60 protein-coding genes and 1 tRNA gene are annotated in these 54552 nt (G+C 71.4%); 36 read left to right on the top strand and 25 right to left on the bottom strand.

Going from position 1 to position 54552, the window contains the following annotated elements:
* Window positions 1–225, bottom strand: a 225-nt coding sequence (locus ACFSKW_RS18470; protein WP_379573488.1) for a sigma factor, incomplete at its 3' end; no start/stop codon positions are given.
* Between the two features lie 242 nt (window positions 226–467).
* On the opposite strand from ACFSKW_RS18470, the gene ACFSKW_RS18475 reads away from it, so the two are divergent.
* From ACFSKW_RS18475 to ACFSKW_RS18485, 3 genes are all read left to right on the top strand, one after another.
* Window positions 468–1319, top strand: a complete 852-nt coding sequence (locus tag ACFSKW_RS18475) for an SDR family NAD(P)-dependent oxidoreductase (protein ID WP_379573489.1) — start codon at window positions 468–470, stop codon at window positions 1317–1319.
* Between the two features lie 68 nt (window positions 1320–1387).
* The gene (locus ACFSKW_RS18480) at window positions 1388–1630 is read left to right on the top strand and encodes a lipocalin family protein (protein ID WP_379573490.1); all 243 of its coding nucleotides are present in this window, start codon (window positions 1388–1390) and stop codon (window positions 1628–1630) included.
* Between the two features lie 58 nt (window positions 1631–1688).
* Complete coding sequence (locus ACFSKW_RS18485) at window positions 1689–2069, top strand: DUF6223 family protein (RefSeq protein WP_379573491.1); 381 nt, start codon at window positions 1689–1691, stop codon at window positions 2067–2069.
* A gap of 61 nt (window positions 2070–2130) precedes the next feature.
* Here ACFSKW_RS18485 and ACFSKW_RS18490 read toward each other — a convergent pair whose 3' ends face one another.
* The gene (locus ACFSKW_RS18490) at window positions 2131–2421 is read right to left on the bottom strand and encodes a putative quinol monooxygenase (protein WP_379573492.1); all 291 of its coding nucleotides are present in this window, start codon (window positions 2419–2421) and stop codon (window positions 2131–2133) included.
* Between the two features lie 167 nt (window positions 2422–2588).
* Between ACFSKW_RS18490 and ACFSKW_RS18495 the strand changes: the two genes are divergently transcribed.
* The gene (locus tag ACFSKW_RS18495; protein WP_379574554.1) at window positions 2589–2870 is read left to right on the top strand and encodes an MmyB family transcriptional regulator; all 282 of its coding nucleotides are present in this window, start codon (window positions 2589–2591) and stop codon (window positions 2868–2870) included.
* Window positions 2871–3064: 194 nt separating this feature from the next.
* On the opposite strand, the gene ACFSKW_RS18500 is transcribed toward ACFSKW_RS18495, so the two are convergent.
* Window positions 3065–4501 (bottom strand): alpha/beta fold hydrolase, encoded by a 1437-nt coding sequence (locus tag ACFSKW_RS18500; RefSeq protein WP_379573493.1) that lies wholly within the window; start codon window positions 4499–4501, stop codon window positions 3065–3067.
* Window positions 4502–4553: 52 nt separating this feature from the next.
* Here ACFSKW_RS18500 and ACFSKW_RS18505 point away from each other — a divergent pair, with 52 nt between their 5' ends.
* From ACFSKW_RS18505 to ACFSKW_RS18530, 6 genes are all read left to right on the top strand, one after another.
* Window positions 4554–4985, top strand: coding sequence for a hypothetical protein (locus tag ACFSKW_RS18505; RefSeq protein WP_379573494.1), 432 nt, complete (start codon window positions 4554–4556; stop codon window positions 4983–4985).
* Window positions 4986–5591: 606 nt separating this feature from the next.
* Complete coding sequence (locus ACFSKW_RS18510; RefSeq protein ID WP_379573495.1) at window positions 5592–5750, top strand: hypothetical protein; 159 nt, start codon at window positions 5592–5594, stop codon at window positions 5748–5750.
* Window positions 5751–5819: 69 nt separating this feature from the next.
* Entirely contained in the window at window positions 5820–6326 is a 507-nt protein-coding gene (locus ACFSKW_RS18515; RefSeq protein ID WP_379573496.1) for a MauE/DoxX family redox-associated membrane protein, read from the top strand.
* On the top strand, window positions 6326–6838 hold the full coding sequence (locus ACFSKW_RS18520; protein ID WP_379573497.1) for a TlpA family protein disulfide reductase: 513 nt from the start codon (window positions 6326–6328) through the stop codon (window positions 6836–6838). Before ACFSKW_RS18515 ends, ACFSKW_RS18520 begins: the two co-directional genes overlap by 1 nt.
* Window positions 6835–8664 (top strand): ABC transporter ATP-binding protein, encoded by a 1830-nt coding sequence (locus ACFSKW_RS18525; protein ID WP_379573498.1) that lies wholly within the window; start codon window positions 6835–6837, stop codon window positions 8662–8664. Before ACFSKW_RS18520 ends, ACFSKW_RS18525 begins: the two co-directional genes overlap by 4 nt.
* Window positions 8661–9158 (top strand): S26 family signal peptidase, encoded by a 498-nt coding sequence (locus ACFSKW_RS18530; RefSeq protein WP_379573499.1) that lies wholly within the window; start codon window positions 8661–8663, stop codon window positions 9156–9158. The genes ACFSKW_RS18525 and ACFSKW_RS18530 overlap by 4 nt, the downstream gene beginning before the upstream one ends.
* A gap of 10 nt (window positions 9159–9168) precedes the next feature.
* Here the strand turns inward: ACFSKW_RS18530 and ACFSKW_RS18535 are convergent, their stop codons facing one another.
* Entirely contained in the window at window positions 9169–9366 is a 198-nt protein-coding gene (locus ACFSKW_RS18535; RefSeq protein WP_379573500.1) for a hypothetical protein, read from the bottom strand.
* 39 nt (window positions 9367–9405) lie between these two features.
* The gene (locus ACFSKW_RS18540) at window positions 9406–10104 is read right to left on the bottom strand and encodes a class I SAM-dependent methyltransferase (protein WP_379573501.1); all 699 of its coding nucleotides are present in this window, start codon (window positions 10102–10104) and stop codon (window positions 9406–9408) included.
* Between the two features lie 140 nt (window positions 10105–10244).
* Between ACFSKW_RS18540 and ACFSKW_RS18545 the strand changes: the two genes are divergently transcribed.
* Window positions 10245–10544 carry a hypothetical protein gene (locus tag ACFSKW_RS18545; protein WP_379573502.1) on the top strand — a complete coding sequence of 100 codons (300 nt, stop codon included), beginning with the start codon at window positions 10245–10247 and terminating at the stop codon, window positions 10542–10544.
* Here ACFSKW_RS18545 and ACFSKW_RS18550 read toward each other — a convergent pair.
* The gene (locus ACFSKW_RS18550) at window positions 10514–11236 is read right to left on the bottom strand and encodes a hypothetical protein (RefSeq protein WP_379573503.1); all 723 of its coding nucleotides are present in this window, start codon (window positions 11234–11236) and stop codon (window positions 10514–10516) included. The genes ACFSKW_RS18545 and ACFSKW_RS18550 overlap by 31 nt on opposite strands.
* A gap of 56 nt (window positions 11237–11292) precedes the next feature.
* On the opposite strand from ACFSKW_RS18550, the gene ACFSKW_RS18555 reads away from it, so the two are divergent.
* From ACFSKW_RS18555 to ACFSKW_RS18565, 3 genes are all read left to right on the top strand, one after another.
* Window positions 11293–11928, top strand: coding sequence for a thioredoxin domain-containing protein (locus tag ACFSKW_RS18555; RefSeq protein ID WP_379573504.1), 636 nt, complete (start codon window positions 11293–11295; stop codon window positions 11926–11928).
* 88 nt (window positions 11929–12016) lie between these two features.
* Complete coding sequence (locus ACFSKW_RS18560; RefSeq protein ID WP_379573505.1) at window positions 12017–12823, top strand: LLM class flavin-dependent oxidoreductase; 807 nt, start codon at window positions 12017–12019, stop codon at window positions 12821–12823.
* Window positions 12824–12839: 16 nt separating this feature from the next.
* Entirely contained in the window at window positions 12840–13235 is a 396-nt protein-coding gene (locus tag ACFSKW_RS18565) for a DUF3224 domain-containing protein (RefSeq protein WP_379573506.1), read from the top strand.
* 5 nt (window positions 13236–13240) lie between these two features.
* Here ACFSKW_RS18565 and ACFSKW_RS18570 read toward each other — a convergent pair whose 3' ends face one another.
* Genes ACFSKW_RS18570 through ACFSKW_RS18580 form a run of 3 tightly spaced genes read right to left on the bottom strand, consistent with a single transcriptional unit; the run spans window position 13241 to window position 15312 of the window.
* Complete coding sequence (locus ACFSKW_RS18570; RefSeq protein ID WP_379573507.1) at window positions 13241–14041, bottom strand: alpha/beta hydrolase; 801 nt, start codon at window positions 14039–14041, stop codon at window positions 13241–13243.
* 37 nt (window positions 14042–14078) lie between these two features.
* Complete coding sequence (locus tag ACFSKW_RS18575) at window positions 14079–14552, bottom strand: DUF1990 family protein (RefSeq protein WP_379573508.1); 474 nt, start codon at window positions 14550–14552, stop codon at window positions 14079–14081.
* A gap of 7 nt (window positions 14553–14559) precedes the next feature.
* A complete protein-coding gene (locus ACFSKW_RS18580) occupies window positions 14560–15312 on the bottom strand; it encodes a YndJ family protein (protein WP_379573509.1) in 753 nt (250 codons plus the stop codon).
* Between the two features lie 77 nt (window positions 15313–15389).
* Here ACFSKW_RS18580 and ACFSKW_RS18585 point away from each other — a divergent pair, with 77 nt between their 5' ends.
* Window positions 15390–15953, top strand: coding sequence for a hypothetical protein (locus tag ACFSKW_RS18585; protein WP_379573510.1), 564 nt, complete (start codon window positions 15390–15392; stop codon window positions 15951–15953).
* On the opposite strand, the gene ACFSKW_RS18590 is transcribed toward ACFSKW_RS18585, so the two are convergent.
* Entirely contained in the window at window positions 15943–16920 is a 978-nt protein-coding gene (locus tag ACFSKW_RS18590) for a helix-turn-helix domain-containing protein (protein WP_379573511.1), read from the bottom strand. The two genes, ACFSKW_RS18585 and ACFSKW_RS18590, sit on opposite strands and share 11 nt — an antisense overlap.
* A gap of 84 nt (window positions 16921–17004) precedes the next feature.
* Between ACFSKW_RS18590 and ACFSKW_RS18595 the strand changes: the two genes are divergently transcribed.
* Window positions 17005–17544, top strand: coding sequence for a TIGR03086 family metal-binding protein (locus tag ACFSKW_RS18595; RefSeq protein WP_379573512.1), 540 nt, complete (start codon window positions 17005–17007; stop codon window positions 17542–17544).
* Window positions 17545–17633: 89 nt separating this feature from the next.
* Window positions 17634–19181: a vWA domain-containing protein gene (locus ACFSKW_RS18600; RefSeq protein ID WP_379573513.1), complete on the top strand. Its 1548-nt coding sequence runs from the start codon at window positions 17634–17636 to the stop codon at window positions 19179–19181.
* Window positions 19182–19225: 44 nt separating this feature from the next.
* Here the strand turns inward: ACFSKW_RS18600 and ACFSKW_RS18605 are convergent, their stop codons facing one another.
* Window positions 19226–19633 carry a DinB family protein gene (locus tag ACFSKW_RS18605; RefSeq protein WP_379573514.1) on the bottom strand — a complete coding sequence of 136 codons (408 nt, stop codon included), beginning with the start codon at window positions 19631–19633 and terminating at the stop codon, window positions 19226–19228.
* Window positions 19634–19904: 271 nt separating this feature from the next.
* On the opposite strand from ACFSKW_RS18605, the gene ACFSKW_RS18610 reads away from it, so the two are divergent.
* Window positions 19905–22703: an FAD-binding and (Fe-S)-binding domain-containing protein gene (locus ACFSKW_RS18610; protein ID WP_379573515.1), complete on the top strand. Its 2799-nt coding sequence runs from the start codon at window positions 19905–19907 to the stop codon at window positions 22701–22703.
* 80 nt (window positions 22704–22783) lie between these two features.
* Here ACFSKW_RS18610 and ACFSKW_RS18615 read toward each other — a convergent pair whose 3' ends face one another.
* Window positions 22784–24469 (bottom strand): right-handed parallel beta-helix repeat-containing protein, encoded by a 1686-nt coding sequence (locus ACFSKW_RS18615; protein ID WP_379573516.1) that lies wholly within the window; start codon window positions 24467–24469, stop codon window positions 22784–22786.
* Between the two features lie 67 nt (window positions 24470–24536).
* Between ACFSKW_RS18615 and ACFSKW_RS18620 the strand changes: the two genes are divergently transcribed.
* Window positions 24537–25355: a TetR/AcrR family transcriptional regulator gene (locus ACFSKW_RS18620; protein ID WP_379573517.1), complete on the top strand. Its 819-nt coding sequence runs from the start codon at window positions 24537–24539 to the stop codon at window positions 25353–25355.
* 93 nt (window positions 25356–25448) lie between these two features.
* Here ACFSKW_RS18620 and ACFSKW_RS18625 read toward each other — a convergent pair whose 3' ends face one another.
* From ACFSKW_RS18625 to rpmG, 4 genes are all read right to left on the bottom strand, one after another.
* Window positions 25449–26438: a sigma-70 family RNA polymerase sigma factor gene (locus tag ACFSKW_RS18625; RefSeq protein WP_379573518.1), complete on the bottom strand. Its 990-nt coding sequence runs from the start codon at window positions 26436–26438 to the stop codon at window positions 25449–25451.
* Between the two features lie 54 nt (window positions 26439–26492).
* The gene (locus ACFSKW_RS18630; protein WP_379573519.1) at window positions 26493–27134 is read right to left on the bottom strand and encodes a hypothetical protein; all 642 of its coding nucleotides are present in this window, start codon (window positions 27132–27134) and stop codon (window positions 26493–26495) included.
* A gap of 267 nt (window positions 27135–27401) precedes the next feature.
* Entirely contained in the window at window positions 27402–27647 is a 246-nt protein-coding gene (locus ACFSKW_RS18635; protein ID WP_379573520.1) for a type B 50S ribosomal protein L31, read from the bottom strand.
* Window positions 27644–27808, bottom strand: a complete 165-nt coding sequence (rpmG, locus tag ACFSKW_RS18640) for a 50S ribosomal protein L33 (protein WP_379573521.1) — start codon at window positions 27806–27808, stop codon at window positions 27644–27646. Before rpmG ends, ACFSKW_RS18635 begins: the two co-directional genes overlap by 4 nt.
* Window positions 27809–27920: 112 nt before the next feature.
* Here rpmG and ACFSKW_RS18645 point away from each other — a divergent pair.
* The 5 genes from ACFSKW_RS18645 to ACFSKW_RS18665 all read left to right on the top strand — a co-directional run bounded on the left by ACFSKW_RS18645 (window position 27921) and on the right by ACFSKW_RS18665 (window position 31484).
* A tRNA-Ala gene (locus tag ACFSKW_RS18645) sits at window positions 27921–27993 on the top strand.
* A 64-nt stretch (window positions 27994–28057) separates the two neighbouring features.
* Window positions 28058–28609: an MFS transporter gene (locus tag ACFSKW_RS18650; protein ID WP_379573522.1), complete on the top strand. Its 552-nt coding sequence runs from the start codon at window positions 28058–28060 to the stop codon at window positions 28607–28609.
* A 64-nt stretch (window positions 28610–28673) separates the two neighbouring features.
* A complete protein-coding gene (locus ACFSKW_RS18655) occupies window positions 28674–29678 on the top strand; it encodes an ABC transporter substrate-binding protein (protein ID WP_379573523.1) in 1005 nt (334 codons plus the stop codon).
* 1 nt (window position 29679) lies between these two features.
* A complete protein-coding gene (locus tag ACFSKW_RS18660; protein WP_379573524.1) occupies window positions 29680–30687 on the top strand; it encodes a FecCD family ABC transporter permease in 1008 nt (335 codons plus the stop codon).
* Window positions 30684–31484 (top strand): ABC transporter ATP-binding protein, encoded by an 801-nt coding sequence (locus tag ACFSKW_RS18665; RefSeq protein WP_379573525.1) that lies wholly within the window; start codon window positions 30684–30686, stop codon window positions 31482–31484. The genes ACFSKW_RS18660 and ACFSKW_RS18665 overlap by 4 nt, the downstream gene beginning before the upstream one ends.
* A gap of 45 nt (window positions 31485–31529) precedes the next feature.
* Here ACFSKW_RS18665 and ACFSKW_RS18670 read toward each other — a convergent pair whose 3' ends face one another.
* Complete coding sequence (locus ACFSKW_RS18670) at window positions 31530–32132, bottom strand: TetR/AcrR family transcriptional regulator (RefSeq protein WP_379573526.1); 603 nt, start codon at window positions 32130–32132, stop codon at window positions 31530–31532.
* 37 nt (window positions 32133–32169) lie between these two features.
* Between ACFSKW_RS18670 and ACFSKW_RS18675 the strand changes: the two genes are divergently transcribed.
* Together ACFSKW_RS18675 and ACFSKW_RS18680 are read left to right on the top strand one after the other, a co-directional pair.
* Complete coding sequence (locus tag ACFSKW_RS18675) at window positions 32170–32628, top strand: hypothetical protein (protein WP_379573527.1); 459 nt, start codon at window positions 32170–32172, stop codon at window positions 32626–32628.
* 9 nt (window positions 32629–32637) lie between these two features.
* Window positions 32638–33402, top strand: coding sequence for a class II aldolase/adducin family protein (locus ACFSKW_RS18680; RefSeq protein WP_379573528.1), 765 nt, complete (start codon window positions 32638–32640; stop codon window positions 33400–33402).
* A 66-nt stretch (window positions 33403–33468) separates the two neighbouring features.
* Here the strand turns inward: ACFSKW_RS18680 and ACFSKW_RS18685 are convergent, their stop codons facing one another.
* The 3 genes from ACFSKW_RS18685 to ACFSKW_RS18695 all read right to left on the bottom strand — a co-directional run bounded on the left by ACFSKW_RS18685 (window position 33469) and on the right by ACFSKW_RS18695 (window position 36037).
* Window positions 33469–34062: an ABC transporter ATP-binding protein gene (locus tag ACFSKW_RS18685; RefSeq protein ID WP_379573529.1), complete on the bottom strand. Its 594-nt coding sequence runs from the start codon at window positions 34060–34062 to the stop codon at window positions 33469–33471.
* 27 nt (window positions 34063–34089) lie between these two features.
* A complete protein-coding gene (locus ACFSKW_RS18690; protein WP_379573530.1) occupies window positions 34090–34944 on the bottom strand; it encodes an ABC transporter ATP-binding protein in 855 nt (284 codons plus the stop codon).
* A 142-nt stretch (window positions 34945–35086) separates the two neighbouring features.
* Window positions 35087–36037 (bottom strand): GlxA family transcriptional regulator, encoded by a 951-nt coding sequence (locus ACFSKW_RS18695; RefSeq protein WP_379573531.1) that lies wholly within the window; start codon window positions 36035–36037, stop codon window positions 35087–35089.
* A 72-nt stretch (window positions 36038–36109) separates the two neighbouring features.
* On the opposite strand from ACFSKW_RS18695, the gene ACFSKW_RS18700 reads away from it, so the two are divergent.
* Together ACFSKW_RS18700 and ACFSKW_RS18705 are read left to right on the top strand one after the other, a co-directional pair.
* Window positions 36110–37423, top strand: coding sequence for an MFS transporter (locus ACFSKW_RS18700; RefSeq protein ID WP_379573532.1), 1314 nt, complete (start codon window positions 36110–36112; stop codon window positions 37421–37423).
* Window positions 37365–37994, top strand: a complete 630-nt coding sequence (locus ACFSKW_RS18705) for a peptidyl-tRNA hydrolase (RefSeq protein WP_379573533.1) — start codon at window positions 37365–37367, stop codon at window positions 37992–37994. Before ACFSKW_RS18700 ends, ACFSKW_RS18705 begins: the two co-directional genes overlap by 59 nt.
* On the opposite strand, the gene ACFSKW_RS18710 is transcribed toward ACFSKW_RS18705, so the two are convergent.
* On the bottom strand, window positions 37984–38841 hold the full coding sequence (locus ACFSKW_RS18710; RefSeq protein WP_379573534.1) for a DUF3616 domain-containing protein: 858 nt from the start codon (window positions 38839–38841) through the stop codon (window positions 37984–37986). The two genes, ACFSKW_RS18705 and ACFSKW_RS18710, sit on opposite strands and share 11 nt — an antisense overlap.
* Before the next feature lie 209 nt (window positions 38842–39050).
* On the opposite strand from ACFSKW_RS18710, the gene ACFSKW_RS18715 reads away from it, so the two are divergent.
* The 7 genes from ACFSKW_RS18715 (at window position 39051) to ACFSKW_RS18745 (ending at window position 46918) form a co-directional block, all read left to right on the top strand.
* Window positions 39051–39992 carry a hypothetical protein gene (locus tag ACFSKW_RS18715; RefSeq protein ID WP_379573535.1) on the top strand — a complete coding sequence of 314 codons (942 nt, stop codon included), beginning with the start codon at window positions 39051–39053 and terminating at the stop codon, window positions 39990–39992.
* A 109-nt stretch (window positions 39993–40101) separates the two neighbouring features.
* On the top strand, window positions 40102–42045 hold the full coding sequence (gene ftsH, locus ACFSKW_RS18720; RefSeq protein WP_379573536.1) for an ATP-dependent zinc metalloprotease FtsH: 1944 nt from the start codon (window positions 40102–40104) through the stop codon (window positions 42043–42045).
* Window positions 42046–42128: 83 nt separating this feature from the next.
* Window positions 42129–42857, top strand: coding sequence for a DUF937 domain-containing protein (locus ACFSKW_RS18725; RefSeq protein WP_379573537.1), 729 nt, complete (start codon window positions 42129–42131; stop codon window positions 42855–42857).
* 158 nt (window positions 42858–43015) lie between these two features.
* On the top strand, window positions 43016–43597 hold the full coding sequence (locus tag ACFSKW_RS18730) for a Maf family protein (protein WP_379573538.1): 582 nt from the start codon (window positions 43016–43018) through the stop codon (window positions 43595–43597).
* Between the two features lie 9 nt (window positions 43598–43606).
* Complete coding sequence (locus ACFSKW_RS18735; protein ID WP_379573539.1) at window positions 43607–44359, top strand: EI24 domain-containing protein; 753 nt, start codon at window positions 43607–43609, stop codon at window positions 44357–44359.
* Between the two features lie 194 nt (window positions 44360–44553).
* Window positions 44554–45258, top strand: a complete 705-nt coding sequence (locus tag ACFSKW_RS18740) for a carbon-nitrogen hydrolase family protein (protein WP_379573540.1) — start codon at window positions 44554–44556, stop codon at window positions 45256–45258.
* 565 nt (window positions 45259–45823) lie between these two features.
* Window positions 45824–46918 carry a DUF4192 domain-containing protein gene (locus ACFSKW_RS18745; protein ID WP_379573541.1) on the top strand — a complete coding sequence of 365 codons (1095 nt, stop codon included), beginning with the start codon at window positions 45824–45826 and terminating at the stop codon, window positions 46916–46918.
* Window positions 46919–46983: 65 nt separating this feature from the next.
* Here the strand turns inward: ACFSKW_RS18745 and ACFSKW_RS18750 are convergent, their stop codons facing one another.
* From ACFSKW_RS18750 to ACFSKW_RS18765, 4 genes are all read right to left on the bottom strand, one after another.
* Window positions 46984–49620 carry a dipeptide ABC transporter ATP-binding protein gene (locus ACFSKW_RS18750; protein ID WP_379573542.1) on the bottom strand — a complete coding sequence of 879 codons (2637 nt, stop codon included), beginning with the start codon at window positions 49618–49620 and terminating at the stop codon, window positions 46984–46986.
* 177 nt (window positions 49621–49797) lie between these two features.
* Window positions 49798–50736 (bottom strand): ABC transporter permease, encoded by a 939-nt coding sequence (locus ACFSKW_RS18755; RefSeq protein WP_379573543.1) that lies wholly within the window; start codon window positions 50734–50736, stop codon window positions 49798–49800.
* Between the two features lie 3 nt (window positions 50737–50739).
* Entirely contained in the window at window positions 50740–52263 is a 1524-nt protein-coding gene (locus tag ACFSKW_RS18760) for an ABC transporter substrate-binding protein (protein WP_379573544.1), read from the bottom strand.
* A 519-nt stretch (window positions 52264–52782) separates the two neighbouring features.
* On the bottom strand, window positions 52783–53124 hold the full coding sequence (locus ACFSKW_RS18765) for a hypothetical protein (RefSeq protein ID WP_354916601.1): 342 nt from the start codon (window positions 53122–53124) through the stop codon (window positions 52783–52785).
* Between the two features lie 196 nt (window positions 53125–53320).
* On the opposite strand from ACFSKW_RS18765, the gene ACFSKW_RS18770 reads away from it, so the two are divergent.
* Window positions 53321–53881 (top strand): DUF1707 and DUF4870 domain-containing protein, encoded by a 561-nt coding sequence (locus ACFSKW_RS18770; RefSeq protein ID WP_379573545.1) that lies wholly within the window; start codon window positions 53321–53323, stop codon window positions 53879–53881.
* The last annotated feature ends 671 nt before the right edge of the window (window positions 53882–54552 follow it).

The following is a 54552-nucleotide window of genomic DNA, read 5'->3' on the forward strand; positions in this document are numbered from 1 at the left end:
CAGGTAGGCGCGCTGGTCGCGCACCTGCTCCACGTCGACCTTGACCCAGCGCAGCCAGGTCTCCTGCAGGACGTCCTCGGCGTCGGCCGCCGAGCCGAGCATCTCGTAGGCGACGGTGAACAGCAGGGTGCGGTGGGCGACGAACGCCTCGGTGGCGGAGTCCATCCGGTCGTCACCGGCGATCGGCTCGCCTGTGCCCGTCGTCGGCTCGCTGCGCTCGTTCATGGCCGGCTCCTGCCCCGTTCACTCGACTGTGCTCCATACACGAGACTCCGGCCCTCACCGCTGTGTGACACCCATGACCGGTGGCGCACATCACATGACCGCGCTGTCACAAGGGCCGGGCCACCGGCGCCTCATGGTCGTCAAGACGATGCGAGCGGCACCCGACTCCACGAGTGATCGCCTCGGCCCGTTGCGTGGTGACCGCCGCGCAATCGCCACCGCAGAAAGAACGGAAAGACATCATGAGCAAGGTCTGGTTCGTCACCGGTTCGTCCCGCGGCCTCGGCCGCGACTTCGTCGAGGCCGCCCTGTCCCGCGGCGACAAGGTGGCCGCGGCCGTCCGGAACACCGCAAGCCTGGACGCGCTGGTCGCCGCCTACGGCGACGCGCTGCTCCCGCTCGAGATGGACGTGACCGACAAGGCCGCCGTCTTCGAGAGCGTGAAGCGGGCCAAGGAACACTTCGGCCGCCTCGACGTCATCGTGAACAACGCCGGCTACGCCCAGGTCGGCGCGATCGAGGAGCTGACCGAGCAGGAGCTGCGCGACCAGATGGAGACCAACCTGTTCGGCGCGGTGTGGGTCGTGCAGGCCGCGCTGCCCTATCTGCGCGAGCAGCGCTCGGGCCGCATCATCCAGCTGTCCTCGGCGGCCGGGGTCATCGCCATGCCGCTCGGCGGCGCCTACCACGCCTCCAAGTGGGCGCTGGAGGGCCTGAACGAAGCCCTCGCCGGCGAGGTCGCCGACTTCGGCGTCAAGGTGACCATCATCGAGCCCGGCGGGTTCGCCACCCGCTCCGGCAAGAACCCCGACCCGCTCAACAACGGCCACATGGCCCAGCTCAACCCGGCCTACGACGGCCTCCGCCGGCGCCTCGGCGCGATCGCAGGAAAGCAGCCCGCCGGTGACCCGGCCGCCGCGGCCCAGGCACTCCTCAAGCTCGTCGACGCCGACAACCCGCCCCTGCGGGTGCTGTTCGGCCAGGGCTTCTACCCGATGATCCAGAAGGTCTACGCCGACCGGCTCAAGACCTGGGCCGACTGGCAGGACCTTTCGGCGGAGGCTCACGGCAATCTCGATCAAGAAGCTCGGTGACCCACCGCCCCTGTCCACGAACACGTGCTTCGGGCTCGCCCCGGGGATGACGCCGGCCGCGTGAACAGATGCGATTTCGCCGCACCTCCGGCTTCTGGACCAGCCCGACCAGCGGGCAGCGGTACGGCACGCGGTGGATCGTGAACATCCCCGCGCTGGATACCGGTCTCACCGTCGTCGCCAAGCCGGGACACGAGCTCCAGAGCGCCTTCGGCGGCCTCTACGAGGGCGCGGCCACCGTCACCGGACGGTACCGGGGCAAGCCGATCACCGGGCAGGCCTTCGTCGAGCAGAACGGCAACTGGCGATAGCGCTCGCGCAGTTGCCCGATCCCGAGTACTCAGAGACTTCCCGTAGAGAAGAGCACCCATGTCCATCCGTCACTTTCTTGCCACCGCCGCAGCCGGTCTGCTCGGACCGCCCGACGCCCCCGGTATCTCCTACCTGAGCGCCGGGCGGCTCGGAGCCATCGTGGCCGCACTGGTCGGGCTGACCGCCGTAGCGATCGGTGGGCTGGTTCTCACCGGTCGTATCGGCACCGTCAACCGGCGAAGGTGGGCCATCGTCGCCCTGCTGGCGGGGCTGATCAGCGTGGCCGTCGGTGGGTCGGTCGTCGCCACCTCCGACGGTGGCATCGGCACCGGCAACGGGCTGGCCGGGGCCGTCGTGGCCCTGGTGGTGGGGTTGATCGGCACGGCCCTCGGCGGGCTGGCTCTCGCCCGCTCCCGCCGGCAGCGGCTGGTCAGCTGACCGACAGGACCTACGAGGCGCGTGGTGAGCGGGACGACGCCGAGTGCGGCCGGCCTGATCGCTATGGCGCCTCGACCAAGGTGCGAAGGGTCAGTGGCCGGGCGAGTATCCGGTCAAGGACCCGCTGGGCGTGACGCAGGTGGGGGGTGGTGAAGTGCTCGTCGAAGGCCTGCCGGTTCTCCCACCGCTCCACGATCACCATGCGGGCGGGTTCGTTGGGGTCGGCGTAGGCCCGGTAGGCGAGGCAGCCGGGTTCGTCCAGCGTCGGCTCGATCAGGGCTTCCAGCGCTGTGCGGAGCCGATCATGCTGGCCGGGCGCGGCGAGGAACTCGGCGATGACGAAGAGGGTCATGATCCGGTCTCCTTCATGCGTGGCGGGCGGAGCCTGCAGTTCTCGGCGGAGGTCCTGGACGCGGTGGCCAGGGCCCTGCGTCTGGACCCGGCGGAACGCGAGCGTCTGCACCGGCTGGCGCGCCCCACCCCGGCGGCGGCGGAGGAGCACACGGACAGCCCGAGGAGCTGTCGTCCGCCAGCCGCGAGTTCCGCCAGATCTGGGCGGAGCACGACATCAAGGCCCCGGAGCACGGCAGCCACCTGTACAGGCATCCGCTGGTCGGCGAGCTCCAATTGACCTACGAGACCCTCCGGCTGCCCGGCCACCCCGATCTCGCCCTGGTCGTCCACACCGCCGAGGAGGGATCCCCGTCCCAGGAAGCACTCCGCATCCTGATCCGGCGACACCCGTATTCCGGTACTCATGCCGAGGGCGATACGGGTGTCGTGGCAGAGGGGAAGGCTTAGCGCCGAGCGCGCCGCCTCTCGCCTGACCTGCGGGGCTCCTCTCGGGTCCCGTCGAGGATGCCGTCACCTGCGGAACGTCGCCAGTACGGCCTGGCCCGGACGGCCACGCGCCGCCGCGCCGCCTTCGTCTCGCCCCTGGCGTGGGCGTCCGGCTCCGACGGCATGGTCGGAGCCGGGTCGCAGCTGGTCGGAGCTCAGCCGGATGTCCTGGACGTGCCGGCAGCGGTCGTGGTCGGCCGCAGGCGGGAGGAGGTCGACAGCGCAGCGCCCCAGGGGAGGTTGTCCGTCGGCCACAGCTCACGCTGCTGCTTCTTGAGCATGGTCTCGACTCTGCCGCCCACGGGGCAGCGGAAGCCGTGCGGAGGCAGGGTCAGCGAGATCAGGTAGTTGTCGATCGGCACCGTGCTGCACTCGTCCTTGCCGTAGATGCGGTGACCCCAGCCCTCGTAGGTGATCAGGCGCGCCTTGGGGCCGAGCTGCCGGGCCACGTTGGCGGACCAGGAGTACGGGGTGGCTGGGTCGTGCAGGGAGTTGCCCAGCAGGATCGGAGCGCTGCCCGTGTAGCGGAGCCGGTGCTGCGGGTTGGTGGTGGGGTGGTCGAGGCAGACGGGCAGGTCCTCGATCGGCATCGGGTTGTAGCGCATGTCAGGGGCGCGGCGGTTGGAGCTGCGCAGCAGCCAGGCGTATTCCTTGTAGCTGCGCACTCGCAGGTTGTAGTCCTGGCAGAGGACCGCGGTGGGCAGCTGGGCGATTTCCCCCGGAACGGGCTGCCGGCCGGGCAGCGGGGGCACCCACGACGGGGGCTCTCCGCCGTCAAGGGCGCGAAGCATCTCGCTCAGCAGCTGCCAGGCAGGCCCTTCGGTGCCCAACACACCCTGCCACTGGACCTGGATCTCCGTCATCGGGCGGTCCGTGACGCCCGGGTAGTACAGCCGGCCGCTGCGCGCCTTGGCCAGGATTCTCTCCCACACCGCCCGGACGTCCTTGCCGTGCAGGGCGCAGCCGGGCTCCTGGTCGCACCAGCCGACGAACTGGTCGAAGGCGTCCTCGACGGCTGCTGCCTCGGTGTCGAGGAAGGCCTTGACGCCGAGGCTGTGGTCCATGTTGCTGTCCAGGGCCATGGCCCGGATCCGGCTCGGGAACAACTCGGCGTACATCTGGCCGATCAGCGTCCCGTACGAGATCCCGTAGTAGGTGAGCTTCTCCTCGCCCAGCGCGGCGCGCAGGGCGTCCACGTCGCGCGCGACGTTGGCCGAGTCGACGTGGTCGTACAGCGGGCCAGTACGTGCCCGGCAATCCGCGCGCAGCTTCTTGGCGTAGGCGGTCCACCTGACGAAGTCGGCCTGGCTCTTCATGACGGCGTACGGCATCTGGTTGAACACCGACGCCGAGCAGATCACCGGGTGACTGCGGCCCACACCCCGAGGGTCGAAGCCGACGATGTCGAACCGCTTCCGCAGTTCCTCGGTGAAGAAGCCAGGAGCGCCGTAGGCGGCCTCCACGCCCGACCCGCCAGGACCGCCCGGGTTGATCACCAGGGATCCGACGCGGGCCGCGGGGTCGGTGGCCTTGCGGCGGGCGATGGCCAGGTCGATGGTGGGCCCGTTCGGACGGGACCAGTCGATCGGCACCGCCAGCTTGCCACACTCGGCGGAAGGCTCCTCCTCGCACGGAGCCCAGGCGATGCGGCCCTTCGCGGGGGTCGGGGTTGCCGAGGTGGCCGGGGTCGAGGACGCCGTCGGAGTCGACGATGTCGTCGGGGTTCCCGAAGCCGTCGGGGTTCCCGAAGCTGTCGGGGTCGCCGTGGCTCCGTCTCCAGGGGCCGCCGCGACCGCCGACGATATGGGTAACAGCGTTGCCATCGCCACGAAGGCGGCGGCAAGCAGAGAAGACCTTCCTCGCACAGTGCTCCAATCGTCGATCGGCCGGTCGGCCCGCTCGTGCGGCGCCCGACCGGCCCTGATCATCTCGGTCGACAGCCGCGACGACGCAGACGTCGGCGGCAGCGAACGCGGCCCCCGTCTTGACCGCGACAAATCGACGGCAGCACGTTACAACAGCGACGTCCAGAAGATCCTGACAATGACGGTGAAGATCGCAGTCGCCAACTCTTGAAGGGATTCACGACGCCGGCTGTCAGGCGATCCCCCAGGATCCCCCTGGCATGACCGCACCCGAGACCCAGGCGGATCCGGCCGAAGGTGGCGCATCACCTGCCGGCGCGACACGTGTCAGTGGCGCCGTACCCGGACCTGGGTCCATGCGATGCCCATGTCACCGTCGCCTGCTGGTCAGACCGCTCGGTGCCTGGCGAAGCTCTTCCACCTGCGACGCGGTGTTCGAGTAAGCCGTCACCGGCTCCACAGCGAACGGCCTGGCGTGCCCTCGCCTCCGTTGGGACGCCGCCGTACGGACTCCGATGCGCCGAGGGGCCGGACGTGTTCCGTTCGTGCGGCCCTGAGTCCGGGTGGGGCGCGTTGACAGGTGCCGTGCTCGGCTGTCGAGCCGCGCGGTGAAGTGATGCGCTCTGGAGCCCTCCGCTCTCCGCGCAACCGGTGGTTTGAGTCTCCGAGGGGGACGATTAGGGCATGTCCGGAATATCGGATAGCTCGATGTATTGATCATCTTCGGCGTATTTGATCTCGACCGTTGCGCCGTAATCCGGAAGACCGGATTATCTTGATCACCATCGTCTCGGCTGAATGCCGGAGAGGAGACATCATGATCGGTCTCGTCGATCGTCTGCTGGCACGGGTCGCCCACAAGGCGACCGTGGAGGCGGGCTGCAGCAACTACTACTACTGCTCTGGCGGCGTCAGGTACCTGCGCCAGTGCTGCCTGAACGAGGGGTGCACGACCGTCAGGGTCGGCACTTGTTGATGATGTAGTTGGGCTGGCTTCCGGCGGGCGGTGGGCCACCACCGCCCGCCGACCGGTGGAGGTAGGCGGATGGAGTACGTGCGGATCGGATGCGTCTGCCTGGTGGGCCTGGTCTTCGCGGTCACGGCGGTGTCGAAACTGCGTGACTTCCAGGGGTTCGCCCGGTCGCTTCCCGCGCTTGTCACTGTCCCGGGCCGGGCCGTCAGGCCGCTGGCCGCGGTGGTGGTGGCCCTGGAGGCGCTGGTCCCGATCCTGGTCGCTGTGCCGGCGGCCACGCCGTACGGCCTCGCGCTCGCCGGCGGACTGCTCGTCGCGTTCACCGCGGCGATCGCCATCGCGCTGAGGAGGGGGCAGCGTGCCCCGTGCCGCTGTTTCGGCGCGTCCGCCGCGCCCCTGGGCGCTCGTCACCTGGTCCGCAACAGCCTCCTGATCGCCGCCGCCTCGCTCGCCGTGCTCCTGCCCGGTGGCTCGCCGGTGCTCGCCGGGACGTCCATGGCACTGGGCGCGGGCCTGATCGGGACGATTCTGATCGTCTCTTTCGACGACATCGTCGATCTCTTCGCTAGGAACACCTGATGCCCTTCCTGACTGCCGCAGTCGTGATCATCGGCCTGCTGTGCGTGTTCAACCTGCTGCTCACCCTCGCTCTCATCCGCCGGACGAGGCACACGGGCGTGGGCGCCGCTCCGGCCGCCGGTCCCCCCATCGCGTTGCGTCCCGGCGCACCGGTCGGCGAGTTCGCCGCCGAGACCGTCGACGGGGAGACGGTGTCCCACGACACGGTCACCGGTCTGGTCGGGTTCTTCTCCGCGGGATGCGAACCCTGCCACAAGCTCCTGCCCCGCTTCGCCGAGCACGCCCGCACACTCGGACGGGAGAACGTGCTGGCGGTCGTCGCGGGGGACGACCCGGAGGCGGTCAGCGCGCTCGAACCTGTGGCCCGCGTGATCGTGGAGGACTACGACGGCCCCGTGGCCGGCGCATTCCAGAACACCTGGACCCCGGCGCTCTACCTGCTTGGTTCCGATCACCGCGTCGTCGCCGCAGGCGGCCGCCTGGAAGACCTCTCCATCGCGTCGTCGGCATGACCTCCCACGGGGCGATCCGGCAGGCCGGGATCCGGGAGCTGGCCTCGGCCGCCGCGGCGGCCCTGTCGCTGACCTGGCGGTCGGCGCCAGGAGGGGTGATCGGCCAGGCCGCCTTGACGATCGCCGAGGCCGCGGCGCCCATCGCCGCCGCGTGGCTGACCAAATCCGTCCTCGACCGGTTGACCACCCCGGACGGCGCGGTCGCCGGGCTCGCGATCGGGCTGGCCGCGGCGGGTCTGGCCGCCGCGGCGCTGCCGGGGTTCGGCCGCTACCTGCGCGCCCAGATCGGTCGCAGGGCCGGGGCGGAGGCGACCGACAGGCTGTTCGCGGAGGCCGAGCGGCAGGTCGGTCTGCGGCGTTTCGAGGATCCGGTCTTCCTCGACCGCTTACGCCTGGCCCAGGAGGGGGCAGGGACCACCGGCGACCTCGTCAACGGCATCTTCGGCGGTCTGCACGGCATCCTGTCCCTCGCCGGCTTCGTGGGTTCGCTGCTGGTCCTCAGCCCCGCCATGACGGCGCTCGTGGTGCTGGCCGCCGTCCCGGCGCTCGTCGCCGAACTGCTGCTGTCGCGGAGACGGGCCGCCGTGCAGTGGGACACCGAGCAGATCCACCGGCGCGAGTTCTTCTACAGCCGTCTGCTTACCGGCGTCCAGGCTGCCACGGAGATCCGGCTGTTCGGCGTCGGCGCGTTCCTGCGTGCCCGGATGATGGCCGAGCGGCGCGAGGCGAACGCCGCAGAAACCCGGATGGACCGCCGTGAACTGGTCGCTCAAGGCGGCCTGACCGTGCTGAGCGCGGTGGTCGCAGGCGCCGGACTGTGGTGGGCGATCACGGCCGCCCGCCGCGGCTCGCTCAGCGTCGGCGACGTCGCCATGTTCGTCGCGGCCATCGGCGGCGTGCAGGCCGGGCTGAACACGCTCATCTCCTCGGTCGCCTCCGCCCACCAGCGCCTGCTCACCTTCTCGCACTACGTCGCGGTGACCAGGGCCGAGCCGGACCTGCCGAGCGCCGACGAGGGCACGGCTCCCGCCCTGCGCCGGGGCATCGAGCTGCAGGACGTGTGGTTCCGCTACAGCGACGACCATCCCTGGGTGCTGCGCGGGGTCGATCTGACGGTTCCGCACGGCCGGTCGGTGGCCCTCGTCGGGCTGAACGGCGCGGGCAAGAGCACCCTCATCAGACTGCTGTGCAGGATGTACGACCCGACGCGCGGCCGGATCCTGTGGGACGGTGTGGACCTGCGGGACATCCCTCCCGCCGCGTTGCGCGAGCGGATCAGCGCCGTGTTCCAGGACCATATGAACTACGACATGACCGCCGCCGAGAACATCGGACTCGGCGACCTGGCCGCTTTGGGGGACCCGGTCCGTATCAGGGAGGCGGCCGTCCGCGCCGGCGTGGACGAGACGCTCTCCGGGCTTCCGCGCGGGTACGACACCCTGCTCACGCGCATCTTCTTCTCCGAGGCCGACAAGGGCGACGCGGAGACGGGCGTGGTGCTGTCCGGCGGGCAGTGGCAGCGTCTCGCCCTGGCCAGGGCCCTCGTCCGCGACGGCAGGGACCTGATGATCCTCGACGAGCCCAGCTCCGGCCTCGACCCGGAGGCCGAGCACGAGGTCCATACCCGCATCAGGGAGTATCGGGCCGGCCGTACGAGCCTGCTCATCTCTCACAGGCTCAGCGCCGTGCGGGACGCCGACCTCATCGCCGTGCTGCACGAGGGGCGGATCGCCGAGCAGGGACCCCACGAGGAGCTGCTCGAGGCGGACGGTCACTACGCCCGGCTGTTCCGGCTCCAGGCCGCGGGATACCAGGAGGCGCGGTGAAGTGGGGCAGGCTGCTGCTCCCGGCGTGCGGCGCGCTGGCGGCGGGGGCCTCGCTGTGGTGGATCCGCCGGAGCTATCTGGTCGCCACCGTCGAGGGGCCGAGCATGGAGCCCTCGTTCCGCTCCGGCGACAGGCTGCTCGTACGCAGGGCCAGACGGGTCCGCGTCGGCCAGATCGTGGTTGTCCGGATCCCTGACCCTCCCATGCTGTACGAGCCGCCACCGGGCCTCGAACCGGGCGCCGAGGTGGAGCTGGTGAAGAGGGATCGGCCCGGCTGGCGGCTCCTCGTCAAGCGGGCGGCCGCGGTGCCCGGCGATCCCGTGCCGAGAGAGCGCTTCCCTGCGCTGAGCGACGTCCCGGAGACCGTCGTGCCTCGGCGTGCCCTCGTCGTGCAGGGCGACAACGCGAACGCCAGCTGGGATTCCCGGGCCTTCGGCTTCGTCCGGGGCGACCAGCTCGTCGGCGTCATGGTGCGCCGGCTGCCGCCGCTCTGACCGCCGCCGGTCACCGGCGGGGGAAGACCCAGCGGTCCGGCAGCGTGTAGCGGATCGCCGTGACCGCCAGCGAGGCGCACACCAGCGCCGTCCCCTCCGCCCAGCGCGCGCCGGTTGAAGGTCCAGCCGGTTCGCCTCGGTGTTGACGACGGCGGTGGCCGCCGGCGCCGAACAGGTTGGCCGCCGCGGCGGGCATGGCGGTGCGCAACAGCAGGTAGAGGCGGGCGTTCCCCTTCCACGGTCGAGGTCACAGACGCCGCCGCGCGCGGGCCATCAGCGAGACTCCGGGCAGCCACGAGAGGGGCAGGTACCGCTCGGCCGCCACGACGGCGGTCAGCGCCAGGTTCACGGGGGCGGGCAGTTCCTCCAGGTCGCAGCCGGTCGCGTTGCGCCTGCGGAAGGCCGCCACGGGCCGCAGCAGGACGTTCCAGCTCCACAGCCGCTCGATCACCAGCCCCGAGCTCCTGATCACCTCGGCCAGGCCTTCGCGCGTGTAGCGGCGGTGGTGGCCGAGGGCGACGTCGTGCGCCGACCACAGGCGCATGTCGCAGGGAACGGCGATGAACGCGGTGCCGCCGGGCTTCAGCACCCTGGCGATCTCGGCCGCGGCGGCGTGGTCGTCGTCGATGTGCTCCAGCACGTCCAGCGCCGTCACCAGGTCGTATTCGGCGTCGCCCAGGGGAAGCGCGCGCAGGTCGGCCTTAATGGCGTCGAGGCCGCGCTCCCTGGCGTAGGCGACGGCGGTGTCGGACTGGTCGGCGGCCAGGGCGTGCCAGCCGTACCGCTGGAAGACCCTGGTGTTGCCGCCGCCGGCCGCGCCGACGTCGAGCGCGCGGCCCGGACGTCCGATCCTGCGCAGTTCGCGCGCGAGGATGGCCCGCCGCTCCCTGTACCACCAGTGGCGGTCCTCCAGCTCGACCGCGCGCCTGATCTCGGCGGCTTCCATCGATCTCCTCAGATGCGGCGAAACACGCGATTCCAGGCAGCATCCTGGCGGCTCGGCGCGTCGCAATCCAAAGCGACTGGCAAATAGTCACTAATCTTGACTATAGTGGGGCGAGTAAGACCCATCGGGAGGAGACCGAGATGTTCGTCGAACTGACCCGCTTCACGGCGACACGCGCAGCCGAGCTGCTGGCCGCGCGGCCGCAGATGGTGGCCGACTTCGAGGCCGACCGCGCGGGCTTCCTCGGCGCCAGGCTGGTACGGCTGGCCGGCGACGAGTGGCTGGACATCGTCGACTGGCGCTCGGCCGACGACTTCGCCGCCTCGCGCGCCAAGGGCGCCAACCTGCCGGGCATCGCCGCCTTCTTCGCCGCGATCGACGCCCTGGTCAGCGACGAGCAGGGTGAGGCTCAGATCCCGGACAGCGTCCGCAGGCCCTGAACCAGCAGCGCCCGCTCCGCCTCGGTCAGCATCCCGTACGGCACGGCCGCCCGCAGGTTGGTGTCCCGCTCGACCGCCTCCCACAGGGGTCCCTCGCGCAGCGAGGCGACCTCCTGGGCGGTGAGCCCGGCCGCCTGCCACGCGGCGGCGTGCGCGTCGGCCCGGTGGTAGCGGAACGCGGCGACCCTGTTGAACAGCGCCACCCCCGGGGAGACCCCCTCAGGCTCGTACGGCGGAGCCATCAGCTCCAACGCCCCGCCCGGCAGCCGCTCCGCTCCGTCGAGCAGCCTGCCGAGCAGCACACCCAGCTCGGAGACGAGCTCCTCGTGCCGGGCCCACAGCTTGGCCGTCGCCCGGTCGTGCAGCTCGTAGAGCCCCTCGATGAAGGCCAGCGTGACCGGCGTGGCGTGCAGCCCGCCGTCCCCGTCCTCTCGCAGGGCGCCCTGGAGCAGCTGCGCCTCCACCTCGGCTGCCTGCTCCCGCGCCGTGCCGTACCGGTAGACGGTCGCCAGTCCCGCGCGGGTGAGCGGCCGCAGCGGCAGCACGTAGCGCTGGTCGATGAGGAAACCGGGGCGCAGGCCCGACCGCCGCACGTATTCCACGCCGAGCTGCCGGTCGGCGGCGTGCACGTCGATGTGCACCGCGTCGATCAGGGGTGCGATCGCCGCCGCGTAGCCCGCTAGTTCCTGCATGGTGGGTCATTATGGCGATCTGGTGTGATAGGCGGAAATCACTACGATGGTCGGCCATGATGACAGCCGCGGTAAGCGCCTTACTTTTGATCGCCGCTCCTGACCCGGTCGTCGCGCTCCGGCAGCAGTTCGTCCCCGGTCACGGGGTGACGTTCAGCGAGCGCGCCAAGACGATGATCGACGGCGATCTTTTCAGCATCAGCAAGCGCAGGGGTGTCGTGGAGTTCGACCGCTCCGGAGTCGTCGCCTACGACGTCAAGGCCAGGTCGGGACTGGCCAAGGGGGCCGTCCGCACGATCGCCGTCGGTCGGGCCACGTACCAGCGGGGCGGCGTGATCGGCAAGAAGTGGGTCAGGTCGGCCAGCAGGCCGGGCGCGCGCACGCCGTTCTTCAGCCCGATCCTCGTCCTCGACCCCGCCGCCATGAAGGCCATGCTCGCGACCAAGGGCATGATCACCGGCAGCGCGCTCTACGAGGCCTCGCCCGCCTACCGCGCCACGGTCGCAAGCGCGAAGCAGGCCCCCGCCTTCATCTTCTGGAAGCTGTCCACCGACCGCGAGGGACGGCCGGCCAAGCTGGTGACGTGGTGGACCGAGCCGGACAGCGAGCTCGGGAGCGTCTCCAAGAGGAGTACGCTCCGCCTCATCTCCTGGGGCGTCCCCGTGAAGATCGTGGCCCCGGCTTCCTCCTGACGGAGTACGGCGACCGTCAACTCCTGGAGGATGCCGCACCGGCGGCCGACGGGCGATCGTGGGGGCACATCCGACGAAGGAGACCCAGATGACCACGCGCCCTTTCAGGTTCGGCGCCGTCGCGGGCTACGCGCCCGGCGGCGGGGCATGGACGGGGCTCGCCCGCCGGGCTGAGCAGCTCGGCTACGGCAGCCTGCTGATCCCTGACACCCTCGGCACGCTGGCCCCGTTCCCCGCGCTGGCCGCCGCGGCCGCCGCGACGACGACCCTGCGCCTCGGCACGTACGTGCTCAGCGCGCCCAACCGCACGCCAGGCCAGGTGGCGTGGGAGGCGCGCACCCTCCAGACCCTGTCGGACGGCCGCTTCGAGCTGGGGCTCGGCGCGGGGCGCCCGGGGGCCGAGGCCGACACCGCCAAGCTCGGCGTCCCGTACGGCACGCCCGCCGAGCGCGTCGCCCGCCTCGCCGAGACCATCGACGCGGCAGGCGAGATGCCGATCCTCATCGCCGCCGCCGGTCCGCGCCTGCTGCGCCTGGCCGCGAGCAGGGCCGACACCATCGCCCTCGCCATGCCCGCGCAGGCCACCGAGGACCAGCTCGCCGCCAAGCTCGACGAGCTGTACGAGGTGGCGGGCGACCGCTTCACGCGGCTGGAGCTCAACCTCAACCTGGCGGCCATCGGCGACGACCTGCCGCCGTGGCTCAGGCAGCAGGTCGGCGGCGAGCCGCACGGCGTGGGATTCCTGAAGGATCGGCCGACGAGATGGCCGAGACGCTGCAGAAGCGGAGGGAGCGCCTCGGCATCTCCTACATCTCGATCAACGCCTACTACCTGGAGGCGTTCGCGCCGGTCGTGGAGCGCCTCGCCGGTACCTGACAGAAGATGGCAGGCATGAGGGGGACGATCGACCCATGACCGCACAAGGAACCTTCGTCACGTTCGGCTGGACCCCACAGGAGCCCTACGACGTCGCCGACGGCGTCTCGCTCGCCTTCGTCACCCTCGGCAAGACCTTCGAGGGCGACCTGAAGGGCTCGAGCACCGTCACCATGATCGTCTCGTCGTCGGAGCACGAGGACTCCCGGTCGTACGTGGCAATGGAACGGGTCTCCGGCTCGATCGGCGACCGTGAGGGCACGTTCGTCCTGCAGCACAACGCGGTAAGCGACGAGGGCGACGACGCGCTCACCTGCACGGTCGTGCCCGGCTCCGGCACAGGAGGGCTGAAGGGCCTGCGCGGACAGCTGCGCATCCTCATCGCCCCTGACGGAGGGCACTCCTACGTCTTCGACCACCGGCTGCCCTGACGCGCTCACCCGGCCAGGGCCACCACGGCGGCGACGACCTCAGGTCCGTCGAGCAGCGCCAGGTCGTTGTGTCCCGCCCCCTCGACCTCGACCAGCGTGACCGGCCCTCCGGCGGAGGCGGCCACCGTACGGCTCAGCGCGGGCGGGACGATCGTGTCGCGGGAGCCGTACACGACCGTGGTGGGCACCCGCACCGACGCCAGCGGGCCCGCGACGGGCAGGCGGTCGCGCAGGAGAAGCCCGACGGGCAGGAACGGGTAGTGGTGGCGGCCCGCCGCCGCCAGATCGGTGAAGGGGGAGCGGAGCAGCAGCCCCATGGGCGGCTGCCGCACCGCCAGCGCGGTGGCGACGGCGGCGCCCAGGCTCTCGCCGAAGTAGATGACCGGCCCCTTCACCAGGGCGCGCGCGGCGAGGGCGTCGCGCAGCAGGCCGTCCTCCGAAGGGGAGCCAGGATTGCCGCCGTAGCCGCGATAGTCCATGAGCAGCACGTCGAACCCCTCGCGGGCCAGGGCGGCGGCCAGCGGCGCGCGATGCAGGCGGTTGCCCGCGTTGCCGCCCGTCACCAGAACGGTGACTCCCCGCCGCCCGCCCGTGACGTGCCAGGCCGTCAGCGTGAGCCCGTCCGAGGTGGTGAACGTGACGTCGTGCGCGCCCGGCAGGACCGATCCCGCCGACGGCACGACACTGGCGTCGGGCAGGTAGATCAGGCGGCGTTGGAACACCCACAACAGGGCCAGCGCCACCGCGCCGACCACCACGACGGCGAGCACGGCCTTGATCACGCCGAGTCCGCGCTCGGTGCGCACACGGTCACACTGTCCGATCCTGCTCGCCGCGCGGCCGTCAGTAAAGGTCCAGCGCGCGAGCGTACAGACGAAGGAAGACGCGCTGGACCACGGGGACGACTGGGCCGCCGAGCCTGGTGAGCGCGCTTCCCGGACGGCTGAACACGGTGATCGTGACCCGTGCCCTGCCGTCGGGCAGGCGCTCGAGGAGGAAGCTCTCCTCGCCGCTCTCGGGATGACCGGGCAGCGTGCCGTAGGCCCAGCCGACCCTGTCGGCCTCCTCGACCACCCACACCACCCGGCAGGGGGCGTCCAGCACGGCCAGCCGTACGGTGATCTCCACACCCGGCGCCGCCCTCGGCGCCGAGACGCGCGGGCGCAGGCCGACGCGTCGCTGCGCCTGCCAGGTCATCAGCGCCTCGGCCGCCGCCTCGAAGGAGGAGCTGAGCACCCGCGAGTGGCGCAGGTGGTGGTAGCCGTCGGGCAGCTCGCCGGTCAGCGTCGCGCCGACGTCGGGATAGGTGAACTCCATCACAGCCTCACAGTGGGTCGAGCCGCCGCAGCGCGGCGACGGCGCAGAGGGCGAAACCGAAGGCGTTGCCGACGCCGTGCGTGGCGATCATCGTCTCCAGCGGGGGATGTGGCAGCCCCGTCGCCTCGCCGACCGCCCACGCCATGGCCAGCGCCATGGTGACAGCCGACACGGCACCCGACAGCAGGAAGACGCCGCGGAAACGCCGCCACGCCAGCCAGCCGACCCACCACATGCCCGCCGTCAGCACCGCGGAACCGGCCAGTTCGGCCCAGTCGCCCACGAAGTAGCCGCCCAGGACGAGCAGCGTGCCCGCGGGCACGGTCAGAGCCGCGATCGGCGATCCCGACTCCCTGCCGACCAGCCCGGCGACCAGCGCCGCCGCGAAACCGGCGAAGTGGAAGTGCGCGACGGTCAGGGCGAGCATCTGCGGCGTATACCCGAGCAGGTCGTAGCCGCCACGCTCGGCGATCAGCGAGACGGCGGCGACGGACGGCGTGGCCAGCGCGGTGGCGGCCGCGAGCCGGGCGGGGTCGAGCCTCCGCAGGCGGGGGAGCGCGTGAAAGGCCAGGTAGAGCGTGGCGACGCCGTACGCGGCCGCGAGGGCCACGGCGAGCGGGCCTCGGGGCAGCCACAGCGAGGGCGCGCCCGCCACCGCGCCGGCGAGGAACGGCCATGGGCGCACGTCGAGCAGGCGCAGGCCGAGCGGGATGACGACCAGCATGCCAAGGGTCACGATGACGCCGACCAGGGGGGTCACAGTGCCTCCTCCGCTTTTGAACGTGTTCAAACACACGGTACCTCGACAGGATGATCGGGAACAGGCAGGGTGGCGTCATGCGTCGCAAGGGGGTCGTCCTGGTGCTGCTCGCGATGGCCGTGATCGTGACGGCCGCGATCGTGGTGGCCTGGCGAGGCCGGCGGCCCGATTGGACGGGCCAGGCGAGCGAGCGCGTGGTGCGCCTCGACGAGCGGGCGCGAGCCGACCTCATGGCCGTGATCGACGGCCACCTCGAGAACCACGACACAGCGGGCGGGCTTCTCGCCGAGACCAGGCCCGAGCTGCGGCCCCGCACCTTCTGCCACGAGGAACTCGTCGAGGTACGGCAGGGCGGCGACGGGCTCCTGGCGGGGGTGGTCGCCGCCTGCAGCGAACTGGCCCCCGAGGCGGGCGCGCTCGTCGAGGGCACCGGCTACGTGACGGCGATCCTGCTCACGGTGAGGGACGGACGCGTCCTGCGCGCCGAGCCGGCGCAGGACGGCTCGGCGCATCTGCCGTCGATCCGCGCCATGTTCTCGCCGGAAGGCGCGCCGCGAGCCATGGACCTGCTGATGCGGCCCGCGAGGCTCGCCGAGTCCACGGAGGCGGCGGCGAAGAAGTGGTACGGCCTCAGCGGGTAGCGCCGAAGGCGCGGCGGTAGGCCGAGGGGGAGGTGCGCATGGCGCGGCTGAAGTGATGCCGGAAGGTGACGGGGCTTTCGAACCCGACCGCCGCCCCGATCTCCTCCACCGGGGCGCCCGTCGACTCCAGCATCGGCAGGCTGGCCGCGACGCGCTGCGAGATCACCCAGCGCAGCGGCGAGGTGCCCGTCTGCGCCTTGAAGTGCCTGATGAACGTGCGCTCGGCCAGATGCGCCACCCTGGCCAGGTCGGCCACGGCGATCGGGTCGGCCAGATGCGCCATGGCCCACTCCATGGCTCTGGCCACCGCGTCGTCGTCCTCCACCGCCGTCACGGCCGCCTGGATGAACTGCGCCTGCCCGCCTTCCCTGTGCGGCGGGATGACCAGCCGGCGCGCGACCGCGTTGGCCACGTTGGCGCCGTGGTCGTTGCGGACCAGATGGATCAGCAGGTCGAGCCCCGCCGCGCTGCCCGCGCTCGTCAGGATCCTGCCGCCGTCGACGTACAGCACGTCGGGGTTGACGCGCACCGAGGGATGGCGGCGCTGGAGCAGGTCGGCGTACTTCCAGTGGGTGGTCGCCTCCCTGCCGTCCAGCAGGCCCGCTGCGGCCAGCGCGAAGGCGCCCGAACAGATCGAGACGATCCTGGCCCCCCGCGCGTGGGCGTCCGTCAACGCCTCGACCAGCGCGGGGGAGACCTGGGCCCGCACGTCGGCCACGCCAGGCACGATCACGGTGTCCGCCGCGGCCAGCACGTCCAGGCCGTGCTCGGCCCGCATGCTGAACCCGCCGACCACGCGCAAAGGCTCGCCGCTCTCCGCGCAGACCTTGAGGTCGTACCACGGCACCCGCAGCTCGGGCCTGGGCAGGCCGAAGATCTCCACGACGCAGCCGAGCTCGAAGGGGGACATGCCGTCGAAGGCCAGCGCGGCCACCGTGTGCGACCGGGTCGGAAGCGGAAGCAGCATGTCAGGATCGTATGCGTCCTGCGGCGGCCGTTTCGCTACGGGGCGGCGTTCCGACCGGCGGGCGTGACTGGCACGCTGAGTGTCATGGACGACATGCTCAAGGATCTGACCTCGGCCTCCCTGCCCACGGTCGCGCTCGTGCGCGACCTGAGCGAGGAGGAACTGGCCCTGCCCACGCCGTGCGCCGCATTCGACGTGCGGGGCCTGCTCACGCATCTGGAGTGGGTGGCCGAGACGTTCGAGTCGATGGCCGCCAAGGGGCCCAGGCCCGAGCAGGGCGAGTACACGGGCGACTTCCCCGAGCGGATGGGACGGACGCTCACCGCGTGGTCCGAGCCCGCCGCATGGGAGGGCGAGAGCTCGATCGGCATGCCCGTGGCCGCGACCGTGAACCTGCTGCTCGTCGACCTGATCGTGCACGGCTGGGACCTGGCCGCCGCGACCGGCCGCTCGTATCAGCCGGACGGGCAGGCCGTGGAGAGGGCGCTGGCCTTCACCCGGCAGATGGCGCCCATGGGGAGGGAGAGGGGTGCGTTCGGCGACGAGGTCGAGGTGCCAGGCGACGCGACCGACCTCGACCGGCTGCTGGGCGTCACAGGCAGGGATCCCGCCTGGACACCGTGATCACGCGTTGAACACGGTTTGCACTCGCTTGCGTCAAGCACCCGGCCACGCTCCTGACCGTCCCGTCGTAAGCGGTGGAGGTGGTCGCGATGAGGTTCAGTCCCTTACTGGTGATCGCGCTGTTGCTGGTTCTGGCCGCCTGCGGCGGCGGACCCGAAGGCACGGCGACGGCGTCGAAGGAGCGCGCGGCTCCTGCCCGGCCGCCAGGGGTCACGGCGCCGACCCATGCGCCAGGCGCCACGGCGTCGACGGCGCCCATGCCCAGCGCGGGAACCGATCAGAACGCCAGAGCCGAGTCCACCACGGCGTCCGAACCGCAGGTCGACAAGGAGACCGACGCCGAGGTGTCGCAGGTGTCGACGTTCGCGCTCGACGTCGACACCGCGTCGTACGGCTATGCCCGCCGCACCCTCGCTGAGGGCCGTTGGCCCGAGCCCGCGCAGGTGCGGCCCGAGGAGTTCGTCAACGCCTTCCGCCAGGACTACGCGCAGCCGCCCGACGACGGGTTCACCGTGCACGTCGACGGCGCGAGACTGCGGGACGACAACACCGCGGTGCTCAGGGTCGGCCTGCAGACCAGGGCGGCCGACGCCGCCGCCAGGCGTCCTGCGAACCTCACCTTCGTCGTCGACGTGTCGGGCTCGATGGCCGAGCCCGGCAGGCTCGACCTGGTCAAGCAGGCCCTGCACACGCTGGTCGACCAGCTCGCCCCCGGCGACCAGGTGTCGATCGTGTCCTTCAGCGACGAGGCCGCGCTGGTCGCCTCGATGACCCCGCTGACGGCCCGCGCCGACCTGCACGCCGCCATCGACAGGCTCGCCGTCGAAGGGTCGACCAACCTGGAGGACGGCCTGGTCTCCGGATACCGGGAGGCCCAGCGCGCCTTCCGCCCCGCCGCGACCAACAGGGTCATCCTGCTGTCGGACGGCCTGGCCAACACGGGAAGCACCGCCTGGCAGGCCATCCTCGACCGGGTCAAGGAGTACGCGGGCAAGCGGGTCACGCTGCTGACGGTCGGCGTGGGCAGGGACTACGGCGACGAGCTCATGGAGCAGCTCGCCGACAACGGCGACGGCGCCGCGGTCTACGTGAGCACCGTCGAGGAGGCGCGCAAGGTCTTCGTCGAGCAGCTGCCCGCCAACCTGGAGCTGCGCGCCCGCGACGCCAAGGCGCAGGTGGTCTTCAACCCGTCGGTCGTCCAGAGCTACCGGCTCGTCGGCTACGAGAATCGGGCGCTGGCGAGCGAGGACTTCCGCGACGACGCCAAGGACGGCGGCGAGGTCGGTCCCGGGCACTCCGTGACCGCGCTCTATGCCGTACGGCTGCGCGCGGGCGCCTCGGGCCAGCTCGCCTCGGCGACCGTACGATGGCAGGAACCCGACACCCGCAGACCCGCCGAGGCCAGCGATTCGGTGGCCGCCGCCGACCTGAGCGGCGCACTCTGGAAGGACTCGCCGTCCCGGCTGCAGGTGGACGTCGTGGCCGCCGCCTTCGCGCTGTACATGCGGGACAGGGAGGCGTTCGGCATGGACCTGCCGATGCTGGGCGAGCACGCGGGCCGTCTGGCGTCGACGACGGAGGACCCGGCGGTGGCCGAGCTCGCGAGCCTGATCGAGAAGGCCAGGACGGTCGGCTGACCGCTCTGGCGTGAGAAGCGCACGGTCGTTCGCCCCCGGTCGGGTCAGTCCCAGCCGGGGGCCGGCGGCAGAGGCCAGGCGGGCGGTTCGGGCAGCGGCCCGCCGACGGCAGGCGGTGCACAGGGCGCCCGCCAGCTGAGCCAGCCGAGCAGGGCGTGGCCCGAGCCCGCGACGGCAGGGCCGGTCGGCGACACGGTCCAGGAGCGGCCGAGGTCGACGGCTTCGACCCGCCCCACGGGGAAACTCCGTGCGGCGAGCGAGGTCAGGGTGTCGTCGAGGGCCCACGAGACGTAGGCGGCGGGCCAGTCGGCCGTGCGGTAGCCGGCGTCCAGGTCGACATGGTGGGTCTCGACCTCGCGCCAGCAGCGGTAGAGGCAGGCGTTCGCGCTACGGGCCAGGTGGGCGAGGACGTGGCCGCGGGTCCACGTGGGCAGGGCCGAGGGCGCGCGCACGCGCGTCGGTCAGGGCGGGCAGGGTGCCGGCGAGCCGGGCGCAGGATCGGGCGAGTTCGCCGATGACGCCGGGCACGTCGGCGCTGGTGTGCGTGCGGGACACGGGCCGCTCCTGAAGATCGCCGCGCGTCGTCCAGGCGCAGGGCGCTGCCCGGCATGCGCTGTTCCGGTGCGATCGTACTAGGAGTATCGTCCTCCATAGTTCGAAATGTCAGACCATTGTTCCAATTACTGGAAAATGGCGTTGGGAAACGGGTGTGATGTGACCGTCGTGAACCACTGGACACTGGCCGACCTCGAGACAGCCGTTCCCGGCGGCGTTCGGACACGCGCCACCGATCGGCTGCGCCTGGCCCACGACGCGTCCCACTTCCTGCTGCACCCGGAAGCCATCGTCACTCCGGCCGATCCGGCCCAGATCGGTCAGCTGCTCCGGTTGAGCGGCCGGCACGGCGTGCCGCTGACCTTCCGTTCGGGCGGCACGAGTCTCAGCGGCCAGGCCGTCACCGAACACCTGCTCGTCGACACGCGCAGGAACTTCCGTGACCTGGAGGTCCTCGACGACGGCAAGCGGGTCAGGGTGCAGCCAGGGGTGACCCTGCGCCAGGTCAACCTTCGTCTCGCCGCCTACGGGCGCAAGCTCGGCCCCGACCCCGCCAGCGAGTCCGCGTGCACGATCGGCGGCGTCGTCGCCAACAACTCGAGCGGCATGACCTGCGGCACCGAGCACAACACCTACCGCACCCTGGAGTCGCTGCTGCTGGTGCTGCCGAGCGGCACGCTGCTCGACACCGGCGCCGCGGACGCCGACGAACGGCTGCGCGCCACCGAGCCCGACCTGTTCGCCGGGCTCGAGCGCCTGCGCGACAGAGTACGGGCGAACCCCGACTCGGTGAGGCGCGTCAACGCCCAGTTCGCCATGAAGAACACCATGGGGTACGGACTCAACGCCTTCCTCGACCACACCTCGCCGAGCGAGATCCTGACCCGTCTGGTGGTCGGCAGCGAGGGCACGCTCGCCTTCGTCGCCGAGGCGACCTTCCACACCGTCCCCCTGCACCGGCACGCCGCCACGGGGCTGCTCATCTTCGAGACCCTCGGCCAGGCGATGGGCGCGATGCCCGAGCTGGTGGCCGCAGGGCCGGCGGCCGTCGAGTTGCTGGACGCCGTGGCCCTGCGCGTCGCGCAGCTCGATCCGAAGGCCGATCCGGTCCTGCGCGCCCTCACCGTGCGCGAGCATGCCGCCCTGCTCGTCGAATGGCAGGAGGGCGACGCCGAGGTCCTCGACGATCGCGTGCGCGCCGTCGGCCCCCTTTTGGCCGGCCTGCCCCTCGCCGGCCCGCCGCGGCTCAGCGGCGAGGCGGCGGCGCGGGCGGCGCTCTGGCACATCCGCAAGGGGCTCTACGCCGCCGTGGCCGGCGCCCGCCCGCCGGAGACCACCGCCCTCCTGGAGGACATCGCCGTCCCCGTGCCCGCACTGGCCGACACGTGCGCCCGACTCACCGACCTGTTCGGGCGTCACGGCTACGAGGACAGCGTCATCTTCGGCCACGCCAAGGACGGCAACCTGCACTTCATGCTCACCGAGCGGTTCTCCAGCGGAAAGGCGCCTGACCGGTACGAGGCGTTCACCGAGGACATGGTGGATCTCGTCCTCGCCCACGGCGGCACGCTCAAGGCCGAGCACGGCACCGGTCGCGTCATGGCGCCGTTCGTCCGCCGCCAGTTCGGCGACGAGCTCTACGAGGTCATGCGCGAGCTCAAGACGCTGTGCGACCCCGGAGGCATCCTCAACCCCGGCGTGCTGATCACCGACGATCCCACGGTCCACCTGCGCCACCTCAAGACCGTGCCGACCGTCGACCCCGAGGTGGACCGCTGCGTCGAATGCGGCTACTGCGAGCCCGTCTGCCCCAGCAAGGACCTGACGACCACGCCGAGGCAGCGCATCGTGCTCCGCCGCGAGATCGCGGTCGCCGAGGCGGCGGGTGACCGGAGGCTGGCGCGCGAGCTGCGGCAGGAGTACTCCTACGATGCCGTCGACACGTGCGCCGTCGACGGCATGTGCGCCACCGCGTGTCCTGTGCTCATCAACACCGGCGACCTGATGAAGCGCCTGCGCGCCGAACGGCGCGGGCCCGTCGCCCGGGCCGGGTGGCGGGTCGCGGCCGGCCGGTGGGCGGGCGTCACCCGCGGCATGGCCCGCGGTCTGGACCTGGTCGGCAAGCTGCCGCCCGCGCTGCCCGAGGGCGTGAGCCGGGCGGCCCGCGCGGTCTTCGGACCGGGGCGGGTGCCCCAGTGGCAGCGCGACCTGCCGAGGGGAGGCCGCGTCAGGAGAGCTCGCCCGGTGGCCGACCCGCACGCCGTCTACGTCCCCTCCTGCCTGGGTACGTTGTTCGCGCCAGGGGGCGGCGGCCAGGGTGTCGATGCCGCGCTGACGGCCCTGGCCGAGCGGGCGGGGATCCGCCTGCTCGTGCCGGACCCCATCGCCGGCCTGTGCTGCGGCACGCCCTGGTCGTCCAAGGGGATGTCGTCCGGGTACGCCGCCATGCGGGAGCGCGTGCTTCCCGCGCTGGAGCAGGCCAGTCTCGACGGCAGGCTGCCCGTCGTGAGCGACGCGGCCTCCTGCACGGAAGGGTTCGAGCGGCTGGTCGGGGCCGGCGGCGGGACGGTGCGGGTCGTCGACGCGGTCGCCTACGTCGCCGAGCAGGTCCTGCCCAGGCTGACCGTGCACCGCCGGCTGGCGTCGCTGGCGCTGCATCCCACGTGCTCGTCCACCCGACTGGGGCTCGACGACGCGCTGCGTGCCATCGCCGAGGCCATCGCCGACGAGGTCGTGGTGCCTGACGGCTGGCAGTGCTGCGGCTTCGCCGGCGACCGTGGGCTGCTGCATCCCGAGCTGACCGCCGCCGCGACCCGCGAGGAGGCCCGCGGGGTGGCGCTCAGGGACTTCGACGCCTACGCCTCGGCCAACCGCACCTGCGAGATCGGGCTCGCGCGCGCCACCGGCCGGCCGTACCGCCACCTGCTCGAGCTCCTGGAGGAGGCCACCCGCCAGGAGCACGCGTGACCGGGTGACGGGCCGGCCGGCGGCGACGCGGGGGACGGCGACGGCGGACGCCGCCGTCCCCCGAGCCGAGGCCGACAGATCTATCGGGTGGCGCGGGGGCCCGCGCCGGCCACGATGTCGGCGACCGCCGGGTCGTCGTCGAACGCCTCCTTCGGGAGCGTCGTGTTGTCGTAGAGCGACACGCCCGAGGGTGGATCACCCGGGTCGGCGTCCCAGACGTTGCCGATGAACGCCACGTGCTCCATCGGCGGCGACACGTTCAGCACCACCGGGTTGTCGGCCCGATGGACGACGTTGCCCTGGACGGTGACCCACGCGGCGCCGTAGTCGGTGTAGAGGCCGAAGTTGTAGGGCGTGATGGTGTCGCGGACGACGTTCCCGCGGATCAGCGCGCCGCTGGCGTACGAGACGCCCTGGCTGCCGGACAGGTAGATGCCGCCGCCGTCGGCCAGCACCTGCATCGTGTCGTGCACCAGGTTGTCGAGTACCTGGGCACCGCGCCCCTCGTACACCACGATCCCCGCGTGCGGCGCGTCGTTGACCCGGTTGTGCGACACGACGGTGTCCCTGGTGCCGGTCAGCAGGATCGCCGGCGATCCGTGGTAGTCGCGGCCGATGTGGTGGACGTGGTTGTTCTCGAGCCGGTGGCGGCGTGCCCCCGAGCCGATCACGACGCCACCGCCGCAGACCTCGTCGACGACGCTGTCGCGGAGTACGTTGTCGGAGCCCTCGCCGCGGAACTCCAGCGCGACCGCGCCCAGCCGGGTGAACCGGCAGCCTTCCAGCGTGACCCGCGACGCGTTCTCGAACACGACGTTGCCGGGCATGGCGGCCGGGTCGCCTGGGACGGTGACCTGCCCCTGGCCTTCGGCGAAGGTGACCGTCTGGAGCGCGCCGCCGTCGTAGAAGCCGTTGCCGTGATAGTGCAGGAACCCCTCGGGCGCGCTGGGCCGCAGCCAGGTCGCCTCCGCGAACGTGATGCCGCGGAAGGCGACGTCGTGGACGTCGCGGGCGTGCACGAGCGTCTCGAGCACCGGCGCCACGACATCGTCGAGCTTCTCGCCGGGAAGCGGCAGGTAGTGCAGGACTCCGCCGCCCAGCGCGAAGGTGCCCTCGGTCAGGAACGCGGGGCTGTTCTCGGCCGAGGTCGGGGCGTCGGCGCCGTTGGACTCGCCGGCGCCGGGACCGTCCCAGCTGATGACCGACTGGTAGAGCCGCGCCGCCCAGCCGAAGGCGGGCTGCGCCATGGCGACGGTCGTCGAACGCTCGTCACCGGAGATCCGCGACACCTGGCAGCGAGCCTCGGACCAGGGATAGGCGCCCCGGTAGACGAACTCCACCTCGCCCTGCCACGACCCGGGCGCGGGATCGTCGATGACGTAACCGGTCTCGGTCCTGGTCAGTCGCTGGTCGAGGGTGACGGAGGCCCGTACGGCCCGCCTCCCCGAGACGTAGAGCTGGCGGCTGGCGAGGCCGGGTACCTCGGCCCTGCAGACGCCGTCGTCGCCCCTGCGCCAGCCGGTGATCGGCCGGCCGCCGCTGATGACGACCTCCTCCTGTACGGCGGTGCCGTAGCCGTAGGCCTGGTAGACGACGCCGGAGTCGGCGCCGGAGAGCCGGAACGGCTCGGTGAGCCGGTACGTGCCCGCCCTGAGGTTGACCACGGTGCCCGGCGCCGCCGCGGCGCGGGCCCGGTCCAGCGTGGCGAACGGCCGCTCGATCGTGCCGGGACCCGCGTCGTCGCCCGCTGGATCGACGAAGAACATAGAGACGTCCTCTCGTGTGTATGCTGTACACTTCTGGTATACAGCATAGACAGGGAGGGGAGTCAAGATGGCGAATCCGGATCGCAGCACGGAGTTGCTGTGGGGTGCCACGTCCAGGCGCGGCCTCAGCCTGGAGCGGATCGTGCGAGCCGCGATCGAGCTGGCCGACGCCGAGGGCCTGACCGCGGTCTCCATGCGAAGGGTCGCCGAACGGCTCGGCTTCACCACCATGTCGCTGTACCGCCACGTGCCGGGCAAGGCCGAGCTGATCGACCTCATGCGGGACGAGGTCATCGGGGAGAAGGTGGACGACGGCACCGGGCGGCGTGCCGGCTGGCGGGCTGAACTGGAGGCGTGGGCGCGGGCCGAGCTGGCCCTCTACCAGCGGCATCCCTGGCTGATCGAGTCGCACGGATCCCGGCGCGTGCCGGGGCCGAACGCGGTGGCCGGCTTCGAGCGGGCGCTGGAGGTGGTGGCGCGGACCGGGCTGCCGCCTGCGGAGGTGGTGGCCGTGGTCACCCTTGTCGGCGGCTTCGTCGAGAGCGCCGCCCGGCAGGTGATCGAGACCGCCCACACCGAGCGGCGCACCGGGGTCAGCGAGGAGGAGTGGTGGGGGGGCCGCGATTCGCTCTTCGAGCACCTGGACCGGTATCCGACGCTGAGCCGGCTGTACCGGGAGGGCGGCTACGACGCGCCTCTCGACCCGTTCGAGTTCGGCCTTCAGCGGGTGCTCGACGGGATCGAGGCCCGCGTCCGTGATGAAAGTCGTGATGAAAACGCATGTGTAGTGTGCGGGAAGGCCGTGGACACGGCCGCCACCGGCAGGCCGCGGGACTACTGCTCCCGCGCCTGCCAGCAGCGCGCCTACCGGATGCGCAAGGGCTGACCGTCGTCGAACTCCTCCCGGAGGCCGCGGCGGACGTACGACGTGCCGACCGGAACCCGGCGGAGTCGCCGGACTCGTCGCCCGGCCGGGGAATCAGTCCACGATCTCGTGGGGGAGACCGAAAAGGCCGGGGTCGGCGGTCAGGAACGAGACGACCTCGGCGACCTTCGTGCCGCGCAGGGCGAGCAGGTCGAGCCCTCCGAAGACGTAGGCGGCCCTGTCCTCGTCCCACCGGTAGGTGCCGAACGCGAACTGCCCGTTGGCCCTGGCGGGCAGGAACCGCCACCGCAGGCTCATCGGCGTGCCGGCCAGGAAGGTCCTGATGGCGTCACGACCCTCGAACCATTCCGGCAACGGCGGCATCGAGTACCTGGCGTCCTCGGTCAGCATCGCCACGATCGCCTCGACATCGCCCCGTTCCCATGCCGCGGCGTACCGGTCGGCCAGCCTGCGGACCTCGTCCTCGTCCACGGAGCGCGGCACCGCCTGCCGCCCGGTCTCCTGCGGCCCGAGAGCCGCGCGGGCACGCTGCAAGGCGCTGTTGACCGACGCGACCGAGGCGTCCAGCAGGTCCGCGACCTCCCGCGCCGAGAACCCGAGCACCTCGCGCAGGACCAGGACGGCCCGCTGGCGGGCGCCCAGCCGCTGCAGCGCGGCGACGAAGGCGAGCTCCACGCTCTCGCGTGCCGCGTACCTGGCCTCGGGACCGAGATCCGCCGAACCGGCCGGCCGGTCGGGGTAGGGTTCCACCCACGCCCTTTCGACCAGGGGCGCGCCGGGACCGAGGTCCGCGGGAAGCTCCCTCCTGCCGCGCGTCTCGATCAGCGTGAGGCAGCGGTTGGTGGCGATCTTGTACAGCCACGGCCGGAGCGAGCCACGCTCGTCGTACCGCCCCAAGGCACGCCAGGCTCGCACCAGCGTCTCCTGCGTCACGTCCTCGGCGTCGTGGAAGGATCCGAGCATGCGATAGCAGTGCGCGTGCAGCTCGGCGCGGAACGGGTCGACCAGCAGCCCGAAGGCGGCCGTGTCACCGGCCCGCGCGGCATCGAGCAGTCGCGCCGCGAGGACGTCGTCGCCAGGCATCCGCCCACCTCGTCGGTCCACGCCCGTGAAGGGCCCTGACCAGCCTAGCCCCGGCTATCCCTCCCGGTGGTCAAGGTGGATCAGGCCAGGTGGAAGCCCGGGAAGGGGCAGGCCGCGCAGCCGCATGCCCGCCCGCAGGTAGGACAGCCGCTCGGCCGCGTGTTCGGCGTGCTCGCCATGGACGCGAGCCGCCTGGGCCCACGCGTCCTCGTGCGGGCCCGCCTCCTCGCCGACGTGCTCTCTGGCGGCCGCGGCGGCGCCGGTCCTGGCGCACCAGTCGTCGACGAGCCGCCGGTGCTCGCGCAGCAGCCGCAGCTCGGCGCGGGCGTCGGCGCCCTCGTCGTGGTCGTCGAGGAGCGGGGCGGTGCCGTCGAGCCAGAAGACCGCTTCCTGTGAGGCCGCCTCGACGCCGGGAAGGATCTCCACGGTGTCGGCGCGGCCGAGCGGGGCCAGCAGGAGCAGGGGCGGCGTGCGGAGGGCGTGGGCGAGCACGAGGAGCTCGGGCAGGGTCATCGAGGCCCGATGGCCGCTCTCCAGCTTGGCGAGGTTCGCGCGTTCGAGCGGGTAACCCAGCCCGGTGCAGCGGTCGGCGAGGGCCTGCACGCTCAGGCCTCTGCGCCTGCGGTGGTGCCTGATGTTCTCGGCCACCTGGCGGGTGTAGGCGGCTGTCCAGCGGGTGGCGCTCGTTCCCGGCACGAAGGGTCCCTTCCGGCTCAGGGTGGACGACCGGCGGGCTCACGCTAGACGATCTTGAGCGTTCGGCACAACCGGAGTTGACCGCCCATCGTCATGACGGGAAGCCGGGGTCCACGAGCGCAAAGACCGGCAGGCTTTCGAGAAGCGGGCCGGCGGTGACCGTTTCGAGGCCGAGGCAGACGTTTCGGCGCGCCGACGCCGGGCGGGACGTGGTCCCGCCCGGCGTGGACGCGAGAGGTCGGCGACGTGGCACGGCGTCACCGGGTGTCAGCGCTTGCCGTACCTCTGGTTGAACCTCTCCACCCGGCCCGCGGTGTCGAGCACGCGGCCGCGTCCGGTGTAGAACGGGTGGCTGGCGGAGGAGACGTCCACGTCGACCACGGGGTAGAGGTTGCCGTCCGCCCACTCGACGGTCTTCGCGCTCGTCGCGGTGGACCTGGTCAGGAAGGCGTAGTCGGCGCTGGCGTCCCTGAAGACGACGGGACGGTACTCGGGGTGCAGGTTCTTCTTCAACGTTCCTCCTTGAAGGTGACGTGCCGGCGGACGACCGGGTCGTACTTGCGCACGTGCAGCCGGTCGGGGTCGTTTCTTCGGCTCTTGGTGGTCACGTAGGTGTAGCCGGTCCCGGCCGAGGACCTCAGCCTGATCACTGGCCGCTGGTCGTTCCTTGCCATCTCACACCCCTCGTGAAAACGATAACCGTTTCAACTGCGGACGGGCGTACGATATTCCCGTCACCGACCACCTCTGGAGTCCTATAGACTGGCTACGCGCCGAGAGCGCAAAGGGGCTATAGCGCAGTTGGTAGCGCACCTCCATGGCATGGAGGGGGTCAGGAGTTCGAGTCTCCTTAGCTCCACCGTCAGCGAACGGCCGGTGAAACCGTCACCGGCCGTTCGTTATTCCATGGGATGATCGTTCCCGTGTCCGCCCGCCTTTCCCTGCGCCTCGCGCGTGCAGCGGCCTTCGCCGCAGTGTGCGTGCTGCTGGGCGTCGTGGCCCACGCGGTCGCGGGCGGTGCCGTGGCGGGTGGCACGGCGGTGCTCGGCTTCGCGGTGTCCATGGCGGCGGGCCTGCCGATCGCGGGGCGCGAGCGCGGACTGCGCGTGATCCTGCCCCTGCTGGCCGCTGTGCAGGCCGTGCTGCACGTGATCTTCTCCACGGCCCACGAGCCCGACCCCGTGCAGATCCTGACGGGCCACGCCCACGTGGGAGGGCTGGCACCGGGGTCCGGCATGCTGCTCATGCACTGCTGGGCCGTCGTCATGACCGCCATCTGGCTGGCCAGGGGCGAGGCCGCGCTGTGGGGGCTGCTGCGCCGCCTCGGGGCGCGGCTCGTGCGCCTGCTGCTCGCCTGGCCGGCCGTTCCGGGCCCGCGCCCGCTGACCGGCTTCGCCGAGCCGGCCGTGCTGCGGACGGCGACGCTCCATCGAGGGATCAGCGAGCGGGGGCCTCCTCTGTCGAGGGCTCGATAACGCCATCCGGGCGGCCGTTCTGGCTGGCCCGGCGCTTGCCGTACCCCCGAACACAGAGGACATCATGTCTCGCTTCGCCATGCTCGCCGCCGCCTGCCTGATGGTGGCGGCCTGCGGAACACAGAGCCCCGCCGCACGACCCTCGTCCGCCGCCGCCCGCGAGCCCGGTTACCCGGTGACGATCAAGAACTGCGGCCAGGACTACACCTTCCCCGCCGGCCCCCGCCGCGTCGTCGTCATGAACGGCGGGTCGATCGGCGAGGTCTCCTCGCTGCTCGCCCTCGGGCTGGGCGACCGGATCCTGGCCAACCTCCAGTCCTACGGCGCCTCGGACGAGCCCGGCAGGGCCGAGGCCGTGGCCGCGCTGCCCACCGGCGACTTCAAGCGCACCAGCTTCAACGACATCCCTCGCGAGTCGATGCTCGGGCTCAGGCCCGACTTCGTGCTGGCCACCTCGGGCCGCCAGTTCGAGCCACGCGACGGCTTCGCCACCCGGGAGGAGCTGCGCGCCGCGGGAGCGCCCACCTACACGCCGGAGAGCACCTGCGGCGTGGGCGTCCGGCAGGACCAGTCGATCGAGGACAGCTACACGCTGCTGCGCGACCTCGGCCGGATCTTCCAGGTGAGCGACAGGGCCGAGCAGCTGATCGCGGAGTCGAAGCGGCGGATCGCCGCCGTCTCGGCCAAGGTCGCGGGTAGGCCCAAGCCCAGGGCGATGCTGATCATCCCCGGCATGACCATGGGCTCGAACGCCTTCAGCTCGATCGGCGCCAAGGGCATCTGGAACGACATCTTCGCCAAGGCGGGGGCGGTCAACGCCTTCGAGAACACGACGGACGACCTGTTCACCAACCTCAGCAAGGAGCAGGTCGCGGCCACCCAGGTCGACGTCGTCGTCATCGTCGACTGGCTCAACCCCGACCCCGACGCGGAGGCGAGGAAGCTGTTCGCCCAGTTCCCCCACTGGGGCAAGCGCTACGTCGTCCTCTCCGACTCGGCCTATGTGGCGCCGAACAACGCCACGGCCGTGGAGAAGATCGCCAAGGTCATTCACCCGGAGGCCTTCTGACATGCGCCTGCCTCTGCTGCCCAGTGTGGTCGTGCTCGCGGCCGCGCTGGCCTTCGCCATGGTGGTGGCGATCGGCATCGGCTCGGTGAACGTCCCGATCGCCGACACGTGGCACATCCTGACCGGCGGCGCGGGCGCCGATCCGATCCAGGACCAGATCATCTGGCAGTACCGCCTGCCCAGGGTCCTGCTGGCCGCGCTGGCGGGAGCGGGGCTGGCGGCCGCGGGCGTCGTCCTGCAGGCGCTCGCGGGCAACCCGCTCGCCGATCCGCAGGTGCTCGGCGTCTCCTCGGGCGCCTCGGTCGGCGCGGTCCTGGTGATCACGCTCGGCACCGGAGCGGCGGGCGGCCTCGGCGTCTCCTCCGCCGCCTTCGTCGGCGCGATGGGCGCCGCCGTGCTGGTGTTCGTGCTGGGCCAGCAGCGCGGCAGGCTCACCCCGACGCGCCTCGTGCTGGCAGGGGTAGCCGTCGGCTACGTCCTGCTCGCCGTCACCAGCTACATCCAGCTCCAGGCGACGCCCAACGAGCTCGGCGCGGTGATGTTCTGGATGCTCGGCAGCGTCGCGGGCGCCCAGTGGGACCAGCTCGGCCCGATCGCCGCGCTCGTGGCCTGCTGCGGGGTCTTCATCACCCTGTACGGCAGGCGGCTCAACGCCCTCGTCACGGGCGAGGAGTCGGCCACCGCGCTCGGCCTCAACGTGCGGCGCGCCCGCGTGGGCCTGCTGGCCGCCTCCTCGCTGCTGGTCGGGGCGGTCATCGCGGTCGCGGGCGGCATCGGCTTCGTCGGCCTGATGATCCCGCACGTGGTCAGGCTGTGCTTCGGCACCGACCACCGCAGGGTGGTGCCCGTGTCGGCGCTGGCCGGCGCGGTCTACCTGGTGCTGGTCGACCTGCTGTCCAGGACCGTCGACGCGCCGAACGAGCTGCCGCTCGGCATCCTCACGGCGGTCTTCGGCGCGCCGTTCTTCCTCTGGTTGCTGCGCCGCGACAGGAGCGTGACGGCGTCATGAAGCTGCTCGTGGACGAGGTCGCGGTGACGCTCGACAGCACGCCCGTGCTGCGCGGCGTCAGCGTCGAGGTGGAGCCAGGGGCGATCGTCGGCCTGGTCGGGCCCAACGGCAGCGGGAAGTCCACGCTGCTGCGGGCCGTCTACCGGTCACTGCGGCCCGGCCAGGGCGCCGTACGGCTGGGCGGGACCGACGTGTGGGCGATGTCGGCCCGCGAGTCGGCGCTGCGCACCGCGGCCGTGCTGCAGGACAACACCATCCCCGCGGGCATGACCGTGGCGGAGGTCGTGGAGCTGGGGCGTACCCCGCACAGTCGTGCCCCCTACAGCCGTGTTCCTCACAAGGACGGCGGGCGCGAGCCGGTCGAGGAGGCGATGCGGCGCACGGGGACGCTGGCGCTGGCGGGGCGGCCGTTCGGCGCGCTGTCGGGCGGCGAGCGTCAGCGGGTGCTGCTGGCCAAGGCGCTGGCGCAGAGCCCGCTGCTGCTCGTGCTCGACGAGCCGACCAACCACCTCGACATCAGGGCCAGGTTCGAGCTGCTCGAGCTGGTGCGGGAGCTGGGCGTGACCACGCTCGCCGTGCTGCACGACCTGGATCTGGCGGTGCGCAGCTGCGACTCGCTGGTCGTGCTGCACGAGGGTCGTGTCGCCGCGGCGGGGCATCCGCTCGAGGCGCTCACGCCCGGCGTCCTGAGCGGCGTGTTCGGCGTGGTGGGGGAGGTGGCCGCGCACCCCGACGGGATCGTGCGCGTCACCTACGCGGCCAGGCCGCTCGCCGCCACCGCCCTCGTTCCGTCCTAGCCCTCGCTCCGTCCTGGAGAGTGGGGGCGCGGGGATCCCGCGCCCTCACCGGGTGAGGCTCTGGAGGTGGCTGCGCAGGACCCGGGTCATGGTCCCGGCGTCCATGCGGTCGGGGTGCAGGACGGCGTGCACGGTCAGCCCGTCGATCAGCGCGCACAGCCGCTCGACCTCCACCTCCAGGTCGACGTCTTCCCTCAGGCGGTCGCGCCTGCGCGCGCCGTCCAGCACCCTGAAGACCAGGTGGCGCAGGCCGTCGTAACTCTCCTCGGCGTGCGGGCGCAGTTCGGGGCGGGTGCGGGCGGCTGTCGCGAACGCCAGCCAGATCGTGGCCTCCTCGCGCCGCCGCTCGTCGAGGGGGAGCAGCTCGGCCAGCATCGACTCCGCGACGGGGAGGCGGTCGCCGACGGTCTCCAGCCTCTCGACGTGCTCGAGGAGCCGCCGCACCACGCGCTCGTTCATCGCCTGCATCGCGAAGACCATCAGCTCGGTGTGCCCCGCGAAGTAGTGCCTGACCGAGCCGATGGCCAGCCCCGCCTCCTCCGCGACGTTGCGCAGCGAGGCCTGTTCGAGCCCGTCGCGGCGCACGACGCGGAAGACGGCCTCCACGACCTCCTCGCGGCGGGCTTCCGGATCGACGATTTTCGGCACCTTCCTTTTATAGCACGACCCTGCTAATTTATTTGGCATGACCGTGCTAAATATCGTGCTGATCGTCGGGCTGGTCGGCTACGTCGTCGTCAGGCGCATGATCGGCGAGCCGCTGAACGCGCGCGACGTCTACGTCCCGCCCCTCGTCCTCATCGGCCTCGGGATCCACGCGCTGTCCGCCGTGGCGCTCACACCTGTCGACGTGCTCTGGCTCGTGATCAGCGGCCTGGTCGCGCTGGGCTTCGGCGCGATGCGCGCCTCGACGACGGGACTGTTCGAGCGCGAAGGCGTGCTGTGGCAGCGCTACACCTGGCGGACGCTGGTCGTCTGGGTGGTCTCCGCGGCGGCGAGCATCGGGGTCGGCCTGCTGGCCACGCGATTCGGCCTGCACGAGCAGGCGCGGCCGATCTCGCTGTCCATCGGCGTCGGACTGGCGGGGGAGGCGCTGGTGACGGCCGTCCGCGCGCGAGTGATCGGCGTGCCGTACGCGAACTAGAATATTGTTATGTCCGAGAATCTGATCTTCCGCCTGCCCCCCGCCTTCGACAACGTGGAAGAGGAGCGGCGCCACCGCAAGGAACGCCTCGCCGCCGCGCTCCGCGTCTTCGGCAAGTTCGGGTTCGAGGAGGGCGTGGCCGGCCACATCACCGCCCGCGACCCCGAGCTCACCGACCACTTCTGGGTCAACCCGTTCGGGATGTCGTTCAAGCACGTCAGGGTCAGCGACCTCATCCTCGTCAACCACGAGGGCAAGGTGGTCGAAGGGCGCTACCACGTGAACGAGGCCGCCTTCGCGATCCACTCCCAGGTGCACCAGGCCAGGCCCGAGGTGGTCGCGGCCGCGCACAGCCACTCGGTGTACGGCAGGGCGCTGTCGGCGCTCGGGCAGACCATCGAGCCGATCACCCAGGACGCGTGCGCGTTCTACCAGGACAACGGCCTGTTCGACGACTACACGGGCGTGGTGACGGACCTGGAGGAGGGCAAGAGGATCGCCGCCGCGCTGGGCTCGCACAAGGCGGTCGTGCTGCGCAACCACGGGCTGCTGACGGTGGGCGACAGCGTGGACGCCGCGGCGTGGTGGTTCATCACGATGGAGCGGTCGGCGCAGGTGCAGCTGCTTGCCAAGGCGGCGGGACAGGTGGTGCCGATCTCGCACGAGAACGCGGTGCTGACGCATCAGCAGATCGGCAACGACCTGGTGGGGTGGATCAACTACCAGCCGCTGCACGACCAGATCACCAGGGAACAGCCCGACCTGTTCGAGTGACCCTCGCCCTCCGCCGATCTCCGGCAGGCGCGTGGTGGGGCGAGGCGCGCTCTCGGAGATGCGCGGTCAGGTGGGCCAGGAGACGGCGGAGTCGGCCCAGCGGTCCAGGAGGACCTGGTCGTGGCTGATCGCCAGGACCCCCGCCCCCGTTCGCGCCTGGTAGGACCGGACGACCGCGACCAGGTGCGCCTGCGTCGACGCGTCCAGCATCGTGGTCATCTCGTCGCAGATCAGGTACTTCGGCTCCAGCGTCAACGCCCGTGCCAGGCAGGCCCGCTGGAGCTGCCCGTCCGACACCTCGTGGGGCCGCCGGGTCAGCAGGTCGCCGGTCAGCCCGACCTCCGCCGCGAGCTCCTCCACCAGCGAAGGCGCGGGACGGCCCGCGGCGGCCGGTGGCTCGGAGATGATCTGGCGCAGCGTCAGCCGCGGGTCGACCGCCGTTCTCGGCTGCTGGTACAGCAGCGCGACGCGCGTTCGCAGCCGCCTGGGAGCGCGCTGCCGCCACCGCGTCACGGCCGTCCCTTCGAGGCTCACCCCGCCCGACAACGGCCGCAGCAGCAGCGACAACACCCTGGCCAGCGTCGACTTGCCGCACCCGCTCGGCCCGCCGAGCCCCACGGTAAGGCCCTGTGGCACCTCGATGGAGACGCGCGACAGCACGGACGCCCGCCGTACCCGGCGGTGATGTCATGAGCGGCGAGCATGTCCTGCATCCCTGAGCGGATGGTGGCACGAGACCCCTGCGGCCATCGCGGGCTGCGTGGCGCAGGCGGCGCCCGCGTGCCGGCAGCGGCGCGCGAACGCGCACCCCGGCGGCAGCGCGGTCAGCTCGGGCGGCATCCCGGGGACGGCGACGAACTCCCTGTCCGGCTGGGCGGCGACGAGCCCCGCTGTGTAGGGGTGGCGGGGGCGCTCGAGGATCTCGGCGGCGGGTCCCGCCTCGACCAGGCGGCCGGCGTACATCACGGCGATGTCGTCGGCGACCTGCGCGGCGGCGCGCAGGTCATGGGTGATGACCAGCACCGCCCTGCCCTCTTCGCACAGCTCGCGCAGCACGGCCATGGTCCGCTCCACCAGCGGCCTGTCCAGGCCGCTGGTCGGCTCGTCGGCGATCAGCAGGCCAGGGTCGCCGGCCAGGGCGATCGCGTTGGCCGCCCGCTGCGCCATCCCGCCTGACAGCTCGTGCGGGTAGCGGTCGAGGTCGCGCGGGGCCAGGCCGAACCGCTCGGCCAGCTCGTCGGCGCTCCGCGTGGATCCCAGCTCGCCGAGAGCCTCCCGCAACTGCGCTCGCGCGGTGCGGACAGGTGTGAGGTGCGTGGCGGGGCTCTGCGAGATCAGCCCGATCTCGCGCCCGCGCACCCTGCCCGAGAGTACGGCGGGCGTCGCCGACAGCAGGTCGAGCGACCCGTCGAGCACCGCGCGCCCCGACACGCGGGCGTTGGCGGGCAGCAGCCCGAGCAGCGCGTGGGCCAGGACCGACTTGCCGCACCCCGACTCGCCGACGAGCGCGAGGCACCGGCCAGGCCGTACGGAGAAGGTCAAGGGTCTCGAACTCCGAGCTGATCGCGATGACGAAGGCGTCGCCGGCGGGGGCCGGGCCCGTGGAGGGAGCGGTAACGGCGGACAGGGAGACGACGGCGAGCAGCGTGCTCACCCAAAGGGCGGGTCGCATGATTATTTGCAACTAGCTGCGCCTGAACGTCTGCCGGTAGGCCAGCGGGGACACGCCCACGGCGGCGTGCAGATGCTGCCGCAGCGAGACGGCTGTGCCGAAGCCCGAGCGCCTGGCCACCTGGGCCACCGCGAGGTCGGTGGTCTCCAGCAGATGGCGCGCCTGCTCGACCCGCTGGAGCGCCAGCCATCTGGCGGGGCTCAGGCCCGTCTCCTCGCGGAAGCGCCGGGTGAAGGTGCGCACGCTCATCCGCGCGTGCTCGGCCAGCGCGGCCAGGTCGAGCGGCTCCTGCAGGCGCTCCAGCATCCAGTCCCTGGTCGCGGCGGTGCCACTGCCGTTGGCCTCGGGAAGCGGCCGGTCGATGTACTGCGCCTGGCCCCCTTCCCGCCATGGCGGCATCACGCAGCGGCGGGCCGTACGGTTGGCCACCTCGCTGCCGTGGTCGCGGCGGATCACGTGCAGGCACAGGTCGAGCCCTGAGGCGACGCCCGCGGAGGTGAGCACGTCGCCGTCGTCCACGAACAGGACGTCGGGGTCGAGCAGCACCTTGGGGAAGAGCCTGCGGAAGCGGGAGGCGTTCATCCAGTGGGTGGTGGCCGGACGCCCGTCCAGCAGTCCCGCCGCACCCAGCACGAACGCCCCCGTGCAGATCGACATCACCCTCGGCCGCCCCTGCAGCGCCTCTCCGAGCGCGGGCGGGATCGTGCCGGTGAGCATCGCGGGCCCGCCGTGGACGCCGGGCACCAGTACGGTGTCGGCGCTGTCGAGCACCTCGAGGCCGTGGTCGGGCAGCACGCGGTAGCCCGCGTTCGTCCTGACGGGGGCGCCGCCGACGGAGCAGGTCACCACCTCGTACAGATGGTTGCCGTCGCGGTCGCGTGCGGCCCAGAAGACCTGGCCGGGAATGCCCAGATCGAGCGGGGCGAAGTCGTCCAGGACGACGACAGCGATCCGATGCGCCATGGCCTGATTCTTTCACATATTGGCTATCCGGCCACTCGCGCCGCTTTTAGCTGGCTGTGGAAGATGGTCGGCATGAAGTTGCACCGCGCGTGGCTGGTGGCGGGGGTCGCGTTCGTGGCGATCATCGGCGCCGCCGGGTTCCGCGCCACCCCTGGTGTCCTGATCAACCCCCTCCAGGAGGAGTTCGGCTGGTCGAGCGGAGAGATCTCGCTCGCCGTCTCCGTCAATCTCGTCCTGTACGGCCTGACCGCGCCCTTCGCCGCCGCCCTCATGGACCGCTTCGGCATGCGCAGGGTCGTCTCGGTGGCGCTCACCCTGGTCGCGCTCGGCAGCGGTCTCACCGTCTTCATGGGGGCCAGCTGGCAGCTCGTGCTTTGCCGGGGGCTCCTGGTGGGCCTCGGGACCGGCTCGATGGCGCTGGTGTTCGTCGCGACGGTCACCGACCGCTGGTTCGTCCGGCACCGCGGTGTCGTCACCGGCATCCTCACCGCCGCGGGAGCGACGGGACAGCTCGTCTTCCTTCCCGTCCTCGCCTGGCTGGCCGAGGGCCCGGGCTGGCGGATCGCCTCCCTCACCGTCACCGGCGCGGCCCTGCTCGTCGCGCCGCTGGTATGGGTGTTCCTGCGCGACCATCCCGCCGACGTCGGCACGACCGCGCTCGGCGCGACCGCCGCCGTCAGGCCGGAGCCGCCCACGGTCAACGCGGCGGTCAGGGCGCTGAGCGTGCTGCGATCGGCGGCCAGGACCCGCGCCTTCTGGTTCCTCGCCGGCGGCTTCGCCATCTGCGGCGCGAGCACCAACGGCCTGGTCGGGACCCACTTCATCCCCGCGGCGCACGACCACGGCATGCCCCAGGCCACGGCGGCGGGGTTGCTCGCGCTCGTCGGTGTCTTCGACGTCGTCGGCACCGTCGCCTCCGGCTGGCTTAGCGACAAGGTCGACCCGAAGGTGCTGCTCGGCGTGTACTACGCGCTGCGCGGCCTGTCGCTCATGGTGCTGCCCGGCCTGTTCGCCGCGTCCGCCGAGCCCAGCATGCTGCTGTTCATCGTCTTCTACGGCCTGGACTGGGTGGCGACGGTGCCGCCGACGGTGGCGCTGTGCAGGAGGATCTACGGCTCGGACGGCGCGGTCGTCTTCGGCTGGGTCTTCGCCTCCCACCAGGTCGGCGCCGCGGTCGCGGCCGTCGGCGCCGGGCTCACCCGCGACCACATGGGCGCCTACGACCTGGCGTGGTACGTGGCCGGCGCGCTGTGCCTCCTGGCGGCGGGGATGTCGATGGCCATATCGTCGCAGGCTCCTCGCTCCCGCATACGGCATGCTGGGACCCATGATGGTGCTCCCTCTGGTGGTCAGGATCGAACGCGCGACCCCTCCCGAGCGAACTGACGCCCTCGAGGCGACCGCCATGGCCGTGCTCGACCTCCTCGCCGACCCCGGCGAGTGGGAGGAGGACCTGGAGACCTGGCAGTCGACCGGCAGGATCCGCAAGGTCGTGCGCAGGGCGCGCGGCGCCGAATGGCGCAGGGCGCTCGCGCTGCCCGGCCGTACGATCGAGCACCGCACGGCGGAGGTGCGCGTCTATCCACCGGTGCCCCTGGACGACTGGCCGAAGGACCTGGCCCGGTTGCAGGTCGGCGGGACCGAGCTCGTCGACACCGGTGAGCCAGGTCCCGCCGAGCCGCCGGTCCTCTGGGAGAACCCGGCGCTGCGGATGTCGGCGGGCAAGGCGATGGCACAGGCGGGCCACGCCGCCCAGCTCGCCTGGTGGGCCAGCGCGCCCGAGGAGCGGCAGACATGGCGCGAGCAGGGGCTGAAGGCGTCCGTGCGCCCCACCAGCGACTTCGACGCCCTGGCGGTCAGTGGCCTGCCGGTCGTGCGCGACGCCGGGTTCACCGAGATCGCACCGGGCTCGTGCACGTTCGTCGCGGACGTGCCGTGGCTGCGCGTCAGATCGTGATGATGTCGGCCAGCACGCCGCCCTCGGGGGTCAGCCTCTCCGGGGCGGGGCTGTCGTAGACGACCATGAGCCTGCCGTCGCCCAGCACGGCCATGCCCTCGGGATGGTCGCAGCCCACACCGTACGGCAGGTCCCTCACGAACGTGGGCTGCCCCTCGCCGCTCCACAGCATGAGCGTGGCGGGCCCGTCCAGGCTCATGCTCGGGCCGGCCAGGATCAGCAGCCCGTCCCCGTAGGGGCACAGGTCGCGCACGCCGAGCCCGCCCATGTCGAGGAAGTGCTTGCGGAAGGACCTGAGCCGCAGTCGGCCACGGCCGGAATCCTGCACGTCGAGCTCGAGCACGACCCCCCACCCGCGCAGCACCGGCCCGCGCAGCCCGAGGAAGACCCGCTCGCCGAGCAGCGCGACGCCCTCGATGTCGAGGCCGTTGTCCTTCCCAGGGATCGCGGTGAAGGGGCCCAGATGCGGATCGTCGGCGAGCACGTCGGCCAGCCCGGTGAGGACCGCCCCCTTGCCCACCGCGTCGGGGCCCTCCAGCGGCAGCCGCACCACGATGAACCTGTTCGGCTCGCGGATGACCGTGGCCAGCCGTCTGGCCACCTTCTCCGGGTCGGCCGGCTTGGCCTTCCTGCGCTTGAGGCTGTGCGAGCCGACCGCCCACAGCACGCCGTCCGTGTTCGCGATGCCCTCGATGTCGGCCTCGTCGTCCCTGCCCGCGGGCAGGTCCACGTAGTCGGCGAGATGGAAGGTGCGCTCGTGGTCGTAACGCTCGCCTGTCCAGGTCAGGCGCTCGATGGTGGCGGTCTCGTCGCCCGCGACCCACAGACCGGAGGCGTCGACGCGCAACGCGGACAGGTTCGTGTGCGTTTGCGCTTCACGTGACGCGTGGTCAAATCGGAGTTCCACCATGGCCGCTTTCTACACGTAATCCGGCGATATGTCGTACGCTCCCGATCGTGCTCGATGGGGAGAGTGGGGCCGCAGGGCCTCAGGTTAAGTATCAGGCGAGGCCCACAGGCTCTCCGCTCAAGCGCAGTCGCCTGGGTGACCTGCGGATGCGCGTGGTCTACCGGGTGCTGGCCGTCGTGGCCGCGCTGGCCGTGGTCGTGGCGGGCGGGCTCGCCATCGCACTGTCAGGAGAGGCGGACGAGGTCGCCGCCCGGCCGGTCGCCGCGCCACCGGCCGTACCTTCCTCGTCCGCCCTCTCGCCACCCGCCTCACCAGCCCTCTCGGCTGATCCCTCGGCCGCGGCCTCAGCCCCGCCTTCGTCCGCGGCATCGGAGGATCCCGCCGCCGGTTCCGCCGACCCGCCGTCTGCCACGTCCTCCGCCGTCGCCGCGCCGGTCTCCTCGGCCGTTCCCTCCGACCCCTCGGCTTCCGGCGTCCCGGCCCCTTCTGCTTCCGGCGTCCCGGCGCCCTCCGCGACGCCGAGTCCAGGGGCGACCATCGCGCCCGGCTACACCGCGCTCGAGGCGCTGGCCGCCGACCGCAGGGTGCCGAAGCTGCCCGGCCGCATCAGGATGCGCGCGCTCCCGGGCAAGCCGGTCGCGACCAGCGGGACGATCAAGGACGTCAAGGCGGGCGTGTCCGTGCCCCGCCTGCGCGGCCCGTGGAAGCGGTACGGCGCCGCGCCCTTCACCTCCAAGCAGGTGCTGCCCAAGGCCGGTGCGAGCCCCAGGGCGATGCTGGTCAGCTGTCCCGTGCCGATCGAGGCGCAGAAGCGGCTGCGCGAGACCGCCCTGCTGGCCGCCCGATGGACCCTGAACCACCACCCCAAGGGTGCGGTGATCCGCTGGCTCGGCACCCAGCCGATCAAGAAGGGCTGGACCCTCTACTACCAGGTGAAGTACGGCAAGCGCTCCTCGGTCGCGGCCGTCGCCGTCCTCGACGCGGGGCGGGACAGGCCCGCGCTGGTCTTCGTCTCGATCCCCGACGCCCAGAAGAAGCGATGGGCCGACATCCGACGCGTCATGTCGGGAGTTCGTGTTCTAGGCTGACGAATGAGAAACGTGCGCACAGATGACCAAAACCGTACGGTTCGGTCAATTGCGTGCGTTTCTTATTGTGAAGCGACAGAGAATGCGGCGATGTTGGGGGAGTGACGCCGTGGCTGAGCGTTCGAGCTTGCCGAAGAAGGAGCCGGACAAGGAGCCCAAGCCGTGGCGTGCCGAGGGCTTGCCAGGGGGAGGAGCGGGCGGCCGGCCCAAAATCAACTGGTGGCGCTTCGTCATCACGCTGCTCGTGGTGTACGCGGGCTTTTTCCTGATCTCGTCGTTCTTCGACGACGGGCAGATGGAGACCATCTCCTACAGCCAGTTCACCAAGCAGGTGACGGGCGGCAACGTCAAGGAGGTCTACGCCCAGGGCTACTCCGTCACAGGAGACCTGAAGAAGGCCGCGACCGACCCTGACAGCTCCAACAAGTCGTACACCAAGTTCGTCACCGAGATCCCGGTGTTCGCCAACGACGAGCAGCTCTACCAGCAGCTGACCGCGGCGGGCGTGGAGATCAAGGCCGAGCCCATCAGCACGGGCAGCCGCGGTTTCCTGCTCAACCTGCTGCTGTCGCTGCTGCCGATCGCCGTCCTCGCGGCGCTGTGGATCTGGGTCATGCGGCGCGGCGCCAGCATGATGGGCGGCGGCGGGCTCGGCGGTCTGGGGAAGTCGAAGGCGGCCAAGCCGATCGCGAGTGACAAGATCCGCGTCACGTTCGAGGACGTGGCGGGCATCGACGAGGTGGAGAACGAGCTCGTCGAGATCGTCGACTACCTGAAGGACCCTGACAAGTACCGCCGCCTCGGCGCCAAGCTGCCCAAGGGCGTCCTGCTCGCGGGAGCGCCGGGAACGGGCAAGACCCTGCTCGCGCGAGCCGTCGCGGGCGAGGCCAACGTGCCCTTCTTCTCCGCCAGCGCGTCGGAGTTCATCGAGATGATCGTCGGCGTCGGCGCCTCGCGGGTGCGGGATCTGTTCGAGGAGGCCCGCAAGGTCGCCCCCTCGATCATCTTCATCGACGAGATCGACGCCATCGGCCGGGCCAGGGGCGGTGCCAGCGGCATCGGCGGGCACGACGAGCGCGAGCAGACGCTCAACCAGATCCTCACCGAGATGGACGGCTTCTCCGGGGCCGAGGGTGTCATCGTGATCGGCGCCACCAACAGGCCCGAGGTGCTCGATCCCGCGCTGCTGCGTCCCGGACGGTTCGACCGTACGGTCATGGTGTCCCCGCCCGACGCGGCAGGCAGGGTCGCCATCCTGCAGGTGCACACCAGGAGCGTTCCCCTCGACGGCGACGTGAGTCTGGAGCAGCTCGCCAAGACCTCGCCCGGCATGACGGGCGCGGACCTGGCCAACCTCGTCAACGAGGCCGCGCTGCTGGCCGCCAAGCGCGGCAAGGAGAAGGTCTCCTCGGCCGACTTCGCCGACGCGCTGGAGAAGCTGCAACTCGGCGCGGTCCGCTCGATCGTCATGCCGCAGGAGGAGCGCACGAGGACCGCCTACCACGAGGCGGGGCACGCCCTGCTCGGCATGCTCCAGCCGGGCGCGGACCCGGTCAGGAAGATCTCGATCATCCCGCGCGGCAGGGCGCTCGGCGTGACGCTGTCCACGCCCGATACCGACCGCTACGCGTACGACGAGAAGTACCTGCGCGGACGCATCATCGGCGCACTCGGCGGCATGGCGGCCGAGCAGGTCATCTACGGCGTCATCACCACGGGCGCGGAGAACGACCTCGAGCAGGTCACGATGATCGCGCGCGGCATGGTCGGCAGGTGGGGCATGTCGGAGAAGATCGGCCCGCTGACGATCCTGCCGAACGACGGCCAGCCACAGGCCGCCCCGCACACGCTCGCCGCGCTGGACGAGGAGGTGCGGCGGATCGTCGACGAGTGCTACGAGGCGGCCGTCAGGGTGCTCAACGAGAACAGGGACAGGCTGGAGGCCATCGTCGTGGCGCTGCTGGAGCAGGAGACGCTGGACGAGGCACAGGCTTACGCGGCGGCCGGGCTGCCGCGCGCCAACAGGCCGGCCATCGAGCCCAAGCCGCACTAGGGTCATCGAAGCGGGTCGCTCGACGGCCCGCTTTGACCCCTTTGTGGTCTTATCGGGGCATGGGTCCGGGCACCTTGCCCGGTGTGACTCTCAACGATGAAATCTTCGCCCGCCTCGGAGATCCCGGACTCGAGCAGATCGCCGGGTTGCTCGGCACCGACACCACGCAGGCCCGCACCGTGGTAGAGGCAGCGGTCACCACCATCGTCGGCGGCATGGCCTACAACACGGGCGAACCGCAGGGCGCCCAGGCCCTGCGCACGGCGCTGGACGACCACGTCGACAGGGACCCCTTCAGCGCCGATCCCTCCGACCTGGAACAGGAGGGGCGCGGCATCCTCGGCCATGTGCTCGGACGCCAGGGGACCGAGCAGGCGGCCGACGGGATCTCGCAGTTCGCCGGGCTCAACTCGGCGACGATCCTCAAGGTGCTGGCCGCGCTCGCGCCGATCGTGATGTCGATCCTGGCGAACAGGGCCAGCAGGCAGGGCATGGACGCGGGCGCGGTGGCCGACGACCTCAACAAGGAGCAGTCCACGGCTCCCGGCGGGATGAACGACGTGCTGGGCGAGCTGCTCAGGAGCATCCTGGGCGGTGGCGCCGGCGGAGCGGGCGCGGGCGGCCTGGGAGACCTGCTGGGCGGCCTGCTGGGCGGGCCGCAGCCCTCACCCGAGTCGTCCCGGCCCGAGCCGTCCGGGCCCCAGACGTCACAGGCGCGGGAGCCGGGACAGCAGGCTCCGGCGGAGCAGCAGGCACCGGGGCAGCGCCGGCCCCAGTCGGCTGATCAGGAGAACACCAACCCCGACTGGTGAGGCAGGCACCGCGGCGGGTCAGGGGAGCCTTGGTGAGGTCGGGCACCGCGGCGGCGCTCGTCTCAGGCGGCGGGTCAGGAGACAAGCGGCCCTGCGGGTGACGCCGGGTCCTGCCGAGGCCGGGGCGGGCAGGGACGGGGTCCCGTTAAACTGACCAGGTGATCGTGCTCGCCTCCGCCTCGCCCGCCCGTCTCGCCCTGCTCCGCAGCGCCGGGCTCGATCCCAAGGTGATCGTGAGCGGGGTCGACGAGGAGGCCTTCACCGCCGTCCTCGCCGCCGACCTGCCGCTGAAGCTGGCCGTCGCCAAGGCCCAGGCCGTCGCCGAGGGGCTCAGCGAGGGCCTGGTCATCGGCTGCGACTCCATCCTCGAACTGGACGGCAGGCCGTACGGCAAGCCTGGCACCGCGGACGAGGCACTGGCGCGCTGGCGGATGATGCGCGGCAGGACCGGGCGGCTGCTGACCGGTCACTGCGTGATCGACGTCGCCACGGGACGGCGGGCCGCCGAGGTGGCGTCCACGACGGTGCGGTTCGGCATGCCGTCCGAAGCCGAACTCGCCGCCTACGTCGCCAGCGGCGAGCCCCTGCACGTGGCGGGCGCCTTCACCCTCGACGGGCTAGGCGGCTGGTTCGTCGAGGGCATCGAGGGCGACCACGGCAACGTGCTGGGCATCTCCCTGCCGCTCGTTCGCGAGCTGTTCGCGGAACTCGGTTACGCGGTGACCGACTTCTGGCGCTAGTTTCTCCCCATGCGATCATTGCGGGAGTTCGCCGGTGGCATCGGGTTCTTCTTCCAGGGTGTCGGCTGGGTGGCGAGGAACGGCAGATGGTGGGCCTTCGGGCTCATCCCCGCGCTGATCGCGTTCGCCGTCTACGTCGCCGCGCTGGTCTACCTGGGCAACAACGCCAGCGAGATCGCCGACTTCCTCACTCCGTTCGCCGACGGCTGGTCTCCAGGGTGGCGCGACTTCTTCAGGGGAGCGCTCGGGGTACTGCTGTTCATCGGCGGGCTGGCGCTTGCGGTGCTGACGTTCACCGCGCTCACGCTGGCCATCGGGGAGCCGTTCTACGAAAAGCTGTCGGAGAAGGTGGATCCCCTGCAGGGGGCGGACGACGTGCCGTGGTGGCGGTCGATCCCGCGCTCGCTCAAGGACAGCCTGGTGACGCTGCTGTACGCGCTGATGTTCACGATCCCGCTGTTCTTCCTCGGGTTCGTGCCGGTCATCGGGCAGACGGTGGTGCCGGTGCTGGGCGCGCTCGTGTCCGGCTTCTTCCTGACGGTGGAGCTGACGTCGCTGGCGATGGAACGGCGGGGCATGAACCGTAAGGCCCGCTTCGGGGTGCTCCGCGCCAACAAGGCCCCCGCGCTGGGGTTCGGGGTGCTGGTCTTCCTGCTGTTCCTGGTGCCCTTCGTGGCGGTGATCGCGATGCCCGCGGCCGTGGCGGGGGCGGCCCTGATGGTGCGCTCGCGGCTTGCCGCCCTGCCTCCCGCGCATGCCTAGCGTGCCGGGAAACAGGCGTTGCCGGGAGACTGGAGCTGCCGGGAAACGGGCGTTGCCGGGAGACTGGAGCTGCCGGGAAACGGGCGTTGCCGGGAACCAGGGGGACACGGGAAACGCAGGAAACATCCTGGTAATACCGTCGTCGTACATTTTGTGGGTGAGGCGGGACTCATGAGGCATTGAGGGGAGTCCGGATGCGCGCACCACTTGTCATCGCAGTCGCCCAGCCTTCTTGCGTGCCGTACGACGTGGCGGCCAACGCGGCCGCGCACGCGGCGGCGATCCGCGCCGCGGGGGCCCGCGTGGTGGTGTTCCCCGAGCTCTCCCTGACGGGCTACCACCTCGACGCTCCGGTCATCACGGCCGTGGACCCCCGCCTGGCGCCCGTCGTCTCGGCCTGCGCGGACACGGGATCGCTCGCACTGGTCGGCGCGCCCGTCGCCGGAGAGGAAGGCGACCCGCACATCTCCATGCTGGCCGTCGACGGCGCCGGTGCCCGCGTGGCCTATCACAAGCTGTGGCTCGGCACCGCCGAGGCCGAACGGTTCGCCCCCGGTGCCAAGCCCGCCGTCCACGAGGTGGACGGGTGGCGGCTCGGCCTCGCGATCTGCAAGGACATGGGCGTGCCCCAGCACGCGTCCGACACCGCCGCCCTGGGGATCGACGTGTACGTCGGGGGCACGCTGAAGCACGCGGAGGAGACGGCGGTCCAGGACGAGCGCGCCCGCCGCGTCGCGATCGAGCACGGCGTGCGGGTCGCGGTGGCGAGCTTCGCGGGGTCGACGGGCGAGGGCTACACGGCGGCCGCCGGCCGCTCGGGCATCTGGTCCGCCGACGGCACCGTGATCACCCAGACCGGCCCGGAACCCGGCGCCCTCACCCGCGCCACCCTCCGCTGACCCGCGCTCCCCGCCATTCCCCGCCCGCACCGCACGCGCCTTCGCATGCCTCGCCTTCCGCGCCGTACGCGCCTTTGCATGCCCGGCCCTTTCCGGACTCGCGCGCACGGACCGTCACATGCACGCGTCTTCAGGGGCTTGTCCACGGTCGCACCTGGCGCCGTTCCACGCTCGCCGCCTCCGGTCGCCCGCGCCGGCCTCCGCTGAGAACGGTGGACTGCGCGCTCCTCACCTGCCGCCTTCGCATCGAGGAGGCCGGGATCGCCGCGCATCCGGCCACCCATTTCACGGCTCACCAGTACCACCACCATCCGTAGACCAGCCGGCGGGCACGACGCCCCATCCACGCCTTCCACAGGCCGCGGGTGGGACAGCGGCTGTCCGTATGGCGGCGGGCACCACGGCCCCATCCACGCCTTCCACAGGCCGCGGGTGCGAGGGCGGCTGTCCGTAGGGCGGCGGGCACGACGGCCCCGTCCACAGGCCAGCGAGTGCGACCGACGCCATCCACAGAACCACGCTCGCCCGAAACGTCCCCACCCCTCACCCGGCACCCTCATGCCCCATGAGCACCCACCTCACCGAACCGGCACTCACCCTGACCACGCCCGCCGACGTCCTGGCCGCCGTGCCGTACATCGTCGGCTTCCACCCGACCGACAGCCTGGTCGTCATCGGGCTGGCGGGCGGCGTCGGCCATGGCGAGATGCGCGTCTGCGCACGCTGGGACCTGCCGCTGTCGCCAGGCTCGCTGCGCCCCCTCGCCGCGCTGTTCGCCAGAGAGTCGATCACCCATCTCGTCGCCGTCGGGTACGGCACGCGCGCCCGTGTCACCTCTGCCGTCGACGAGCTCGGCTCCATCGCCAAATGGTGCGGCGTCGTCCCCTGCGAGGTCCTGCGCGCTCATGAGGGCCGCTACTGGTCGTACGTGTGCGACCTGCCCGACTGCTGTCCGCTGGACGGCACGCCGTACGACACCTCCACCAGCCAGATAGCCGCTGAAGCGACCGTGCAGGGCCTGGTCGCCCTACCCGATCGCTCCACCCTGGAGGCCACGATCGCGCCCCACGCGGGCCCCGTGCGGCTGTCGATGCGCCGGGCCACCGCGGGGGCCGTCGCCGCTCTCCGCGCCACCATGGCCTCCGCCCCCGACGCCGACCACTTCGCTCAGCGGTTCGTCGCCGAAGGTCTGGCCAGGGTCCGCGCCGCCATCGAGACCGCCAAGGCAGGGGCGAGGATCGAGGACAAGGAGGTCGCCCGCCTGGGGCTCGACCTGTCCGTGATCAGGATCCGTGACGAGGCCTGGACCCTCCTCGACGACGCCACTCAGCCCGCCCACCTCGCCCTCTGGAGGGACCTCACGCGGCGGCTCGAACCGCGCTTCGTCCCGCCTGCGGCCGCTCTCCTCGCGATGTCGGCCTGGCGCGGCGGCGAGTGCGTCCTCGCGACCATCGCCCTCGAACGCGCTTTGGCCATCGACCCCGGTTATTCGATGGCCAAGCTTCTGATGCACGCGCTCCAGCAACTCCTCTCGCCCGCCGTGCTGCGCGACCGCATGCCGAGTCCAGCCGAGCTCGACGCGGCCATGGGCGCGCCGCGGGCGAGCTGGTTGCTGCCGCTCACCGCCGTCCTCGACGAGAGAGAGGAGGCCCTCTCGTGAAGCCTTTCCGATTCACCCGAGCCGCGCGGTTCCACGACCGGCCAGCCGCTCAAGCTCGGCAATCCTCACGTCGAGCTCGGGAACATCGCCAGCCGGGCAGCGCGCCGTTGGGCCTGCTCCTCCGGATCGGGCACCAGAGCCGACAGCAGCAGCCGCCGCGTGTAGGGGTCGCGCGGATTCGTCGTGACCTGCTCGGCGTCTCCGGTCTCGACGATCCGGCCCTGCGCCATCACTGCCACGCGGTCGCTGACGTGCCGCACCACGGCCAGGTCGTGCGAGATGAACAGGTACGCCACCCCAGTGTCCCGCTGGATCTCGATGAGCAGGTCGAGCACCTGCGCCTGGGTGGACACGTCGAGCGCGCTCACCGGCTCGTCACAGATGATCAATCTGGGTCCCAGCGCCAGCGCGCGGGCGATGGCCACCCGCTGACGTTGCCCGCCGGACAGTTCGCGGGCCCGCCGCTCGCCGGTGCCGGCGGGCAGCCCCACCCTGTCGAGAAGCGACCTGATACGCCTGCCGGCATCGGCGGCGGTGTGACTCCCGGCCACGAGCAGCGGCTCGACGAGGATGTCGTGGATGCGCATGGCCGGGTTCAGCGAGCTGTACGGATCCTGGAACACCGCCTGCACGTCCCTCGCCCTCGCCTCGCGCGGAGCCGGAGGGCCGCCGGCGAACCGGATGGCGCCCCCGGTGATGGGGGCCAGTCCGAGCACCGCCCTGCCCAGCGTGGTCTTCCCAGAGCCCGACTCCCCGACCAGGCCGAGCGTCTTACCCGCGGCGAGGGCGAGACTGACCTCGCGCAGCACCCGCAGCGGCGGCCTGCGCCGGCCCCGCTGCCTGAAGTCCACGCACAGCCGATCCACCTCCAGCAGCGGCCCGCCGAAGACCAGCCCGCCTGTGACGGGTCCGCTTGGATCGGGTCTGCCTGCGATCGACCCGACTGGGATTGGCCCGTTTGGATTGGGTCGGCCCGGGTTCGGGCCGCTGACGGCGAGGCCGGGGACGGGCGCGGACCGTCCGGGATGCGCCTTCCCGTTGATCCGCGTCACCCGAGGTGCAGGGCGCCGGGGTGTCGCGTTGTGCGGGTTGGCGGCCAGCAGCGTGGCCGTGTACGGCTCGGCGGGCGCAGCGAACAGCCGGGCGGCGGGCGCCGTCTCCACGAGCCGGCCGTCCCGCATCACCGCCACGCGATCGCACATGTCCGCCACCACTCCCAGGTCATGGGTGACGATCAGCACAGCCATCCCGCGCTCGCGTTGCAGCGACCGCAGCAGATCGAGCACCTCCGCCTGCACCGTGACGTCGAGCGCGGTCGTCGGCTCGTCGGCTATCAGCAGGTCGGGATCGCAGGACACGGCACCCGCGATCAGCACCCGCTGCGCCGTGCCTCCGGAGATCTCGTGCGGGAACGACCGGTAGATCCGCGCGGGGTCCGCGATGCCGACCCTGGCCAGCAGGTCGAGCGCGCGCCGCTTCGCCTCGCGCCTGGACAGCCCGAGGTGGACGATGATCGGTTCGATGAGCTGGCTGCCGACCCTGAAGCTGGGGTCGAGGTTGGCCATGGGCTCCTGCGACACGTACCCGATGCGTCGGCCGCGCATCCGGTTGAGGTCCCGTTCGGACAGTCCGGTCAGCTCCGTGCCGTCGAACACGACGCCGCCGCCGGTGATCCGGCCTGTGCCGGGCAGCAGTCCGAGCGCGGCCAGCACGGTCTGCGTCTTGCCGGAGCCCGACTCGCCGACCAGCCCGAGCACCTCGCCCCGCCGTACCGCGAGCGACACCGCGTCGACGACCGTGACGGGACCATGGGCGACGGTCAGGCCGGTGATCGTCAGGAGGGCGTCAGTGTGAGGGGCGGGCGGCGCGGAGGCAGGGGGCGCTGCGGCGGGAGCACGGGCCGGTTCGAGGCCGTCGCGTACGGCGTTGCCCAGCAGGGTGACCGCGAGGACGGTGAGCGCGATGGCCGCGCCGGGCCAGATCGACAGCCATGGCGCGGTGAACACGTTGGTCGCGGCGTCGTTGAGCATCGCGCCCCAGCTGGGCGCGCCCGGCTCGCCGAGCCCGAGGAAGGTGATGCCCGCCTGGATCAGGATCGCCGCGCCGAACAGCAGCGGCGCCTGCACGACGACGGCCGACCTGACCACCGACAGCACGTGCCTGCGCACGATGCGCAGGTCGGACAGGCCGGAGACCTTCGCCGCGTCGATGTAGAGCTCGCCGCGCACCCGCTGAGTGGCGGCCCGGACGAGCCGGTAGATGGACGGCGAGGCCAGGAACCCGACGAAGACCATCATGCCGATCAGTCCCGGCCCGGCGACGGCGACGAACGCCAGCACCACGATGATGGCGGGCAACGCCATCATCAGGTTGAAGACCCAGCTCGCCACCGCGTCCACCCAGCGCGCGAAGTATCCGGCGAGCATGCCCGCCGTGACGCCCACCACGAGCGCGACGACCGTGGCCAGAAGCGCGCCGACCAGCGTGTCGCGGGCGCCGAACAGCAGCCGGCTCAGCACGTCCCTGCCGGAGCCGTCCGCGCCCATCGGGTGGGCGGCGCTCGGCGGGCCGAGCACGGCGGGCAGGTCGACGAAGTCGGCCGCATAGGGCGCGAGCAGGTCGGCCGCCGCCGCGGCGACACAGACGACCAGGAGGAACGCGGCGGACACCGCCGCGCCAGGCCGACCGAGCAGGCGCCTCATCGGATCCTCACTCTCGGGTCGAATCCAGCGGCGTGCAGGTCGTGTGGGCGCCTCACCTTCGGGTCGTGCCTGGCGGCGTGGGGGTCGGTGACCAGGCCGTGTGGGCGCGTCATCGGGTTCTCACCTTCGGGTCGTGCCTGGCGGCGTGGGGGTCGGTGACCAGGCCGTGTGGGCGCGTCATCGAGTTCTCACCTTCGGGTCGAGCCAGCCGACCAGCAGGTCGACGACCAGGTTGACGGCGAGCACGACGACGACGCCGACCACGACGACGCCGAGCACGACGGGAATGTCCGACCTACTGGCACTGGCGGAAGCGAGGCTGCCGAGCCCTTGGATGGCGAAGACCTGCTCGACCACGATCGCGCCACCGAACAGGCCGATGAACTGCAGGCTGACGACGGTCAGCGCGGTCGGCGCCGCATTGCGCAGCACGTGCCGCAGGAGCAACCGCCCGCGTGGCAGTCCGCGGCTGCGCAGCGTGCGCACGTAGTCCTGCGCGAGCACCGACGCCACCGCGCTGCGGGTCTGTGCCGCGATCGCGGCCACGGATCCGATGGCGATCGCCGTGACGGGCAGGATCAGCGACCTGATCCACTGCACGGGGCTCTGGCTGATCGACACGTAGCCGGTGGCGGGCAGCCATGGCAGGTTCACCGCGAACACGATGACGAGCAGCAGCGCGATCCACATGCCAGGTACGGCGAAGCCGATACTCGCCAGCACCTGGACCGTCCTGTCCACCCATCCGCCGCGGATGGCGGCGAGCATGCCGTACGCGATGCCGAGGAACGCCGAGACGAGCGTCGCCGGCACGGCGAGCGACGCGGTGATCGGCAGCCGTGCGGTGATCGTGTCGGCGACGGGCACGCCCGTGAACCAGGACACGCCGAGATCTCCGCGTACGGCGTCGCCGAGCCATGCCAGATACCGGACGCCCACCGGCCGATCCAGCCCCAGTTCATGCTGTTTGGCCACGAACTGGTCGGCCGTGGCGGTCACGCCGAGGATCTGCTGGGTGGGGTCGGGCACCAGACTGGTGAGTCCGAAGATGAGCGCGGTGATCACGATGAGGAGGACGGCCGCCGCGGCCAGCCGCCGTACCAGGAGCGCGCGCACCGGTCAGACCGCCGGCTGGTAGTCGCGAAGGAAGACGAAGAGCTGCGTGTCGGGCACGTCGATCTTCACCTTGCTCCTGTTCCAGACCAGGAGGCTGGTCGAGGAGTACAGCGGGGCGAACCAGGCCTGGTCGACGACGTAGGTGTTCAGCTCCTTGAACAGCTCCGCCTGCTTGGCCTCGTCGGCGACGGAGATCTCCTCCATCAGCTTCGAGATCGTCTGGTCGTCGACGTGGAACGGGTTGAACACCCCGCCCGCCGCGAGGAACAGGGAGGCGTCGATCCAGTTCTGGGTGGCGGTGTAGGTGTACATGAACGCCGGGTACGTGCCCGCCAGGTACTGCTGAGTGATCTGGTTGGTGGACACCGGTTTGTAGACGACCTTGATCCCGATCTGGGCGAGCTGCTGGGCGACGACCGGGTACAGCGTCGGCACGTAGGCGTTCTCGCTCGGCAGCGTGAGCGTGAACCCGTTCGGGTATCCGGCCTCGGCCAGCAGCTTCTTGGCCTTCGCGGGGTCGTAGGGGTATCGCGCGTTGAGCTCGTCGACGAAAGCGGGCGAGCCCGCCGCGAACATCTGCGTCGTCCGCCTGCCCGAGCCCCCGCCGACCGACCTGAGGATGCCCTCGGCGTCGAGGCCGTGGTTGATGGCCTGCCTGACCTTCAGCTTCGCCAGCGGCGGAGCGAGCTTGCCGGCGCGGTCGACGATCCACATGCCGAGGATGAGCCCCGTCATCTCCTTGTACTGCAGGCCGGCCGCCTTCGCGGCGTTCAGCCCCGACATGGGGATGCCGCCCGTGTCCACCTGGCCGCTCGTGGCGGCCGTGAGCATGGCGTTGGTGTCGGGCAGCGCCTTGACCTGCAGCTTGTCGAAGCCGTACGTCACCGGAAGGTTGTACTTCGCGTTGCGCGTGAAAGTGTAGGAGGAGCCGCGGGTGGATGCCGACAGATCGAGCAGGTAGGGGCCGCTGCCGACCGGGTTGGTCTTGAGTGTGCCGAACGCCTTCGGACTGGCGATCATGCCGGGCACGAGGCTCAGGTTGAACAGCAGTCCGGGGTCGGGTTTCTTCAGCTTGACCACGACCTCGGTGGGGTTCGTGACGTCGACGGATGCGACCGTTGCCAGCGCCGACTGGGTGGGACCCGTGGTGGCGCGGCCCCGGTCGAGGTTCGCCTTCACCGCGGCGGCGTCCAGCTTCGTGCCGTCGGAGAAGACCACGTTGTCACGCAGCTTCATGGTGAGCGTGGTCTTGCCGGTGTCGTACGTCCAGCCACTGGCCAGACCGGGCGTGATCGACAGGTCGGGGTTCAGGGTCGTGAGCGAGGAGTAGACGGCCTGCAGATAGACGACGGACGTCGCGCCCGCGCCCATCGCGGGATCCCAACTCGACACGTCGGCGGGCGCGGAGAGGGTCAGCACCTTCTCGCCGGCGGGCGCGGAGGTCGAGCCGCCGCCCGAACAGGCCGTGCCGAGCAGGGTGAGAACGGCGAGGGCGGCGACGGCGGCCGTTCGGTTGGAAACCGGCATGGATCCCCCTGGGGGTGAGGACGTGCAGCAACAAAAACTACCTATCAGTTGGTAGTGTTTTAACACCTGAAGCCCCGGTGATCGCAACCCCTTCGTAACGTGGAGTTCTCATGCGACCGGCACGTCGACGTGATCAGCCGCTCGACCCCGAGACCGCGGTTGTCGTCAGATCGCCGCCGGCTCGTACGGCACGCCCCAGGGTTCGTGCGTCCCCGTCTCGCGGTGTGCCGTGCCCGCCGGTTCGTCCAGCCCGTCGCAGGTTCGCAGTGCGGCGCACGATTCGCGTGGCACGTCGAGAGTGCGGGCGCGGCGGCACACAACGCGGTCGGTTCCCGACGGACACGACCCTCTCGCCCGCGAGAGGACGCGCCTGCGCATGGCCGGCCCCTTGGCCACCGCCAGGGGCCGTGCGCTACCGGAGCCGGGATTCGTGCGGCCCAAGAGTGAAGGAGGAAACACGGGAAGGCGGTGCGCGTACGATGTCGCGACCGCCGGGAAGAGCACCGCGCGGGAGCTGGGTCAGCCCAGATCCTCGCGCTTGCGGCGCTCGTTGTAGGCCCGCATGCGCGGCGGGTAGCCGGTCAACTGGACATCGTAGACAGGTAGCGCTAAGTCGCGCGCCACCTTGCGGATCACCTGGGGTGAGCCAACCCGGCGCCTGGTCCACTCGCCATCGTCGGCGATGGCGACGGCGGTCGTGTCAGTGGCGAAGGTCTCGGGCTCGACGAAGAACTCCACGCCGCGCCGCGACTTGGCGAAAGCGATGAGCGCCTCGATATCGGCGTCGGTCGCTTCACGGTCGAACTTCGCGACCTTGTTCCCGCGCCAGCGCCGCAGTCCGTAGCGGTCTCGCCATCTCATGCCTCCTTTTTATATCGTTCGCCGCCCTGCCGCGTCGGGGCTGTTATCGGGGAGAGATCGGGGTTTCTCCCGATGTACCCCAACGAGGGCGCGGAGGAGGATGACCTCAGATGGCCCGTCGAGGAAAGGCATGGCATTCATGGCATCGGCACAAACACCAGCGCCGACATCCCGGGGGCACGGCACGGTGCCGCCGATGGAGTTGCGCGTCACCAACCAGGACCGCGAGCACGTGGTCGAGCACGTCAAGGCGGCGTACGCCGAAGGACGGTTCGACAAGTACGAGTTCGACGAGCGCCTCGGCAGAGCCATGACCGCGCGCACCCACGGCGAACTCATGCCCATCATGACCGAGCTGTACGGCCCGCAGCGCAACTGGCAGTCGATCGCCGCGCCGCCCATGGCGGCTTCCCGCCCGATGCCCAAACCGCAGGGATTGCCGGCAGACGGCAACGAACGCGTCGGTGGCGCAGCGGCCCACCTGCTCGGCCTGCTCGGGCTGATCATCGTCGGACCGCTGATCCTGCTGCTCACAGGCGGCAAGACCTCGCCGTACATCCGGCACCACGCGGTCGAGGCGCTGAACTTCCACCTGACCGTGCTGGGCGCGACGCTCCTGCTGCCGTTCACGATCGTGGGGGTCGTGCTCATCCCGGTGATCTGGGTCGCCGCGTTCGTCCTGGCGATCGTCGGTGGTGTGTCGGCGCTGGCCGAGAACGACTTCCGCTACCCGCTGACGGTCCGCCTGGTGAAGTGATCTCCCGCGCTCCGCGACCCTGAGCCGGTGCACCGCACGCGCGGGGCCGGGCACGTATGGGTTTGGCCGGGCACGGGTTCGGGCGGGAGCGGGCGGGGCCCGCGGGGTGCCGCCATACGGGGTGTCATGCGCGGGGTGCGTGCACGGGAGCCCCGTGCATGGGGTGCAGGGCGGACAGGCGCTGGGCGTGCCGCCATACGGAGTGTCGTGCCCGAGGGGGCGCTGTGCGGACGTCATGCACGGCAGATGCCGGGCACGCAGCGCGGGCGTGCACGGCACCGCCAAACGGGGGTGTCATACACGAGGGGGTGTGCGCGGAAGCTGTCCGCAGGGGGTGCCGGGCACGCAATGACTGGGCATGCCGGGCGCCGCCACCCGCAGCACCCCCGAGCAGGCCGTGCACGAGCAGGCTGTGCACGAGCAGGCTGTGCACAAGCAGGCTGTGCACAAGCAGGCTGTGCACGAGCAGCAGGCCGTGCGCGGATGTGGCGGCGCGAGTGGGGAGCGGCGCGGGGGCGAAGGTCGTGCGGTTGGGTGAGGGAGAGGGGCTTACCGCAGGACGACGGGCCAGGTGCCGATGTGGTGCGCGCTGTGCCGAGGGGGACACGCGGAGGAGCGCCGGGGGACGCACCCACGAGGGGTCGGGAGCGCGGGCGCGTGGACGAGGCTCG

The sequence above is a fragment of the Nonomuraea mangrovi genome, from assembly GCF_042681425.1.
GTDB lineage: Bacteria > Actinomycetota > Actinomycetes > Streptosporangiales > Streptosporangiaceae > Nonomuraea > Nonomuraea mangrovi.

Coding starts and splice junctions, on each gene's coding strand:
- ACFSKW_RS18760 (WP_379573544.1), bottom strand. CDS start 52,263: ATGCCGGTTTCCAACCGAACGGCCGCCGTCGCCGCCCTCGCCGTTCTC.
- ACFSKW_RS18715 (WP_379573535.1), top strand. CDS start 39,051: ATGCGCGTGGTCTACCGGGTGCTGGCCGTCGTGGCCGCGCTGGCCGTG.
- ACFSKW_RS18695 (WP_379573531.1), bottom strand. CDS start 36,037: ATGGCGCATCGGATCGCTGTCGTCGTCCTGGACGACTTCGCCCCGCTC.
- ACFSKW_RS18515 (WP_379573496.1), top strand. CDS start 5,820: ATGGAGTACGTGCGGATCGGATGCGTCTGCCTGGTGGGCCTGGTCTTC.
- ACFSKW_RS18625 (WP_379573518.1), bottom strand. CDS start 26,438: ATGCCTGGCGACGACGTCCTCGCGGCGCGACTGCTCGATGCCGCGCGG.
- ACFSKW_RS18770 (WP_379573545.1), top strand. CDS start 53,321: ATGGAGTTGCGCGTCACCAACCAGGACCGCGAGCACGTGGTCGAGCAC.
- ACFSKW_RS18490 (WP_379573492.1), bottom strand. CDS start 2,421: ATGACCCTCTTCGTCATCGCCGAGTTCCTCGCCGCGCCCGGCCAGCAT.
- ACFSKW_RS18705 (WP_379573533.1), top strand. CDS start 37,365: ATGATGGTGCTCCCTCTGGTGGTCAGGATCGAACGCGCGACCCCTCCC.
- ACFSKW_RS18550 (WP_379573503.1), bottom strand. CDS start 11,236: ATGCAGGAACTAGCGGGCTACGCGGCGGCGATCGCACCCCTGATCGAC.
- ACFSKW_RS18520 (WP_379573497.1), top strand. CDS start 6,326: ATGCCCTTCCTGACTGCCGCAGTCGTGATCATCGGCCTGCTGTGCGTG.
- ACFSKW_RS18505 (WP_379573494.1), top strand. CDS start 4,554: ATGCGGCCCTTCGCGGGGGTCGGGGTTGCCGAGGTGGCCGGGGTCGAG.
- rpmG (WP_379573521.1), bottom strand. CDS start 27,808: ATGGCAAGGAACGACCAGCGGCCAGTGATCAGGCTGAGGTCCTCGGCC.
- ACFSKW_RS18595 (WP_379573512.1), top strand. CDS start 17,005: ATGGACGACATGCTCAAGGATCTGACCTCGGCCTCCCTGCCCACGGTC.
- ACFSKW_RS18680 (WP_379573528.1), top strand. CDS start 32,638: ATGTCCGAGAATCTGATCTTCCGCCTGCCCCCCGCCTTCGACAACGTG.
- ACFSKW_RS18745 (WP_379573541.1), top strand. CDS start 45,824: ATGAGCACCCACCTCACCGAACCGGCACTCACCCTGACCACGCCCGCC.
- ACFSKW_RS18545 (WP_379573502.1), top strand. CDS start 10,245: ATGTTCGTCGAACTGACCCGCTTCACGGCGACACGCGCAGCCGAGCTG.
- ACFSKW_RS18565 (WP_379573506.1), top strand. CDS start 12,840: ATGACCGCACAAGGAACCTTCGTCACGTTCGGCTGGACCCCACAGGAG.
- ACFSKW_RS18655 (WP_379573523.1), top strand. CDS start 28,674: ATGTCTCGCTTCGCCATGCTCGCCGCCGCCTGCCTGATGGTGGCGGCC.
- ACFSKW_RS18560 (WP_379573505.1), top strand. CDS start 12,017: ATGACCACGCGCCCTTTCAGGTTCGGCGCCGTCGCGGGCTACGCGCCC.
- ACFSKW_RS18540 (WP_379573501.1), bottom strand. CDS start 10,104: ATGGAAGCCGCCGAGATCAGGCGCGCGGTCGAGCTGGAGGACCGCCAC.
- ACFSKW_RS18525 (WP_379573498.1), top strand. CDS start 6,835: ATGACCTCCCACGGGGCGATCCGGCAGGCCGGGATCCGGGAGCTGGCC.
- ACFSKW_RS18585 (WP_379573510.1), top strand. CDS start 15,390: ATGCGTCGCAAGGGGGTCGTCCTGGTGCTGCTCGCGATGGCCGTGATC.
- ACFSKW_RS18600 (WP_379573513.1), top strand. CDS start 17,634: ATGAGGTTCAGTCCCTTACTGGTGATCGCGCTGTTGCTGGTTCTGGCC.
- ACFSKW_RS18590 (WP_379573511.1), bottom strand. CDS start 16,920: ATGCTGCTTCCGCTTCCGACCCGGTCGCACACGGTGGCCGCGCTGGCC.
- ACFSKW_RS18480 (WP_379573490.1), top strand. CDS start 1,388: ATGCGATTTCGCCGCACCTCCGGCTTCTGGACCAGCCCGACCAGCGGG.
- ACFSKW_RS18475 (WP_379573489.1), top strand. CDS start 468: ATGAGCAAGGTCTGGTTCGTCACCGGTTCGTCCCGCGGCCTCGGCCGC.
- ACFSKW_RS18660 (WP_379573524.1), top strand. CDS start 29,680: ATGCGCCTGCCTCTGCTGCCCAGTGTGGTCGTGCTCGCGGCCGCGCTG.
- ACFSKW_RS18615 (WP_379573516.1), bottom strand. CDS start 24,469: ATGTTCTTCGTCGATCCAGCGGGCGACGACGCGGGTCCCGGCACGATC.
- ACFSKW_RS18750 (WP_379573542.1), bottom strand. CDS start 49,620: ATGAGGCGCCTGCTCGGTCGGCCTGGCGCGGCGGTGTCCGCCGCGTTC.
- ACFSKW_RS18575 (WP_379573508.1), bottom strand. CDS start 14,552: ATGGAGTTCACCTATCCCGACGTCGGCGCGACGCTGACCGGCGAGCTG.
- ACFSKW_RS18510 (WP_379573495.1), top strand. CDS start 5,592: ATGATCGGTCTCGTCGATCGTCTGCTGGCACGGGTCGCCCACAAGGCG.
- ACFSKW_RS18620 (WP_379573517.1), top strand. CDS start 24,537: ATGGCGAATCCGGATCGCAGCACGGAGTTGCTGTGGGGTGCCACGTCC.
- ACFSKW_RS18665 (WP_379573525.1), top strand. CDS start 30,684: ATGAAGCTGCTCGTGGACGAGGTCGCGGTGACGCTCGACAGCACGCCC.
- ACFSKW_RS18735 (WP_379573539.1), top strand. CDS start 43,607: ATGCGATCATTGCGGGAGTTCGCCGGTGGCATCGGGTTCTTCTTCCAG.
- ACFSKW_RS18740 (WP_379573540.1), top strand. CDS start 44,554: ATGCGCGCACCACTTGTCATCGCAGTCGCCCAGCCTTCTTGCGTGCCG.
- ACFSKW_RS18765 (WP_354916601.1), bottom strand. CDS start 53,124: ATGAGATGGCGAGACCGCTACGGACTGCGGCGCTGGCGCGGGAACAAG.
- ACFSKW_RS18555 (WP_379573504.1), top strand. CDS start 11,293: ATGATGACAGCCGCGGTAAGCGCCTTACTTTTGATCGCCGCTCCTGAC.
- ACFSKW_RS18700 (WP_379573532.1), top strand. CDS start 36,110: ATGAAGTTGCACCGCGCGTGGCTGGTGGCGGGGGTCGCGTTCGTGGCG.
- ACFSKW_RS18675 (WP_379573527.1), top strand. CDS start 32,170: ATGACCGTGCTAAATATCGTGCTGATCGTCGGGCTGGTCGGCTACGTC.
- ACFSKW_RS18485 (WP_379573491.1), top strand. CDS start 1,689: ATGTCCATCCGTCACTTTCTTGCCACCGCCGCAGCCGGTCTGCTCGGA.